Here is a 57,671-nt window from a genome sequence, read left to right on the forward strand (position 1 = left end):
GCTTCGTATCACGTTCCAAGACCGGCTTCAGGTACTTGCCTGTATAAGACTCCGGCACCTTGACCAATTCCTCAGGCGTACCTGTGGCAATGATCGTACCGCCACCGCTGCCGCCCTCTGGACCAAGATCGATCAGATAATCCGCCGTCTTAATGACATCCAGATTGTGCTCGATGACCAGGACGGACTCGCCGGATTCTACCAGGCGGTGGAGCACAACTAACAGACGGTCGATATCGTCCACATGCAGGCCGGTTGTCGGTTCATCCAGGATATACATCGTTTTCCCTGTGCTGCGGCGGTACAGCTCAGATGCCAGCTTCACGCGCTGGGCTTCACCGCCGGACAGCGTTGTGGCAGGCTGGCCCAGCGTAATGTAGCCCAAGCCAACATCCATCAAGGTTTGCATTTTGCGGTGAATCTTCGGAATGTTCTGGAAGAAATCCGTTGCATTCTCAACCGTCATCTCCAGCACTTCGGAGATGTTCTTGCCTTTATATTTGACTTCCAGCGTTTCACGGTTATAGCGCTTGCCCTTACATACTTCGCAAGGAACGTAAATATCCGGCAGGAAGTGCATTTCAATCTTGATGATTCCGTCCCCGCGGCAGGCCTCGCAGCGTCCGCCCTTCACGTTGAAGCTGAAGCGGCCTTTCTTGTATCCGCGAATCTTCGCTTCATTCGTCTGGGAGAAGATGTCCCTGATATCGTCGAAGACGCCTGTATAGGTAGCAGGGTTCGAGCGAGGCGTACGGCCGATCGGAGACTGGTCAATGTCAATGACCTTCTCGATATGCTCGAGACCTTTCATTTCACGGTATTTCCCTGGACGCACCTTCGCCTTGTTCAAATCGCGGGCCAGCGTTTTATACAGAATCTCATTCACCAGCGTTGATTTACCGGATCCGGACACGCCGGTTACCGCAGTAAACACGCCAATCGGAATTTTCACGTTGATATTCTTGAGATTGTTTTCTTTCGCGCCCTTGATCTCAAGCCAGCGTCCATCAGTCTTGCGCCGCTCGCTGTTAACCGGAATGAATTTGCGGCCGCTCAGATATTGCCCCGTCAGAGAATTAGGGTCCTTCATAATCTCCTTCGGTGTTCCCTCCGCAATGACCTGGCCGCCATGGATGCCAGCGCCTGGACCGATATCGATGATATAGTCCGCAGCCATCATCGTATCTTCGTCGTGCTCTACCACAATCAGCGTATTGCCCAAATTCCGCATATGCTCAAGGGTGGAGATCAGTCGGTCGTTATCCCGCTGGTGAAGTCCAATACTAGGCTCGTCCAAAATGTACAACACGCCCATCAGGCTCGATCCGATCTGCGTGGCTAGCCGGATTCGTTGTGCTTCCCCGCCAGACAGCGTTCCCGCTGAACGGCTGAGGGTGAGGTAATCCAATCCCACATTGACCAGGAATCCCAACCGGCTGTGAATCTCTTTCAGGATGAGGTTGGCAATCTGGGTTTCTTTCTCGCTGAGTTCCAGATGATCGAAGAATTTCAGGGAATCCCCGATCGACAGACTGGAAACGTAGGCCATATTGCGCTCATTGATCGTAACGGCCAGGCTCTCCTTCCGAAGACGATGCCCTTTACATACGTCGCATGGCTTGCTGCTCATGTAGCCTTCGATGTACTCGCGAATACCTTCGGAATTCGTATCCCGGTAGCGGCGTTCCAGATTCGGAATAATTCCCTCAAAGGTCACGTGCGCTTCCTTGCGCTGACCGAAATCATTCTCATAACGGAAATGTACCTTCTCTTTGCCCGTGCCATATAACAGCTTATTCATCTGTTCCTGGGTCAGGGTGCTGACCGGCTTGTCCTGCGGAATGCCGAAATGCACGCAGACCGATTTCAGAAATTGCGGATAATAGGTGGAGGTGCCTCCACTCCATGCGGCAAAGGCGCCTTCTTCTATACTTTTGCTCATATCCGGCACCAGCAGCTCCGAATCCACAATCATCTCCACACCCAAGCCGTCGCATTCCGGACAAGCTCCGAACGGGGTGTTAAAAGAGAACATCCTCGGCGTCAGCTCTTCCATGCTGAAACCGCAGATCGGGCAAGCGAAGTTGGAGCTGAAGCGCAGCTCCTCTTGTCCCATAATATCAACCAGAAGCTGGCCGCCCGACAGATTCAATGCCGTCTCGATCGAATCGGCAAGACGTGCCTCAATATCTTCCTTGACCACGATCCGGTCAACCACAACCTCGATCGTATGCTTCTTATTCTTCTCAAGCTCGATGCTGTCCGACAGATCACGCAGCTCCCCGTTGACACGAACCCGGACAAAGCCCTGCTTCGCAATATCGGCAAACAGATTCTTATGCTCGCCTTTGCGTCCAGAAATGACCGGTGCCAGAATCTGCAGTCTCGTCTTCTCCGGATACTGCATGATACGGTCTACCATCTGTTCGACCGTCTGGGAAGTGATCTCCACGCCATGCTCCGGGCAATGAGGATGTCCAATGCGAGCGAACAGGAGTCGCAGATAATCGTAGATTTCCGTTACGGTACCCACCGTGGAACGCGGGTTGCGGCTCGTCGTTTTCTGGTCAATCGATATCGCAGGCGATAAGCCGTCGATGGAATCGACATCCGGTTTTTCCATTTGTCCGAGGAACTGGCGGGCATAAGCGGACAAGGATTCCACGTAACGACGCTGACCCTCGGCATAAATGGTATCAAATGCGAGCGAGGATTTGCCCGAGCCGCTAAGACCTGTAAGAACAACGAACTTGTCACGAGGTATCGTGACGTCGATATTTTTCAGATTGTGTGCGCGGGCGCCTTTGATCACAATATTTTCACTTGCCAAACGATATCATCTCCTACTCCATATGGCATGCATGTATAGCTGTATTTATTTCACAAAGAGAACGACCGCTTGGCCGTCCCCCTTGACATTCTTCAACCCATATTATTCAGCCTGCAGCTCCAGAAGGGCATCACGAAGCTCTGCCGCACGCTCGAATTGCAAATTCTTTGCGGCTTCCTTCATCTCGGACTGCAGACGCTGAATCAGATTCTGACGTTCTTTCTTCGACATCTTCTGTCCTTCGCCCACCAGATAATCGGTCTTGCCCTCTGCAACCTTCGTTGCTTCGATGACATCGCGGATCTTCTTGCGGATCGTCTGCGGCGTAATGCCGTGCTCCTCATTATAAGCGACCTGAATGCTGCGGCGACGTTCGGTTTCCTTGATCGCCCGATCCATGGAATCGGTGATCTTGTTGCCGTACATGATAACTTTACCTTCCGAGTTCCGCGCAGCCCGACCAATCGTCTGGATAAGGGAACGGTCAGAACGGAGGAAGCCTTCCTTGTCCGCATCCAGAATCGCAACCAGGGAAACCTCTGGCAGGTCAAGACCTTCCCGTAGAAGGTTAATACCCACCAGCACGTGGAATGTACCAAGCCGCAGATCGCGAAGGATCTGCATCCGTTCCAGCGTTTTGATGTCGGAGTGCATATAACGAACCTTGATCCCGATCTCCTTCAAATAATCGGTCAGATCCTCCGACATTTTCTTCGTCAGGGTGGTCACGAGCACACGCTCATCGCGCTCCACCCGGTCATGGATCTCGCTGATCAGGTCATCGATCTGGCCTTCTGTAGGACGCACATCGATGATCGGATCAAGCAGTCCTGTCGGACGGATGATCTGCTCAACCATCGTCTCGCAGTGCTCCATCTCATACGGACCCGGCGTAGCCGATACGTAGATGATCTGGTTCACCTTCTCCTCGAATTCCTCGAACTTCAGCGGCCGGTTATCCAGCGCGGACGGCAACCGGAAACCATGGTCGACCAGCACGGTTTTGCGCGCACGGTCACCGTTGTACATCGCGCGGATCTGCGGCAGGGTCACATGCGATTCATCAATGACAAACAGCATATCGTCCGGGAAGTAGTCCAGGAGTGTATAGGGGGTTGCCCCCGCCTCTCTGAAGGTCAGCGGACCGGAATAGTTCTCGATGCCGGAGCAGAAGCCGACTTCCTTCATCATCTCAATATCATAACGGGTGCGCTGCTCCAGTCGCTGCGCTTCCAGCAGCTTGCCTTCCGAACGAAGAAGTTCGAGACGCTCTTCCAGCTCCCGTTCGATATTGACAAGCGCTACCCGCATCGTTTCTTCACGGGTAACGAAGTGAGATGCCGGGAATATGGCGACATGGTCGCGTTCTCCAACCAGCTCGCCCGTCAACACGTCAATCTCTGTGATCCGTTCAATCTCGTCGCCGAACAACTCAACGCGAACGGCATGCTCCCCCTTCGAAGCAGGGAAAATCTCGATGACGTCCCCCCGAACGCGGAATGTGCCGCGAACGAAGTTGATATCGTTCCGCTGATATTGGATGTCAACAAGTCGGGACAAAATCTGATTTCGAGGTTTCTCCATACCCACCCGCAGCGAAAGCAGCAGTTCACCGTACTCATGCGGCGAACCCAAACCGTATATGCAAGATACACTCGCCACAATGATGACATCGCGTCGTTCGAACAGCGAGCTTGTTGCAGAGTGGCGTAGCTTATCAATCTCTTCATTAATACTGGAGTCCTTCTCGATATACGTATCAGAGGAAGGGATATAGGCTTCCGGCTGATAGTAATCGTAATAACTCACGAAATAATCCACCGAGTTGTTCGGGAAGAATTCCTTGAACTCACTGGCCAGTTGAGCAGCCAGCGTCTTGTTATGTGCAATGACGAGTGTCGGACGGTTTACCTTGGCGATTGTCTGCGCGATCGTAAACGTCTTACCCGTTCCTGTTGCACCCAGCAGTGTCTGATGCTTCTTCCCTTGGTGCAATCCTTCGACCAACGCATCAATAGCCGTGGGCTGGTCGCCCTGCGGCTGGAATTCAGACTCGATCTCAAAGGATTTGGTACTGACAACTAAATCGCTCATTGCCCTTCATCACCCTCATACTCTAAAATTAAATTCATGCTAAAAGATATGTCGAAACTTCCCGATGATATATTATGGGAAATTAGTGGTGTCTACTTAGGGAATAAGAATATTTGTTCCCGTCTCATTATACCCCTTCCCTTTTTTTGATGCAAACAGTTTAATGAAAATTTCAATAAGTTCCAGTTCCCGTTGTCGGGATTTCAACTTATAGAGTCTGGCAGACTTCATGGCCCGCATTGAACAAGCTTTATATCAAACTTATGACTTCATGAATTTAACTTCCTTAAAGGAGATGGTACAGCGTTATGGATATTACGATTATTTTTGGCATTCTCGCCGGTCTCGCCGCGTTGATCGGGGGATTCTTATGGGAAGGCGGTCATCTGAGCGGTCTGCTGCAAGGTGCGGCAGCCCTTATCGTATTCGGCGGCACCATAGCCGCCGTCATCGTCAGTTTCCCTGCCACCCGGCTCCGCACCATCCCTGCTGCGCTCAAGCTGGCCTTCGGCCGCAGCGAGCGTTCGTCAGAGAAGCTGATTGACGACATCGTCGATATGTCGGTAACAGCCAGAAGAGACGGCGTGCTGGCGCTGGAGCGCATCTCGGCCGACCACGAGGATCCGTTCCTTCGGGAAGGCATGCAGATGGTTGTGGACGGCAACGACCCTGAAATGGTGCGGCAAATCCTGGAGCTCGATATCAATGCCGCCGAGCAGAAGCATGAAGGCTATGCCAAAATTTTCGAATCCGCCGGGGAATATGCCCCTACCATGGGCATCATCGGTACCGTCATGGGATTGATCCATGTATTGGGCAGTCTGCAAGACCCAACCGATCTCGGCCCTTCCATCGCTGTTGCATTCACCGCAACTTTATACGGTGTTGCGAGTGCCAATATTATCTTTTTGCCCATTGCATCGAAGATTAAAGCACGCTCCGAAGAAGAAATTGCAAACATGGAGCTGCTGCTCGAAGGAATTATGGCTGTTCAGAACGGCGAGCACCCGCTGTTGGTCCGCAAAAAGCTAGCCTCCTTCGCTTCCGCTGGCACCACGGATACTCCGTCCTCAAGGGGGATCGCGCATGAGACAGCCGAATAGACGGCGGCGCAACCGTAAGCAGGATGGAAGCGATCAGCGCGACCGCTGGATGATCACCTATGCGGATCTGATTACGCTGCTCCTGATCTTTTTTGTTGTAATGTATGCCATGAGTCGGCTGGATACGGAAAAATACAAACTGGTCACCCAGTCCCTGCAGGCCACCTTCCAGAGCGGTGACAGCATCCTGGAGATGGGTTCGGGCATTACGGGCACAGCCGATACGGAGAACCATAAGAATCCGCCGCCACAAACAGCCGTCACTGAGGATAAGGAGGAAGATAACGGGGAAGCACCTTTAACCGAGCGTGAGCTGGCCTTCCGAGCCCAGGAAGAGGAACTTGCGAACTTTATGGGACTCATTCAGCAGTACGTGAAAGACAACCAGCTGGAGGAGGACATCTTCATTTCGGATGAGCCCCAGGGGATTGCCATTACGTTAAGCGACCGCTTCCTGTTCGATGTCGGGAAGGCCGAGCTTAAATCCGGGGCTGCCCCGGTGCTCGGCAAGCTGGCAAGCCTGTTCGGCGATTTGAATACAACGGTAAGCATCGAAGGGCATACGGACAACGTGCCGATTGGTCGCCACTCCAGCTACAAGGATAACTGGGAGCTATCCGGCGCCCGTGCCATGTCGGTGCTGAGATTCTTCCTGGAGGACAGCAAGCTGGACCCGGCAGGATTCCAGTACGCTGGTTATGCCGATACCCGTCCGGCAGCGGACAACGCCACACCCGAAGGCAAACAGAAAAACCGCCGGGTTGAAATCACGGTGTTGAGACAGCTGAAGCAGTAGTCTCGTTCTACATAGTGAAGGGTGGATTCAGCTGATTCTTCACATATTCAAACAGGTCCAACACACTCAAGATGACTTGGGTACCGTGTTGTCGCAGCACACTTTATATTCCATGTAACAAGCGCCCGGCAGACTGAATCCATGTACATTCAGATCTGGCCAGGCGCTCTTTTTTATATGAAAATCACGAAACCCAATAATTATGCCGGCAACGACGATATCTCTGCAGTTAACAAGGATTTAAAGCCTTGCGCCTAGGCGCCATGCCCTGCCCCGCTCTCGCTTGGCCGCAAGACAACAGACCCTACAGCCAGCAGAATGACAGCCATCAGCCCAAGAACCGCAAGCGGCAAACCGATATCAGACAGCGTCCCCCCCGTAGCTGCCGTCTCCACCGCCTCGATCGCCCATTTTTGAGGAATGAAATTGGCGATTTTCTGCATGAAGTCCGGCATGATGGCAAGCGGCCAGAAGCATCCGCCCAGCATACAGGTCGGTGTGACGATCATGGAATTGATCATCGCCGCATTTTGCCCGTTCCGGATTAACCCGGCTACCGTGCTGGCAACCCCTAATGAGACCAGCATGAAAGCCATCAGAATGAGGAAGTGCAGCAATAACGGGATACCGTAATCATAACGGAGTACATACCGGCTGAGAACAAGCACAATCACCACCTGCAGCGAGCCGACTACCAAGCTGCCCAAGAAATTGCCCAGAGCAATTTGATAAGCTCGCACAGGTGCCGTATAGATGCGCGATAGTGTTCTCTGCCTGCGGTCATCCATAATCATGGATACCACGCTGGAGATCAGGGTCATCATAAACATCAGGGTAAACCCCGTAACGTTGGAGAGCCCCGGTCTGGCATATAAATTTAAATCGGTAACCTGCGTATCCACCCGGTTCTGTGCAGACTGCCCAATCACCTCTTCCAATGCCATCATGGGATTCACACTTGGACCTGAGGTCTCCCGGATCAAGGCCGCAGTGCCGCTCAGGCGCGTTGCCGCTGAATCCGCCGTCATTCGAATCATAACCGAAGCTTCCGAGGTTGATATTTCGTACACCTTCACCGTTGACCATTGTCCTTCCAACAATGCATCGCTGAAGCCCTCCGGTATATAAACACCTACCGTGCTTTTATTCTCTATCAGCTCTTCCTTGAGCGTACTTTCGGTCACAGATTGCTTCAGTACATATTGTCCACTACGCTCCAGTTCGCTTATCAGGTATTGACCCGCGGGCCCCTCGTCCTCATTCACGTAGGAGACCAGAATGCTTGCGGCTGTCGTCTGCCCCATGAGAAACACCGTCAAAGTAACGACCACGCAAGGGACCAGCAGATAAACGATCCAGCCCCTTTTTCGCCCAAGCGTCCGCCTTACCATATGCCAGGCAATGGTCAAGCTATGCATGGTATCCCACCTTCCTATACATAAACATGGCTGCAGCGGACAAAGCTGCGGTAATAGCCGCCAGCATGCCGACACAGGTAATAATCAAATGCACTTCGCTATCCAGCATCATCCGGAGCATGCTCTGCATAGCCCAATGATTAACGGTGAAGGCTCCGATCTTCTGGAAGAACTCCATAGGCAGCGGCATGAAGCCTCCACTGACAAACGTCATAGCGATAATGATAGCCTGCATCAACCCTCTGGCCCCTGCAGCTGTCGAAGAAATTAGCGTTATGAACGTGGCAATGGTCATGGACGATAATGCAATTAATACACAGACCATCGTGAGCAGAAAGGGGTGAGGGCCCCATTTCACGCCATACAGCCACATGGACCCTAGCACGATGGCCGCTGCCTGTGCAAGTGTAATCAAAGTGCAGCCGATAATTTTCCCTGCAAATATGGTTCCGGGGGTCACCGGTGCGCTTTGCAGACGATAAAGGGTCTTGCTTTCCCGCTCTCCCAGCAGACTGCTGCTTGCCATCAGGCCCGAATATAGCAGAAACATAATCAGCATGGCAGCTGCGTAGTATTGCGCCGCCGAATACGTGGATTCTTTCTCACTCAGCTGCCCGATCGTAATGTTCGGTCCGGGTGTGGCCTCAACAGGCGCTGCGGCTTGTGCCGCAAGAACCTTATCTCGGCCCAGAACAACGGCCTCCGCCTGTTTGTGATTGGCATCTGCAATAAAGGTTTTAAAGATGGTGTCAGCCACCAGATTGAGATTACGGTCCCTTCCCGGCAGCAATTCAAGTTTTACTTCGTCTCCCTGGTCCATTCGTTCATCAAAAGAAGCTGGGGTCACTACCGCATAATCCACCTCGCCCCTGCGCAGCTTTCCTTCCGCCTCTTCACGGCTCGCAACGATCTCTTGTACCAGAATGTCTTGTAGTGCCGGTGTATTCATCAGAGCCTGAATGCTTTTTGGCAGCTGGCCCCCATCCGTAGGACTCAGGACAACTCCTACCCTGACCGGTTGTTGTTTAAATTCCTGATCATTACCGAACCAGCCCGAAAGTGCGTTGCCTAATATAAAAATAAGGATCAGCGGCAGCAAAAATTGGTTAATTAGCACCGAGCGGCTGGTAACCATCCGCCTCAGCTCAAACCAGGCGATAATCATCATATTCATCTCCGGTATTCCTCCTTCATAGATTCCCAGACGTAACGCATGTGTTTAATCGCGGAGCGTCCGCCCGGTCAAACTGAGAAACAACGTTTCGAGGTCCGGCTCCTCACACTGCAAGGTTCGGAGAATGGTATCATGTTTACTGCAGATGAACAGGATATCCTGCAGCTCATTCTGGGCCGAAGGCACATAGACCTGAATCTCGCTGTCATTCTGCGTAACGCGCCTTACACGCGGATGAATCGTCAGTTGCTCGATCAAGTCCTGCGTTATCCCATCTGCGGTAAGGATGATTTTCTCCTCATGGGCGACACGCGCCCGAAGCTCCTGCTGCGTTCCGCAAGCGATGACATGACCTTGATCCATAATCGCCACCCGGTCACTGATCGCGGCAACTTCCTCCATGTAATGACTTGTATAGATAACGGTAGAGCCCATACGGTTCAGTGTCTTCACTGATTCCAAGATATGATTGCGCGACTGCGGATCAATTCCCACCGTTGGCTCATCCATGATAATAAGTTTCGGACGGTGCGTGATCGAGCAGGCAATGTTCAGTCTTCTCTTCATCCCGCCGGAGAAGGTTGACGGCCGTTCTTTAGCCCGGTCCTGCAGCCCGACAAACTCCAGTGCCTCCTCCACCCGTTCCTTCAGCAGATTGCCGCGCAGTCCATACAATTTCGCAAAAAAAGTGACATTGTCCCAAGCGGACATCTCTTCATATAGGGCCAGATCCTGCGGCACCAATCCGATTCTCCGCTTCACTTCCAGCGGCTGCTCTTCAATCGAGATACCGTCAACTTTAATGCTGCCCTGGTCCTTCGAGAGAAGCCCGCAGATCATGTTGATGGATGTGCTCTTGCCGGCCCCGTTCGGTCCGAGAAGCCCGAAGATCTCGCCTTCATTCACTTCCAGGTTCATATGGTCCACCGACAGCTTGCTACCGTATCGTTTCACGACATCTTTCATCTGCAGAAAGACCGCCATCATCACCAACTCCATTTCTTTCGTATCTATCCGTTAAGTTCATTTTATCTAAGACCCTCAGCTCTTGAAGGTAGAGGAAGTCACCTTATACGGGTGACGAAAGTCATCTCCTTATGTAAAACATCCTTGTGATATAATGAAGCCAATCGTGTGTACGGTTTGATTTTATTATGGAAAAGGGTGCTTATCGCATTGTGACCTCCCCACTCACCTATCTGCGCTACGGCCTGATTCTCCTTCCCGCTGCGGCTGATATCTTTCTGCAGCAGCTCGACTATTATGGAGAATACATGGTGTACTTTCTGCTCTTTCTGGCCCTTACAGTGTTAAGCCGCTTTGTACGATCCCCAGCCTATCTAAGAGCAGCGGTGCTGCTGGAGATGGCGCTGTCCCTGTGGTTATGCCATCAATACGGCTTCATGATGGTCTTCCTGTCCGTGTCTGCATTATGTGTCTATCTGCCCTTGTTTCAGGAGCGGTCAAGCAAATTCTGGATGGCAACCGCCCATCTCGTGCTGCTGAACATCGCCATTACCGATTATGATCCACTGCTGATTACAACGGCCAATCTCCTCTTTCTGTTTCTGGCCGTAACGTTCAGTCATATCCATCGGATGAATCAGAAACAAGTTGACCATATTCAGTTATACGACGAGCTCAAGAGACTTCATTTCCAGCAGGATGAGGCAGGTAGACAATTGCTGCAATTCGCGCATCAGGTAGAGAACGCGGCACAGGTGGAGGAACGCCACCGCATCTCGCGCCAGCTCCATGACGACATCGGCCACCGGCTGATTCGCGTCAAAATGATGATGGAAGCCGCCCTCCAAGTCGTACCTCATGATCCGGCCCGAGGTATGGATATGCTGCATCAGATCCGTGACCAGTTAGGACAGAGCATGGAGCAAATGCGCACGGCTGTAAAACAAATGAGCCCCGGCAGACGTATTGCTGACGATTATTCCTTGAGTCGGCTGCTTGAGGAAACGGGGAGGGAGACCGGAATCGAAACCGAACTTATCCTGCACGGCATGCCCTATCCGCTCTATCCTAGTCAGCAGGTGGTTCTGTATAAAAATGCCCGAGAAGCCATAACCAACGCCATCCGCCATGGCGAAGCCGGACGGGTTGAAATCTTGCTTCACTACGGGGAACAGGAAATTCGAATGGAGGTTTCCAATAACGGGGAGGTCAAAGAGACGGTCGCCCATGCGGCTGTCCCTGAACGTCAAGGCATCGGTCTAAGCGGCATGCTTGAACGAACTCAAGTTGTTGGTGGGACGTTAGAGATACGGCGAACGGCACCTTTTACCGTCATCACCCGGCTACCTGTCTATCGAAAGAGTGAGATTGTGTAATTCGATATCTATATTTTAGTAAAGGTCGTGGACATCCATGATATCAGTTCTGATTGTAGATGATGACCCGTTTATTCGAGAAAGTCTGAAGTTGCTGGTAGGGATGGACCCGGATATTGAAATCTCCGGTGTCGCGGCACACGGCGAAGAAGCTCTGGCTTTATTGGAGGGTGGACTTACGGCAGACGTGATCCTCATGGACATCCGCATGCCGGTATGCGACGGCGTTGAAGGCACGCGGCGAATTCGCCAACAACACCCGGGCACTCGGGTACTCGTGCTGACGACATTCGATGATGATGATTACATTGTGGAAGCGCTGCGGAACGGGGCCAGCGGATATCTGCTCAAAAACATTCCGCCGGACCGGATCATCCAGGGTATCAAAACGGTATACGACGGTAACATGCTGATCCATCCGGATATTGCCCGCAAGCTGACCGGCATGCTCCGTCCTGCACCCCAATCGGTCTCCCAGTCTGATGTTCTTGGATCATTAGGTCTTACCCCGGCCGAGAAGAATATTGTCGGCCTTATTGCAGAAGGCCTGTCCAACAAGGAAATTGCCGGCCAGCTCTACTTAAGCGAAGGTACCATCAAGAACTACGTAACCGAAATATTAGGCAAGCTGAATCTTCGGGACCGGACGCAAATCGCTATTTTTTATCTAAAAAAAGTGCAGGCTTAGACCATTTCGCATTCTGCGTTAGCATATAAAGTCAAATAAAACAGGCCCTTGTCCATAGGACAAGGGCCTGTTAATTGTTCATTCACGAATGGAATCCTGCATCTTCGGAGCCACCGGGCGTCTTGCCCTCAGATGATCCTCGCTTGCTGCGAAGATGAAGTTTATTCGCTAGCAGGGTCAGCAAGCTTACCGGCTTCAAACCTACCGCTATGCCATCCCTCGGATCCGGAGCAACGATGGCTCCCAACTGATGATGATCGCCCGCGTAAATCGCACGCTGCAGGAACTTGCTCTCGCCTTGATGGTTCTGAACCTCCAGCTTACAGAAGGCCGAATTCTGCCGCAGCGCTCCATGCAGCTGCTCCTTGCTGTGAATCAGTTTGCCATTCACCTTCAGAATCGTCTCTCCCGCAAGAATGCCAAGCTCGCTTGCCGGGCTATCCGGAAGGACTGCGAGTACTCGCAGTCCACGAATCGGATGCACAAAGATCGGGCTTCGCTGCTGCTCTTCATAACGGCTGTACCACACCAAACCTTCATGGAGCAGCAGCGCTGCTAATGCAGCCACGATCATAAGCGGCGTCCACCACTCGGCCAGCAGGCTCAATGCCAGCACGGTCGCCGCATAAAATACAAGCCGTTTCGCCGTAATTCCCGCCTTCTCCTGCGGCAGCATGCTCTGCGTCATTTCCCCGAAGCCAATCACGACCGGGAGCGCCATCATCGTAAAGCCGCCGCTCCAGGCATCGCCCCCGAAGAATGGGGTCCACGGCAGCACACTGCCTCCGCCAACCGCGGGGACAAGCAAGAACAGGGGCAGCGGCCAGAAGCTCTGCATATGATAGCCGCCCACAAGTCTGCCGCGCTTTCCTTCCAGAAACAGAGGGGTTGCAAAGCCCGAGCCTTGGAGCCTGACCAGCATGGCTTCTGCAAAGTGCAATACGGCGGATAAAGCCAGCAATGCCGGGATATCCAGACTAAGGATTGTCGTCGTTACATGGCTGATCCAGCCGTCTGGCTGCCAGTTCGGAAACCAGCCTAGGACGAACTGGAGGATGCCAAGCAGCCCGATGGAATAAGCAAAGCATAAATACCGAATATGAAACAGCATCAGAATCAGCGAAGTCACCCAAATGCATAGGATGGCTTCCAAACTTAACGATATACCCAGGAAGGCCACAACGATGGAAACGGCGATGCCTGCCAGCACCCCACCGAGAAACGTCCGCCAGGTCTGAATTCCCCAAGAATGCAGCTTCACATGGAACAGCTTACGCTCCACCAGCACCTGCCTTCGGTAAAACAGCATCACAAACAAAATCGAAATATAATAAAAGGGCTGCGTCAGCAGTTGTATGCCTGCGTCTATCCCATACATAAGCAGTTGTTTCAATGTCTCCAACAGCTTGCCACGCTCCTTTCAGCTCTAAAACGTAGTTCAAAATTCAAGAAACACTTCAACTGAACATGCACCTTAAAAGAAAAAAGAAGGCTAAAATTCAGCCTTCTTACTTGTTCGACGCCTTTGTGGCGATTTCCTTCCGAACCTCGGCAATTCCGCGATTCATTTGATTATCCTCTTTCGGATCCTGAATCTTCTCGATCAATGCGGCCTCCAATGCCTCGGCTGTCGCGGTATTAATAATACCATCCGCTTTCAGCTTATTCTTGCTCTGGAAGCTCTTGACCGCCTTCTCCGTATTCCGATCGAAGTAACCATCCGAACGCCCTGTCTTATAACCAACCGCTTCCAGCATGATCTGTGCGTTCTTGACATCGGTGCTGTTTGCATCGTACGCATAGGTTTTCTTCTTATCGATTGGTGCAACCGTGAAGTACTCCGGCTGCGACACCTTAATATCCGGTTCAATCCCCTTCTCATGGATCCAGGTTCCGTTAGGCGTCAACCACTTGGCAATTGTCACTTTCAGTAAACTTCCATCGCCAAGCTGCTTGTCAAAGCTGGTTTGAACGGTCCCTTTACCGAAGGAATGCTCGCCCATCAGGGTAGCTCCTGCAGATTGCTGCAGCGCGCCTGCCAGGATTTCGGACGCGCTCGCGCTTCCCTTGTTCATCAGCACCGTGATCGGATAGGATTTGGCTTCACCGTTCGAAGGATGCTTCTCCCGCTTCTTATCCTTATCCTCTACCTGAACAATCAGTTCGCCTTTAGGCACGAACTGCTCTGCAATATCGATCACCACGGACAATACGCCGCCCGGATTGTTCCGAACATCAATCAGCAGTCCCTTCATGCCCTGACCTTCCAGCTTCTTGAGTTCTTCTTCAAAGCGTTTGCCTGTATTCAGAGAGAATTGGGAAATCTCAATGACGCCGATACCGCCCTTCTCCATACGGGCAGATACGGTTTCCAGATCGACATCATCGCGAACGATCACATACTCGATCGGCTGTTCGGATCCTGCACGCTTAATCTGAAGAACGGCCTTGGAGCCCTTAGGTCCGCGAATCTTGTTTACGGCCGCATTCAGCTCAAGCCCCTGCAAGGACTCGCCATTAACGGAAAGAATGGCGTCTTTCGCCCGAATCCCTGCTTTATCGGCAGGAGATCCCTTGATCGGTGATACGACGATCACATTGCCGTCTACAGAGGAGACCTCGGCACCGATTCCCGTGAAGGAGCCTTCAATGCTCTCTTCAAACTGGGCTGCCGTCTCTTTTCCCATATAGTTGGAATACGGATCCTCCAGGGCTTCCATCATACCGTTGATGGCGCCGTCAATCAGCTTCGACCGGTCGATATCCTTGTAATAATTGCTTTCGATGAGGTCAATCGCTGTCCCCAATTTCTTCGCTTCAGACTGCTCCAGTCCATTCTTGTTCGCTATACTGGCCAGCAACCCCTCGCCGTCTCCGGTCTGACTGGGAGCAGGTAGCTGAGTCAAAGCCATCGTTAACAGTCCGCCGCACAACAGGGCAGCTATGACCAGAAAGACAGCCGTTCGTTTTTTCAGCAAGTACTTCACCGCCTTTGTACGTTTCAACTGCTAAACACACGGGGAATCCCGTCCACCTAGTATATGATTGGCTTGCCGGGAATATTTATACAGCGGTCTGAAGGTTATATAGTATCGGTCATAAGAATCAGTTACAGATACGGCGAAGGATTAACCGGTGATCCGTTGACCCGAACTTCAAAGTGAAGATGCGGTCCTGTGCTCTGGCCAGTGGAACCCACCTCGGCAATCTTCTGCCCTCTGGACACCTTGTCGCCTTCGCTGACCTTAATGCCGCCATTGCGGATATGTCCATATAAAGTCCACACACCGCCCCCATGATCAACAATAACACAGTTTCCGTAACCGCTCCACCACTCGGCCAAGATCACCGTGCCGCTCTCGGCTGCACGGATCTCGGTCCCTTGCGGAACAGCAAAATCCTGACCTGTATGCATCTTGCCGACTTCACCCGTTACCGGGTGCACGCGCGGTCCATAACCCGAAGAAAGTCTGGCACCGGAGACCGGAATCGCGAATGGGCCACCGTTTCCTGTGTATCCACCGCCGCCCTTGCTTCCGCCGAGGGTTGTCGCTTTCGCTCTCTTCGCTGCGGCCGCTTTGGCAGCCGCCGCTTTACGGGCTGCTTCCTCAGCAGCCAGCTTGTTCTTTTCCTTCTGCAGGTCGGAACGCTTGCTCGCCAGGGCAACCAGCATTTTATCCTGCTCCTCAGTCAAGATGTCAGCATCCTCGATATCCTGATCGTACTGGGCCAGAAGAACGCGCTTCTCCTGTTCCTTCTCGTTCAGAATGCTCTTGCGGTCTTCCATCTGACCATACAGATCTTTGGCTGTAGCATATTGGCCTTCAAGTTCCTTCTTCTTATCAATGACCAGCAGCTTGTCCTGCTTATGCTGTACGAGCAGATCCTGGTCCTGATCCACGATGGATTTCAACGAATCCGCGCGCTCAATGAAATCACTGAAGCTGGTCGAGGAGAGCAGCACATCCAGATAGGATACCTGACCATCCATATAAATGAGACGAATCCGGGATTCCAACAGCTTTTCACGGGATGCGATGCGCTCCTCCGCCGCTTCAAGCTCCTTTGTTGTTTTTTTCAAGGAATCTTCCGTTTGGTCGATCTTCACGGAAATTTTGGTTAATTCATTACTGACGATACTGATTTGCTCCATGACGTATTTCAGGTTCTGGTTCGTTTTATTCTTATAATGCTGGGCTTCTTGTTTATCATCCGCAGCCTTGTTCTTCTGTTGCCGTGCTTGCTTGACCTGCTCCTGAAGCATTCTCAACTCTTTATCTACGTCGGCAGTGGTCTTCTTCTCAGCTTGTCCGACATTCGGTTGGATCATAACAGTGGCCAGTAATAAGGCTGCTACTCCTGCGGCGATTTTCTTCAAGTTTCGCTCCCCATCCTTTACCTTGTTTTATACTTTCAAAAATTTACGAATCGACATGGTACTTCCCCAGACGCCAATCACGATACCCAGCCCAACAATGATGGAGCCGATCAGCGGCCACAAATCCCCCAGCGGGATTAGGCTCTGTGCCAGCGTGATATCGGTTTGCGATGCAGCGTACAAACGATCGTAACCTACAAACAGCAGAACAACCGTTACAATCGACCCAAGCAGGCCGATCATGGCACCTTCTACGAAAAATGGCCAGCGGATAAAGTTGTTCGTGGCGCCAACAAGCTTCATAATCCCAATCTCCCGGCGGCGTGCTAGAATCGTAACGCGAATAGTGTTCGAGATCAGGAACATGGACATCAGACCGAGTCCTGCTACGAAAATAAACCCGATATTCCGAACCGTCTTCGTAATCTTAAACAGGGTCTCTACCGTTCCTTCGCCGTACTTGACGCGCAGGATCGGCTCCTCCGTATACTTCTGGTTCAGCGCGGTAATCTTGTCGGCTACAAAGCCGACCGTTGTTGGCTGAATGACGGAAACCTCAAATGCATCCGGCAGCGGATTCTGGTCCTTCTCGCTGAAGCCTTCCACCCATTCCGAGCCCAGGCTTTCCTCAAGCTCCTTCATTCCATCTTCCTTGGACACAAACTTTACGGCACTAACCTCCGGCATAGCCTCGATTTCACCCTTGATGGTTTCACGCAGCTTTTCATCCACGTTGAGATTTAAGTAAGTATTGATCTGCACATTGCTATCTGCTTTATCGGCTAATGCGTTAACATTCATGACCAGCAGCATGAAAACACCCAGTATAAACAAAGACACCACGATGGAAGTAATCGATGCGACCGACATCCATCCGTTCCGGAAAACGCTCTTCGCCCCTTCCCGCAAGTGCCGCAAGAAGGTTCTAAAATTCATACCCGTAATCTCCTCTCTGCTGGTCACGGACGATCTGTCCATGCTCAATCGCAAGGACGCGTTTGCGCATGGTGTTGACGATATCCCGGTTGTGGGTTGCCATCACAATGGTGGTTCCCCTGAAATTAATCTCATCCAGCAGCTGCATGATCCCCCAGGAGGTTTCCGGGTCCAGGTTGCCGGTAGGCTCGTCCGCAATAATGACGGACGGGTTATTCACGATGGCTCTTGCAATCGCGATCCGCTGCTGCTCACCGCCCGAGAGCTGGGAAGGCTCGCGGCCAGCCTTGGCTTTCAAGCCCACAAGCTCCAGCACCTCCATCACCCGTCTCTTGATGAGACGCTGCGGCGCCTCGATAACTTCCATGGCAAAAGCTACATTTTCGTAAGCAGTCAGCTTGGGCAGCAGGCGATAATCCTGAAAAATAACCCCGATATTTCGGCGAACATAGGGGATTTTGCGCTGCTTCAGCTTCCCGATATTAAATCCGTTAACCGAAATTTGCCCCTTGGTGGGCACTTCTTCTCTATAGATAAGTTTCATAAATGTCGATTTGCCTGCACCCGAAGGTCCGACAACATAGACGAATTCATTACGATTGATCTTAACGGAAACTCCTTGAAGCGCATGGGCGCCGCTTGGATAGGTCTTCCATACGTCCTGCATTTCAATCACTTCATCACTTCCCAATCCATAATTAGCCATTATACTTTCGACAGTATCCATCGAATTCCTTTAAAATCCATGAAAAATCCTCACGACATCGTCTATTGTAACAAATTTGTTACCTTTTGAGTACCCGAAAGTTTAAGCCCACCGTGACATATACATGAACAAGTGCACGAACTGCGGCCAATACGAAGTTAAGAAGGTGGTTTCCAATGAAAAAAATTCATCTCGGTCTCATCATTGTCATCAGTTTTGCTCTTCTCCTCTCCGTCGGATTCGGTCTGTTGACGATGTATGTGAATCAGAAGGAACTCCCGAAGGGGGTCGTTCTCTCCGGCTGGCAGGTAGGCGGCAAACCCGCCGATGAGGTGCTCGCCGAGCTGGATCAACGGCTGCAAGCGATGAGTACGATGAAGGTGAAGCTGGCGGCGGAGGCCTTGAAGGGTCACACGGAAAGTTTTAGTCTGCAAGATGCCGGTGTTCAGTTCAGCGCAGCCGATTTTCAGGATGCCATAGCCAAGATGTCTGAAGGATCACTGTGGGATCAGGTACTGTACAGACGCCATTTTCAATTGGAGTGGCATATATCAACCGACTGGAACCGCGATACGTTGAAGAAGCGGCTGAATGAAGACTGGCAAAAGGAGCGCTTTGGCGAACCGGTCAATGCGGTCCGAAGCATTTCCGGTGATGACGTTGTCCGCTATACCCCGGAGAAGACGGCCTACCGCATCGAGTGGGCGGCTTTCTATGAAGGGTTCAGCGCTGCGCTTCCGGATGAACGCCAGTTTACAGAGCCCAGAGGCGATGAAGAAATCACGGTACAGCTGCCCTTGATCCGTCAGAAGCCCCCGGTTACAGTAAAATCGCTGCAGGATGAAGGGGTGGAGCGTAAAATCATCGAATTCTCCACTGATCTTGGCTCCAGCGGACCCGGACGGGTTCATAACGTAACCGCGGCTGCCAAAGCCGTGGACGGGATGATTTTGAAGCCGGGCGATGAATTCAATTATGCTCATGTTATAGATACCGCGAAGAAGGAGTACGGATTTGAAGAAGCTCCCGTTATCGTTAACGGCAAGCTTGTCCCGGGCATAGGCGGCGGGATCTGCCAGGTATCCAGCACGGTCTATCATGCTGCTCTGCTCCTGGGACTGGATATAACCGAACGACGCAATCATTCCCTTCCGGTCAACTACCTGCCCAAGGGGCAGGACGCCACCTTTGCCGAGGGCGCCATTAACTTCAGGTTCCGGAACAACACAGGCAAACATCTGCTGATCCTTTCCAGCGTGTCAGACGGAAAATTAACCCTGAAGATGTTCGGTACCTTCCCGGAGAATACGGAGTATGAACTGGTATCCACCACCATCGAAACCCTGCCTTCCCCAGAGAAGGTCATCCATAATACCACGCTGCCGCCAGGACTCAAGCAGGTAGTCCAGAACGGGAAACCTGGCTATGTGGTCGAAACCTACCGAACCAAGAAAGTGAACGGCAAGGTCGTGGAGAACGTGAAGATATCCAAAGACACTTACCGCGCGCAAAACAGCATCGTTGCGATCAATCCAACAAACGAAGTCCAAATGCCGGAAGCAAAAGAATCGCCAAAAGAGGAAGTGGTTGAGGACGGAATCAGTACACCTTAAACATTGACATAACTGAAAAAAGCCCGTATACGCGAACTCACGCGAATACGGGCTTTTAGCCTTAAAAATCATATGGAATCTATTTTATAAAAATCTTTGACAACGGCCTTGGCATCTGCACTGAAAGTCTCAGTATATTCCACCCGGTCTATGGTGCAGCCTTTACCAATATGCACTCGGCTGCCCCTGACAACAGACGCTCTTGTATTCTCCAAGCGAATCTCCTCGCCTACGATCCGCTCGGCATTCAGATGCCCCCTGCGGGATGAATGAAACAACTTCGCCAGCTTCGTCGGCGCTACCGTGATCATGCGGCTTCGAATTTCAGGGACACTTGAAATTTGCTTGATTAACGTTAAGTTCAATTCCCTGGCCTGTACGTGCCCATTCACGCTTAGCGTTCCCCGAACCGTCATCTGCTCTGCTTCCACATTGCCTTGAACGGTAACCGTGCCATTCACGACCCCCTTGACGAAGAACAGATCCATCCCTGTACTCAGATCTCCATTCATACCAATGTGGCTGATCCTTGCGTTTCTTCCAGCATCAAGACTCCCGTTAATGCGGATACGCTCCATTTCTACATGGTCAGAGACCTTTAGATGACCGTTAACCCGTGCCAGCCTTCCGAGCAGGCTTCCATTGACAATGGCGCTTCCATTACAGCGCAGCAGATGGCAATCAGTATCTCCGTTAATGACACCTTCGCCGTTAATTCGCAGCCTTCCCACGACACCGCCGCCAACGGTTCCGTCACCCATAATAGAAATACCGGGTCTTTCCACAGCCGTATCATTAACCACTCTTCGCCGCCTCCTTGATTCCCACCTAATCGGCCTTAACCTGAATGCTTATGGCATGGTTAAACTAACTTAAAACCGCCGGGATGCTTTGACTTCTGCCTCCGGATGCTGCGTCAATTCGTCTCTGTATTCCACTTGCCTTACCTCGCATCCTTTGCCGAGAATCACCCGGTTACCGCGGACAATATCGGCCTCGATATATTCTAAATCCAAGATATCCCCTTCAATAATCCGTGCCTCTACCCGCGCTCCCTTTAATGGCAGGGACAGCATTTCCCAGAGGCGCTTCCCCTTCTTGCGGATGGTAATCCGGTCTCCCACGATTTCTTGAGCGGAACAGCGACCAAACACTCGAATATCCGCTGTTCCTACATGCAGACGGCCATCAATCTTAAAGCCTCCCTTAAGCGTGGCCGACTCACTCCGAACATCCCCACGGCTTCGCAAATTTCCGTTCACTTCAAGCCTCTCGGATTCCGAATCTCCGTGAATGCTGCAATGTCCGCCAATAACAATAGAACGGCAGCGCAACCCTTCCTTCAGACTCAAGCTGCCGGCAACATTCAGTTCTTCAGCGTCTACAGCTCCCTTGATGCTTCCCGAACCGTTAACGCGAATTGTACGTGCGGCTACAGCTCCATTCACACTCATCGTTCCGTTACCTATTAATTCCTCGCAATCCAGATTTCCGTTCACCTGCCCTGCACCATCAATTCTCACCTTGTTATACTGACCGCCGCTTGAAGTTCCCGTTCCCGATATTTTCAGGTCAGACAAGTTTTCGTTATGTGGTATCATGTTAATCCTCCTCTGGATTTAAAAGTAATGACCGTATATATATCAACTACTGCCTGCAACGTTATTTATTTCTCAAGTATTTTTCATTACTTTGCACCGTTTAAAGTCATAATCTCCCTCTAAGATACCATAGTGTTGCTATTCATAAAACAGCCCGATGACGGAACTTAGTCTCGGTCTTGAGACCGAGGCATTTTCATACGAATTTCTTGGAGAATGGGCAAATAATTATGATATGATTCTGATATGCACGTCGTTGATCTCTCATATGTAAAAATGAAAGGGGATACATATCATGGCTCTTATGACTTGTCGCTTTTTTTCGGAGGTTCTCGGTCTCAGCACGTCCATGACCGTCATTCTGCCTCAGCAAACCACATCACAGATCGGGATGACCAACCATGCCAAAAGCGGGCTTCATCCAACGCTGTTCCTGCTGCATGGTTTATCTGACGATGATTCCATTTGGCTGCGCAGAACCTCCATCGAACGCTATGTCGCCGAGATGGGCATTGCTGTTGTTATGCCGCAAGTACACCGCAGCTTCTATACGGACATGGAATACGGAGGTAAGTACTGGACCTTCATCAGCAAAGAACTTCCGGCCATAGCCCGTTCTTTCTTCCCGCTGTCGCATGCCAGAGAAGATAACTTCGTTGCAGGCTTATCCATGGGCGGGTACGGTGCATTCAAGCTGGCGCTGCGCTGTCCGGAATCTTTTGCCGCGGCGGCCAGTTTATCTGGAGCACTCGACATGGCAGGTCATATCGAAAGAAATGAAGCCTTGTTTGAGCACCAATTAGTCTACGGAGAACGGGACATCACCGGCACCGACAACGACCTGCTGTGGCTGCTTCAGGAAGTGGACCGCATGGAAGGGCCAAAACCCCTCCTGTATCAATGCTGCGGAACGGAAGACTTCCTGTATCAGGACAATCAGGCCTTCCGCAAGGCTTGTGAAGGAACGTCCCTTGATTTCACATATCAGGAGGGACCGGGCGGCCATGATTGGGGCTATTGGGATACCCACATTCAGGACGTGCTGAAGTGGCTTCCACTGAAGGCCTGAGAAACAGAAACTATGACATGAGAATACCGGAGGCGCTGATTGGTTGAGCGAAGTATCCATGGAGCTATGCCTGCTTCGAATCGGGATTCGAAAGCCTGTACCTGCTGCCTGCTTCTCATGCTTATGATACAAAAAAAGATGGATCGGCACATGGTTTGTGCTGATCCATCTTTTTTATTTTAACCTTGCCCTCTGTGTACGTTACTCTACTTACTCTACGTTTCCTTGACGAACGTTCAGCCACTCTTCCGTCGCTTGTTGTGTCTGCACGGAACGCTCGATCGCAGCCTTCACCTGACTGGTTGCCGTACCACCGTACACATTACGCGCATTAACCACCGTCTCGGGCTGAAGCACATCGTAGATGGAGTCATCGAACAGCTCCGAGAACTGCTTGAATTCTTCCAGCGTCAGGTCCAGCAAGTACTTGCTGTTCTGAATGCAGTACAATACCGTCTTGCCGATCACTTCATGCGCCTGACGGAATGGAAGTCCCTTGCCGACCAGGAAGTCCGCAATATCCGTTGCGTTGGAGAAGTCGGTATTCACCGCCTCCCGCATGCGGCCCTTGTTGACCTTCATCGTTGCGATCATCGGAGCAAACAGCTGCAGTGCACCTTCCAGCGTGGCCACCGTGTCAAACATGCCCTCTTTGTCTTCCTGCATATCCTTATTGTAAGCAAGCGGAAGCGACTTGAGGACGGTAAGCAGGCCCATCAGGTTGCCGTATACCCGACCGGTTTTGCCGCGGACAAGCTCAGGTACATCCGGATTCTTCTTCTGCGGCATAATGCTGCTGCCTGTGCAGAACGCATCGTCAAGCTCGATGAAATTGAACTCCGTGCTGCTCCAGAGCACCAGCTCCTCGCTTAAGCGAGACAAGTGCATCATGATGATGGATGCATCCGAGAGGAATTCCAGAATAAAATCACGGTCGCTGACCGCATCCAGACTGTTCTCGTAAACGCCGTCAAATCCAAGCTGCTCCGCCACGAAATGACGGTCAATCGGGAACGTTGTGCCGGCAAGCGCACCCGCTCCAAGCGGAAGCACGTTAATGCGCTTGTAGCTGTCGATCAAACGGTCGATATCCCGCTGGAACATGGACACGTAAGCCATCAAATGATGAGCGAACAAAATCGGCTGCGCACGCTGCAGATGCGTATACCCTGGAATGATCGTATCCAGGTTATCCTTCGCTTGTCCGATCAAGGCGGTCTGCAGCTCATGCAGCATACCAGTCAACGCCACAACACGGTTACGCAAGTACAGATGCATGTCTGTAGCCACCTGATCGTTGCGGCTGCGGCCTGTGTGCAGTTTGCCGCCGACAGGTCCGACTTCGTCGATCAGATTTTTCTCGATATTCATATGAATATCCTCATCCGATACAGAGAACGCAATGCTGCCTTCACGAATGCGCTCTAGCACCTTGTTCAAGCCTGCCTTGATCGTCTCCACATCCTCTGCCGGCACGATGCCGCATTTGCCCAGCATGGACACATGCGCAAGGCTTCCCTGAATGTCCTCCTCAGCCAGCTGTTTGTCAAAACCGATGGATGCCGTATACTCCTCCACCAATGCGTTGGTCTGCTTCGTAAAGCGTCCGCCCCATAACTTGCTCACAACACTTGCCCCTCTCTGTTTAAGGCAGAGGGCCGCTTCCCGCTAGAAGCCCCACCTGTTCCCGGTATCACGAGAAACATCGGAGCTCCCAAGCATGAAAACGGCCTTCAGCCTGTTCATTACTTCTCGATCCATGCATCTGTACATGGTCTATTGCCAAATCCATGAACAAACCATGCTGTATGCTTCAAGTCGCATGTCCCAGCCCGCGTGCTTAGTGCAAGCATTCTGTCTACACGGGCCCTTGCTTGCGAGTCTTATTGATTCTGGTTCACACCGGTTGCCACTTTCAAACGCAGTGCGTTCAAGCGAATAAAGCCGGTTGCATCGCCTTGATCATACGCTTGCGTTGGATCAGCTTCCATCGTTGCGATATCCGGATTGTACAAGCTGACCGGACTCTTCACGCCTGCTCCGATGATGTTGCCTTTGTACAGCTTCACGCGCACCGTACCGGATACGTTCTTCTGGCTTTCGGTTACCAGCGCTTGCAGTGCGAGACGCTCAGGCGCAAACCAGAAACCGTTGTAGACCAAAGTGCTGTAACGGGTAATGAGGCTGTCACGCAGGTTCATCACTTCACGGTCCATCGTGATGGATTCCATTTTGCGATGAGCGGTAAACAGGATGGTTCCCCCCGGAGTCTCGTAGACACCGCGGCTCTTCATACCCACGAAACGGTTCTCCACCATATCCACGCGACCGATGCCGTGCTTGCCGCCCAGCTCATTCAGCTTCTCCATCACCTGCAGCGGACTCAGAGACTCTCCGTTTAGGGCAACGACATTCCCTTGTTCAAAAGTAAGCTCCAGATACTCTGCCTCATCCGGTGCATCTTCGGGAGATACGCTGAGCAGGTACATATCCTTGCTGTCCTCTGCACTTGCATCGAACCAAGGGTCCTCCAGCACGCCGCTCTCATAACTGATGTGGAGCAGGTTGCGGTCCATGGAGTAGGATTTGGCTGCCGATGCCGTTACCGGAATGCCATGCGCTTCCGCGTAAGCAATCATCTCCGCGCGTCCCGGGAAGGAGCTGCGGAACTCCTCGATACGCCAAGGCGCGAACACTTCAATGTCCGGTGCCAAGCCAGCTACGCCCAGCTCGAAACGGACCTGGTCGTTCCCTTTGCCGGTAGCTCCGTGCGCTATCGCTGTTGCCCCTTCGGCGCGTGCGATATCCACCATGCGCTTCGCAATCAGTGGGCGTGCGATGCTGGTACCGAGCAGGTACTGCCCTTCATACATAGCACCGGCTTGGAACATCGGGTAGATGAAATCATTCGCGAATTCATCGCGCAGATCGTCGATGTATACTTTGGATGCGCCGGTTGCCAGCGCTTTTTCCTCAAGTCCGTCCAGCTCTTCCTTCTGGCCGATGTCAGCCGTGAAAGCAATGATCTCCGCATCGTAAGTTTCTTTCAGCCACTTCAGAATTACGGACGTATCCAGGCCACCGGAATACGCCAGTACGATTTTTTGTTTTGCCATGGTTAAACTCCCTCTCTTTGTTACTAACAACCCTGTTCTTCATTATACTAAAGAAAACGTCCGCAGAGACATTTTCATAGAGAATGCACCCTCCGCTATAAACGGCGTTATGCCATCAAAGCAACCATCAAAGCCTTCTGGGCATGGAGACGATTCTCGGCCTGATCGAATATGACGGAGTTGACGCCGTCGATCACCCCTTCGCTGACCTCTTCGCCACGATGGGCCGGAAGGCAATGCAGGAACAAATAATCCGGCTTCGCCGCCTTTACAAGTTCCTCGTTCACCTGATAGTCTGCAAACGCAACTTCCCGCTGTGCCTGCTCCTCTTCAAAGCCCATGCTGGCCCATACATCCGTATAGATCACATCCGCATCCTTCGCGGCTTCGATTGGATCCTGCGTAATCGTAATGCTGCCGCCGGTTTGTGCTGCGATATCCTCGCTCAGCTTCACAATGCCGGCATCCGCCTCGTAGCCCTTCGGACTGGCAAGGGCCACATGCATGCCCATCTTGGCTCCGCCAATCAGAAGGGAATGCGCCATGTTGTTGCCATCGCCGATGAAGGCCATTTTGAGGCCTTTCAGCTTGCCCTTGTACTCCAGCACCGTCTGCAGGTCCGCCAGCACCTGACATGGATGTGCCATATCACTCAGACCATTAATGACCGGAATGGAGGCATATTTCGCCAGGTTCACCACATTGTCGTGTCCGAAGGTACGGATCATCAGGCCGTCCAGATAGCGGGACATTACCTGGGCCATATCGCTGATCGGCTCCCCGCGTCCAAGCTGAATATCATTTTTGCTTAAAAAGAGTGCATGTCCGCCCAGTTGGAACATTCCCGTCTCGAACGAAATCCGTGTCCGCGTGGACGACTTCTCGAATATCAAGCCGATCGTCTTGCCTTTCAGCGGCTGATAGACTTCACCGTTCTTCTGCTTGCGCTTAATCTCGATAGCCGAATCCAGCAAGAACTGAATTTCTTCCGTGGAGTATTCATCCAGCTCTATCATATCCCGCCCTTTCAGGCTTAATTCCTTCACTTGTCCGCTTGCGGTCATAAACTTAAATCCTCCTTGCCGTATACTGTTATTGTCAAAGCTACATATAGGATAACGGCTCTCGTTATGCTTGCTGAACCGCTGAATGCTCATGAATCAGTTCTGTAATAATGGATACCGCCTGATCGATTTCTTGTCTTGTTACGTACAGATTCGGCAGCAGTCGAATCACTTCCGGTCCCGCTGTCACGAACAGCAGTCCGCGGCTCTGTCCTTTCAGTACCAGCTCGCCAACCGGCTCCGCGCATTCGATCCCGATCAGCAGGCCCTTGCCCCGAATGGCCTTCACAAAGGGATGGCCGCCCAGGCTCTCGTTCAGCTTCGCCATCAAATATTCTCCGGCGTCCGCCGCGCGCTGCGGCACATGATCCTCAATCATCGTCTCGATGGTAGCCTGGATGACGGAGCTCGCAATTGGTGTGCCGCCAAACGTCGTGGCATGGCTGCCTGCCGTGAAGGCTTCGCGCAGATAGCCTTTGCCCAGCATCGCGCCGACCGGGAAGCCGGAGCCAAGCCCTTTGGCTACGGTAAAAATATCCGGCTCAATGCCGTAATGCTCATGCGCAAACAGCTTGCCGGTACGGCCCATGCCCGTCTGAACCTCGTCAACAATCAGCAGCAGACCGTGCTTCTTGCAAAGCTCGGTCACGGCTTGCAGGAACTCCGGCTCCACCGGATGCACGCCGCCTTCCGCCTGCACCATCTCGATCATGATGGCTGCGGTATTGTTGTTAATGGCAGCTTCAAGTGCCGGAAGGTCATGCAGCGGGACGCTCTTGAAACCAGCCGGCAGCGGAAGGAAGCCTTCCTTCACCTTATCCTGGCCGGTAGCTGTCAATGTAGCCAGCGTCCGTCCATGGAAGGACTGGGTAAACGTAATCACCTCGTAGCGCCCCGTACCCTTCACCTTCTGATGGTAGCGGCGCGCGAGCTTGATGGCTGCTTCGTTAGCTTCCGCTCCGCTGTTGCAGAAGAAAACGGCATCAGCACAAGTGTTTGCTGTCAGCAGCGCTGCCGCTTTTTCCTGGCCGGGAATGTGAAACAGGTTCGAGACATGCCACAATTCATCCAGTTGGGCCTTCAGCTTCTCTTTCACTTTCACGGGAGCATGACCGAGATTCGTTACTGCCAGCCCTGCCATGAAATCAAGATATTTGTTGCCTTGATCATCCCATAGCCAGCTGCCTTCTCCTTTTACCAGGGCGATTGGATATCTGGCGTACGTCTGGAACAATGAGCTTTCATTCGCTGCTACGATACCGCTAACCGCTGTTTCTTTTCCCATGACCTTCACACACTCCTTTGCATTTGGACAAAACAGGTTCATCATCATGAACTCTGACTGCCCTTTCATCACTACGCATGCGGATTGTTCTTCCGATCGCTGTTGCCCCCAGATTTTCTATTAAAATGGCTACAACTGTTAAAATCCGGGGGCAAAGGCGACCGCGTTGCTTCTCCAGAACAATTCCGCCTCCTCCGTTGAGGTCGTTCTATTCGTAAAAACTCAATCCGTTCATTTATTATGACATCCGCACAATACGCGTTCCCAGCACTTCTCCACCAAGGACACGGCTCAGTACGTTCGGTTCGCTTCCGTTCACGATGACAACCTCGCTCACTTTGCCATGGATGCAGCTGATGGCCGCTCTGACCTTGGGAATCATCCCCCCGTAGATCTCGCCCGTGCCGATCATGTCTTCAATCTCTTGCACCGTCACGGTCGGAAGCACCCGCTTCTCGCCGCCCGTCCCCTTCATGATCCCGGGCACGTCGGTGACAACAATCATCCGCTTGACCCCCAGATGGGAGGCAACGGCGCCAGCAGCCGTATCTGCATTGATATTGTAGCGCTGACCGGATGCATCCACACCAATCGGCGCAACCACAGGCATGTATCCCATCTTCAACACACCGCTCAGTATCGATGACTTCACCTTCGTTACATCGCCAACCCAGCCAACCTCCGCATGGTTCGTAACCGGTTTGGCCTCGATCAGTCCTCCGTCCGAGCCGGACAAGCCGATAGCACAGCCGCCCACGCTTTGTATCCGTCTTACAATCCCTTTATTGATAGTGCCTGCGAGCACCATCTCCACAACGTCCAGCACATCCTCCGTCGTCTTGCGCAGTCCATTCACGAACTCGGTCTCGATACCGAGTTTCTCCAGATTGCCGGAGATGGCAGGACCGCCTCCATGAACAATTACAGGATGGACTCCCTTCTGCTGCAGCTCCTTCAAATCCTCGAAGAAGCTGTCCGGAAGTGCAGCGAGCGTGCTGCCGCCGCATTTCATGACAAAGGTATCTGCCCCCGATGTTTGGACCGGCAACGTATCCTCTTGATCGACCGTGCTCTTCATATCCGTCTCCTCCCGATCTATAGGTGATTTATCTACGTACGGTAAGCCGCATTAATGCGGACATAGTCATAGGTCAAGTCACAGCCCCACGCCGTGGCTGATCCATTCCCGATATGCAGCTTCACATCAATGTCCACGGAATCGCCCTGAAGGTAAACCAGTGCGGCATCCTCGTCAAAAGCAACCGGTCTGGACTGCTCCAGCACCGAAATTGGACCTATGGCAATATCAACCGTCTCCGGGTTGACCGGACGACCCGCACGACCTACAGCCGCAATAATGCGCCCCCAGTTGGCATCTGCCCCGAACACCGCGGATTTCACCAGGCTGGAGCCAATGACCGTCTTGGCAATCGCTTGGGCATCATCGTCACACTCGGCACCGTTCACGCGAACCTCAATCAAGCGGGACGCTCCCTCTCCATCACGCGCGATGGCCTTCGCCAGCTGCTGGCACACATAGTGGAAGCCCGCTGAGAACGCATCCCAATCGGGATGCTCCGGTGTCAATGCCTCGTGCTCCGCCAGGCCGCTGGCCATCGCAATCAGCATATCGTTCGTGCTCGTATCGCCATCCACGGTTATCATATTAAAGGTCAGGTTGGTCGTTTGGCGCAGCAGCAGCTGCAGCGCTTCCTGATCAATGACCGCATCTGTCGTCATAAACCCGAGCATGGTTGCCATGTTCGGGTGAATCATCCCCGATCCCTTCGCTGTTCCCGCGATGGTAACCTTTGTACCGTTGACTTGGACGGTGACGCAGGCTTCTTTTTTCACGAGATCCGTTGTCAAAATCGCCTGGCTGAAGCTTTCCGCTCCTTCACTCTCGCCACTGAGATGTGCCGGCAAGCTGGCAATGCCTGAAGATACACGATCCATCTTCAGCAGTTCGCCGATGACTCCTGTCGAGGCTACGGCCACATCGTCTGCATCCAGATTGAATTGCGAAGCCGTGTTGGAACGCATCGTATATGCATCCTCTTCACCCTGCTTACCCGTGCAGGCATTGGCGTTCCCGCTGTTGACAACAATAGCGCGAAGCTTGCCATCCTGCAGACTCTCACGCGTTACCTTCAGCGGTGCCGCCTGAAAAAGATTCGTTGTATATACCGCAGCCGCCACGGCAGGCACATCACATACGATGACACCCAGATCGTTACGGTCTGTTTTCTTAAGTCCACAGTGGAGGCCGGCCGCCTTGAAGCCTTGCGGCGTTACAATGCTACCCCCTTCAATTATCGCAAACGTATTCTCTCCCATGTCTGTATCCCCAGCCGCTTACGGATAAATCGGCGTAAACGTAAGTCCGAGGCTCTCCTCCCATCCCATCATCAAGTTCAGGTTCTGGATCGCCTGACCGGCCGCACCCTTCACCACATTATCAATGACCGATATTATGGTCACTCTGTTTGTTCGTGCATCCACCGCAAATCCGATGTCGCAATAGTTCGAGCCGCTCACTTCTTTTGTTGCAGGCCATACCCCTTGCTCACGGATTCTCACGAACCGGCGATCTTTGAAATACTGGCGGTACAGCTCAATGAAATCCTCTTCCGTATAAGGACCGTTCAGCGTTGCATACATAGTGCTCATAATGCCACGTGTCATCGGTACGAGATGGGTCGTAAAGGTAACCGTGATCGGTTCACCCGCCACCTGAGTCAACACCTGCTCAACCTCAGGAATATGCTGGTGCTTATTCACCTTGTAAGCTTTGAAGTTCTCGTTGATCTCGGCATAATGGGACGTCAAACTCGTTCCCCTTCCGGAGCCGGACACGCCGGATTTGGCGTCGATAATCAGCGAAGAGGCATCGATCCATCCCGCGCTGATGGCCGGGATCAGTCCGAGCAGGGTCGCTGTCGGATAACAGCCCGGATTGGAGATGAAATCCACATCGCGGACCTCCTCGCCAAACACTTCGCATAGGCCGTATACCGCTTTTTCCAAAAGCTCCGCGCTCGGTGCCGGGTGCTTATACCACTGCTCATATATCCCTCCGTCTTTCAACCGAAAATCGCCTGAAAGGTCAATAACCTTAAGGCCAACTTCCAGCAGCTCCGGCACCAGCTTGGCGCTAACGCCAGAAGGTGTCGCGGCAAACACCAGGTCAGCCACCTCTGCGATTTCCGCTGGATTTACACCATCCAAATTCCGGGTGACGATATTCGTCAAATGCGGAAAACCATCCGATATGGGTGCCCCCGCACTCGATGAAGAAATCACCGACGTAATCTCAACTCGCGGGTGTGATTGCAGCAAGCGGATCAGTTCCACTCCCCCGTAACCGGTAGATCCAACAATGGCAACTCTTAATGTGTTTGTGTCCGTCATATCCTCATCCCTCTCCCCCAGGAACAGCTATAGGACCTTAGGCAAGGTCCCATTCAGCCAGTTCCTTCATCTCTACATCTTACGGATACGGTTCATGCTTCCGGTCGATTCCCGTTGTTCCCCGAAATCTGTATATCTTAGGTGTATAGAAACAAGTCGAGCCGCTGCGAATGCTCCTGAAATGCTTCTTCTTCATGAAGCTGCTGCTGCCAGGCGGCCCTTCACCTTGTTCGGAATGTTTCCGTGTCCCGCATTGAATTGTGGCTCTCTTACTAACAAGTTTCCCATTGACCTATCCGTCTCATAAATATGTATTATTATACGACCGTATTCATATAAATACAATGGATTATTCAAATTTGGTCCAATTTTCATGCATGCTCCATGTTCCTTCAACCTTTAATTAGCCGATTCATAATCTTCTTTTAGTATGGAGAATAATTTAAGGTCCCAATGCTGCCCCTTGATCTTGATCCCTTTTCTTAACGTGCCCTCATAGGACATGCCGATCTTCTCCATCACACGCTGGGAGCCGATGTTCTCTGTTATGCAGCGGGCCTGGATGCGTACAAGCTCCATCTGGCCAAAGCCCAGCTTCAGCAATGCAGTGGCCGCCTCTGTCATAAGTCCTTGTCCCCAACAATCGCGTGCCAGTACATAACCGATCTCGGCACTCTGATGCCCGGGTTTCCACCATACAAAATCCACCGTCCCCACCATACGTCCGCTTTCCTTCAGCTCAATCCCCCACGGGGCGATATCATGCTTCGCATATTGGGCCAGTATAAATTGAATGAATCGCTTACTGTCATTAACGGAGCGGTGGGTTTCCCAAGTTACGTGTTTTGTAACCTCATCATCGGAGGCATAGACATACATCTCGTTTGCATCCTGCATCGATACTCTGCGAAGACGCAGACGTTCTGTCTCCAGCACTGGCAAATTACCATAGATCTGTTCAATCTCCATCATCCCCTACCCCCTACAAGTTTAGTTTCCATTATATGCTCTTTACTAGAAAAATAAAGGAGAATTCAAGCCTGCCGCTACTGGGGGTGGATGTTGGCCCCATAAGAAAACTATCTGTCATTGTATCTTCACAGAGGGCAGACTGCGTTAGGGAAGATTTTTTGCGATGATCGAACTTCCAGCTTCACTGAAATCGGATTCGTCTGAAAATAGAAAAAGAGACGGTGATATACACCGTCTCTTCCTATCGCCGAGAATGTCTCGGCCGCTGTATTCTATTGGCTTACGCCTTAATATTGCGGAATCCTTCACCCAATACCTCATGCGCATTGCTGATAATTACAAAAGCATTCGGATCTACCGACTGGACCACTGTCTTTAGACGGGGAATCTCGCTCTGCCCGACTACCACCATCAGGACGGTTCGATGTTCACCCGTATAGCCTCCCTCAGCGGTTAGCTTGGTTAATCCCCGGTCCAAATCCTCCAGAATAGCCTTCGTTATCGGCTCGTTATGATCGGATATAATGTAGGCCACCTTGGTAAAGCTGAAGCCAAGCTCAATGGCATCAATCACTTTGCCTGTAACATACAGTCCAATCAGTGCGTATAACGCCTGCTCCAGTGACAGCACCAGTGCTGCCGATGAGATCACAATCGCATCCAGCAGTACGACACAGAGGGAGAACGTCAGGCCGCTGTATTTTTGCAAGAGCTGTGCCACGATGGTCAGCCCGCCTGTCGACCCCCGGCCGCGATAGACCAGCCCCATCCCGATACCGACCCCGATTCCTCCATAAATGGAGGCCAGAAGTGGATTGGAGGTTGGGATTGGCCAGTCCTTGGTCAGGAAAACAAACAACGGCAGAATCACGCTGCCCAGCAGGGAACGAATGCCGTAATCGCGTCCAAGCAGCCAAAAGCCGAGTACAAACAATGGGATGTTCAGTGCCCACTGCGTAAAGGCCGGTTCAATGCCGAGCCATGATTGCGCAAGAACGGACAAACCCGACACGCCGCCGGAGGCAATGTGATTCGGGAGAAAAAATAAATTGAATGACAGCGCCATGATAAAGGAGCCGATGATAATAAAAATTGCGTCCACCGTCTGCCGAAGGGGACCGTTGATCGGAATCAGGGGTTCTCTTTTTCTTTTGTTAATCGATGGATTGCCAGCGGATTGCGCCATAGTTCTTCAAATCTCTCCTCAACGTCCTACTCGACTTCCTGCTTGATCTGACTGCGCAAATAGCCATCGATAAAAGCATCCAGATCTCCGTCCATGACGGCTCCAATATTACCGGTCTCCACCTGTGTACGGTGGTCCTTAGCCATACTGTACGGATGGAATACATACGAACGAATTTGGCTGCCCCAAGCGATTTCCGACTGCTCGCCGCGAATTTCCGCCAATTCCTTCTTCTGCTCCTCGATTTTGCGCTCGTAGAGCTTGGAACGAAGCATTGTCATGGCACGCTCACGGTTCTTGATCTGAGAGCGTTCATTCTGACACGTCACCACCACGCCGGTTGGCAAGTGAGTGATCCGTACGGCCGAGTCCGTCGTATTGATATGCTGACCCCCTGCGCCACTGGCACGGTAGGTATCAATCTTCAGATCCTCGGTGCGGATATCCAGCTCGATTTCATCGTTGATTTCCGGTACCACATCGCAGGATACAAAGGAGGTATGACGGCGACCGGAAGAGTCGAATGGTGATATGCGAACCAGACGATGAACTCCTTTTTCCGCTTTTAAATATCCGTAAGCATTGTAGCCCTTGATCAGCAGCGTTACACTCTTGATTCCCGCTTCGTCGCCTGGCAAGTAATCCAGTGTTTCCACCTTGAAGCCGCGCTTCTCCGCCCAGCGGGTATACATTCGGTGCAGCATTTGGCCCCAGTCTTGCGACTCGGTTCCGCCCGCTCCGGGATGCAGCTCAAGGATGGCATTCATTTTATCGTAAGGCTGGTTCAACAGCAGCTGAAGCTCAAATTCCTCCACGCGCTTAACCAAGTCCTTAATTGTCTCGCCAATTTCTCCTGCAAGGGAGTCGTCGCCCTCTTCATCCGCCAGTTCAGTCATAACAACAGCATCATCGTAATCCTGCTGAAGTTTTTGATACTGATCCACGGATGATTTCACAGCATTCATCTCAGCAATGAGCGCTTGGGCTTTTTCATTATCGTCCCAAAAATCCGGGGCAGCCATCTTCTCCTCAAAATTCTCAATCATTTCCTGTTTGAGATCTAAGTCAAAGAGACCCCCTAAGATTGGTTAGTTTCTTGCTGATTTCACGCAGGTCCTGCTTCACACTTGGTTCGATCATGAGTCCCTCGTCCTTTCTTATCTATACGTTATCGTAATAACTTCAGTATACCCTCTCCTGCATGGAAAACGTTCCATATTCAAGAGAAAATTTATGCGACTTTACTAGATATTTCGTTATTTATTCAGATAAACTCCCTTAAGCGCAGCAGAGGTTTCGGATCGCTGTGGATAAGACCACAATGACCGGTTCATCTGCTGCTCTTAAGGGAGTTGAAAAATCAGCGCCTATACACAAGGCCGTTTTATGAAAATGTAGCTTAAGCGTTCTGTCCGTGGCAGTGCTTATACTTCTTGCCGCTGCCGCAAGGACATGCATCGTTCCGGCCGATCTGTTCAGCTACTTGCACTGGACGCTTCTCGGCTGGCTCGCTGCTGCTGTTCGTGGATACCTTGTTCTCCTCCACGACAGCCTGACGCTCCTGGTTCGTTGCGATCTGCGCCTTCATGATGTACGTTGCCACTTCCTCTTGAATCGTAGCGATCATGGCATTAAACATCTCAAAGCCTTCGAACTGGTATTCGCGAAGCGGATCGGTACCGCCGTATGCACGGAGATGGATACCTTGACGCAGTTGATCCATCGCATCGATGTGATCCATCCACTTGCTGTCTACCGCACGCAGCACGATAACTTTCTCGAACTCGCGTACCATCTCTTCACCAATCGCCTCTTCACGCTCTGCATACTTCTTCATCACGCGCTCAAAGATAAATTCCGTGATTTCTTCCGATTCTTTGCCCCACAGATCTTCGCGGGTAATTGCACCCTCGTCCAGCAGCTTGCTGTTAACGAAGTCTGCCACTTCTTGCAGTTCCCAGTTCTCCGGAATATCATCGCTGCAGTGAGCCTGAACAACCCGTTCAATGACCGGCTTCATCATCTCAACAACGATTTGCTTAATGTCTTGGGACTCCAGAATCTCGCGGCGTTGTTTGTAAATGATCTCACGCTGCTGGTTCATCACGTCATCATATTGAAGAACGACTTTACGCATGTCGAAGTTATTGCCCTCAACCCGCTTCTGCGCGGATTCAACCGCACGGGTAATCATCTTGCTCTCGATCGGCTGATCTTCTTCAAAGCCAAGACGCTCCATCATGTTCAGAACGTTGTCTGTACCAAAACGTTTCATCAGTTCATCGCCCAGGGACAAATAGAACTGAGTGGATCCTGGGTCACCTTGACGACCGGCACGACCACGCAGCTGGTTATCGATCCGGCGCGATTCGTGACGCTCCGTACCGATAATGTGAAGTCCGCCAATATTCTGCACGCCTTCACCCAGCAAAATATCCGTACCGCGTCCCGCCATATTCGTCGCGATCGTTACAGATCCCGGCTGACCGGCGCGTGAGATGATTTCCGCTTCCTCTGCATGGTACTTCGCATTCAGAACTTTATGCTGAATGCCTTTGCGTTTCAGCATTTCCGATAAACGCTCGGAGTTCTCAATCGAAACCGTACCCACCAGGATCGGTTGATTCTTTTTATGACGTTCCACGATCTCCGTAACAACTGCCTTGAACTTGCCTTCTTCGCTCTTATAGACAACATCCGGCATGTCGTTACGCTGATTCGGTTTGTTTGTAGGAATCTGGAGCACTTCAAGACCATAAATCTTCTTGAACTCTTCTTCCTCTGTCTTCGCTGTACCGGTCATACCTGCCAGCTTGCGATACATACGGAAGTAGTTCTGGAAAGTAATCGTCGCCAATGTCATGCTCTCGTTCTGAACCTCGATGCCTTCCTTCGCTTCAATCGCCTGGTGAAGACCGTCGCTATAGCGGCGTCCTGCCATCAAGCGGCCCGTGAATTCGTCCACGATAACCACTTCGTCGTCGGTGACAACGTAATCCACGTCGCGGCGCATAATCACGTTCGCTTTCAGCGCTTGTACAATGTGGTGGTTCAGTGTTACATGGTTCTGGTCATACAGGTTTTCGATACCGAAGGAACGCTCCGCCTGGGCAACACCCTTTTCTGTCAGAGCTACGGATTTGACCTTAATATCTACGGTATAATCCTCTTCTGCCGTCAGGCGCTTCACGAAGCGATCCGCTGCAAAATACAGCTCGGTCGATTTCTGAGCTTGTCCCGAGATGATAAGCGGCGTACGCGCTTCGTCAACCAGGATGGAGTCCACTTCATCAATGATACAGAAATAGAGTGGACGCTGAACCATCTGCTCTTTGTAGAGGACCATGTTGTCACGCAGATAGTCAAAGCCGAACTCGTTATTCGTTCCGTACGTAATATCGCATGCATAAGCATGCTGTTTATCCGGGTGTTCCATACCGCTCAGGTTAACCCCGACGGTTAGACCCAGGAAGTTATATATTTGCGCCATTTCCTGGCTGTCACGCTGTGCCAAATAATCATTGACGGTTACAACGTGAACCCCTTTGCCAAGCAGGGCATTTAAGTAAACCGGCAGCGTACCCACAAGGGTCTTACCTTCACCGGTCTTCATCTCTGCAATTCTGCCTTCGTGGAGGGCCATTCCTCCGACCAGCTGTACGTCGTAGTGACGCTTGCCGAGTGTTCGTCTGGAAGCCTCACGGACTGTCGCAAACGCTTCGGGAAGCAGTTCCTCCAGCGTCTCACCTTTCTCGATCCGCGCACGGAACTCCTCGGTTTTCGCTTGCAGCTGCTCATCGGAGAGCTTCTCAAAATCCGGTTCCATTTTGTTGATTACATCGACCGTCTTCATGAGACGTTTGACATCACGCTCGTTGGTGTCGCCGAAAATCTTTTTGACAAGTCCTAGCATGGTTAACCCCTTTCGTGCAAAACAAGTGATAGAATCAACTTCATTAAATGCCAAAGGGTTAAATGATGAAATCGATTCATTGATTCCTTATGATGGTCCCATTTCATGCAGGCTAAAAAGCCTGTCCCGTAAAATGAGGGTTTGCATAAATTGTAACAGTTTGTAAGGGATGCCGCAACAATATGTGCTTTCACAAGAGATGTCTGTTACGTGAAGCCCTACTCTATGAGACGCGAAGACGCCCTGAAAAGTTGCGTGGAGCATTTACCCAGTCGTTGACAATGGGATTATATTCATTTTAGTAGCAAAACTCTACATCTAAAGAGGCGCAGAATAGACGTCCATATATCCAAATAAAGAGCCCCACCCGCTAACACGGATGAAGGCTCATCTTACAATTTCGATTTCATTTTAAAATTCGAACCGAACCTGGTGCCTCTGCATTCCTTGAGGAATGCCGCTTGAGACTTAGTCCCGCTCGATCAATCCGTACTTGCCGTCATCACGCTTGTAGACGACATTTACTTCTTGTGTGTCAATGTTGGAAAATACGAAAAAATTATGGCCTACCATGTTCATCTGCAGGATCGCTTCTTCCACGTCCATGGGCTTCATGGTAAAACGTTTCGTACGGACTACTTCGTAGTTGTCCTCGTCGTACTCCACTTGCTCTGCATCCATTTGACTGGTTGCCGCTGCCCCGTTCTCCGCAATGAGCGTCTTCAGTCCGCCTTCTTGCTTGATCTTGCGGTTCAGCTTGGTTTTGTGCTTGCGAATCTGACGTTCCAACTTGTCCACAACGGCATCAATGGAAGCGTACATATCGTCGCTTCGGTCTTCCGCACGCAGTACCACGCCTGTGAGCGGAATGGTCACTTCCACCGTGTGCAATCCTCGAATGACACTGAGTGTAACGTATCCTTCGGAGGTGGGGGGTGCATCAAAATACTTATCTAGCCTGCTGAGTTTCTTGTCAACATAGTCTTTCAAAGCATCGGTCACATCAATTTGTTGACCTCGGATAGTGAATTGCATTGGGCACTCCTCCTTTGCACCTTCATTATAGCATTTTGTTAAGCCCATGTAAAAAGACAGAATTGTGAATTTTAGCACAATATTTTTCGGAGGTCGGATACAAAAAAAAGACCCCGGAAGTTCCGGAGTCTTGGGCTAGCGAATCTCCAATTGTTAACCATCAATACCGTTTATGTAGGTCGGCTATGCCGGGATGATTAGATTTTGATTACGTTAGCAGCTTGCGGGCCACGAGCGCCTTCAACAATCTCGAATTCTACGGATTGTCCTTCTTCAAGAGTCTTGAAGCCTTCGGATTGAATCGCGGAGAAGTGTACAAATACGTCGCCGCCGTCCTCAGTCTCGATGAAGCCATAACCTTTCTCTGCGTTGAACCATTTAACTTTACCTTGCATGCACTAACATTCCCTTCATTGTCAAATAAAGTGTGACACTAATTGTCCACATTTCCGACTATAGCACCCGTCCAATCCAGTGTCAATTACCAAGAAAAAGGTTTTCTGCTGCAGAAAAAACAGAAAAATGTCGACTTGGCTCCACGACTGAGTTGGCAGGCGTAAAAAAGGCGGACAAAATTAGGTTTAGGTTTATTTACCCGGGGAGGGTGGGGGTGAAACAGGTAATGAATACAGATTTTTATTGAGCAAAATCCTTTATTACCTCCAGAAGCTGATTATACGATTTTTCGTTAACTTCCCTCAGACGATCTATAAATTGGCTCGCATTTGATGATTCGCCTATGAAACATAAAAAATAAGAAATATTGTAAAGTACCTCTTCGTTATTATTGTCTAAATAAAATGCATTTTCAAAAAATGGCAGTGCTTTTTCATATGAACCTACAGAAAAGTGGGATACTCCAATGGTGTTTAATAACTCCGCTTGGTTCTCATTTACCGATAGTAATACGGACTGGATTACCTCATCTGCAGTATAAGCACTAACCCTGTTGACAATGATTTGAGTCTCCTCGGTGTGATCCATAATATACTCAAAAGTCTCGTCTAGATCATGCTTTTTCGCACTTACTAAGTATTGATAGACATTAAACTGCTCCATAACTGCCGGGCTCACTATCCCGGACAATCTATCGGTTATGCCTTTGCTTTGATTAGACAAAGTCTTAGCAGCAATATCGAGTTTATAGTACCCAGACTGTAATATCATCTTCTTCAGTTCATGAAGCGTAAAGAATCTTACGTGTGTTCGATCAAGTATACCTGCTTCTGTATAAGTAAAGGACCCTTCTAGAAGACCATTAATTACAGTGTAATGCATAAGGTTCGGAATGCTAACCAATAACTTGCCATCTGTTTTCAAAAATCTTTTCAGATTCCTCAATACTTTCCATGGATCATAAAGATGTTCAAGTACATCCGCAAGAATGATATAGTCAAAGAAGTTATCATCATATTCCATTAATCCTCGTTCAGCATCATAATTCCGAACATCAGCTATCATAGATGCAACCGATGAAGCAGCCTCATCTATCTCTATACCGTATAGATTGCTATTTGGATATCGATGCTTGATATTCATAAGTGTACCCCCGCAAGCACATCCTACTTCTAAAACATTTAATGGGGCTTCAGGATCGCTATTCATCATGTTTATGATTTCAAATCGTATATTCTGAGAATAAATAGGATTAAACCCCCACTTTTCTTCAAACTTCTTGGCATTAACTTTCATTAATTTGCTATAAGAAGAATCTTCTCGAAAAGATACACTCCCGTAATGATGAATGAAGGTATCCTTACATAACACAAGTTTATAGCCTGCTTTGCGGATTCTAAGTGAATAGTCGTCATCTTCATAGTTGCCAGGTGTGAAGCGTTCATCTAATAAACCAATTTCATCTACGACAGATCTTTTGATAAGGTAACAAAATCCGATTAGTTTAAGGCGTTGTTCCCACTTACTTTGATCTGGGACATTATGGCCCGCAGCAAATGCATGCATCTCATGTAGATTGTTATAAGATACAGGAATTGTTTGTGCATACGAACAGTTGTTAGTAATACAACTAACCGCTCCGAATCGCTCATCACTGTTTATGCAATACAGCATATTGTTTAACCAATTTTCTGTGACCACTGTATCATTGTTTAATAGAAGTATATAATCTCCAGTAGCTACTTCAATGCCTTGGTTACAACCCTTAGGAAATCCTAAATTACTATCATTAAGAATGGTTATGATGTCTGACTGTTGCGATAGCCATTGTCTAGTTTCATCTGTGGAGTTATTATCTACAATAATAATTTCATAAGTACCTGAATTGGTATATTGACGAATACTCTCTATACATTGAATTGTATAGTTAAGTTGGTTATATGTTAGTATTACTATGCTCGTTTTCAATCGATAATCCTCCATCCCATATGCTTCCTCATCTACTCAAAAAATTATAATGTTCTAGTTTGTTTGCCCATTTTGATTTTGGTGTGGAATTTTTCATCGCTTGAATTAAATTAAACAGCTTATAGCTGTCATTATTTTTTATGCATATTTGGTACATGCTCTCAAGTACATTAAATGTAGATTCTTGTTCGTTTGCAAATTCATAAAAACGCATACTCTCGTTGTAATTCCCCACCGCAGCTAACTGATCTGCTATCCATACTAATGCGTCCCTGTCAACATTCGGCAACTGCAAGTCCATTATATTAATAGCAATGTCATTAAAACCATAATTCGCCAAAATCTTAGCAAAACTGAATTGTAGATTATACGAAGTCATCTGACTAACAAAATAATCTATCGTATCGAATTCATGTAACTGTATTAGTTTTTCAAAAAATCTTACTAATAGCTGTTCTAAATCTTTAGCCCAATGATTATTATTTAGTTCTTCTCGTTCAAGGCATCGAATAATAAGTTTATAGTCTTTCTCCCGTAAAGAAAATTTATGTTTATATTTTTGAATTAATACTTTGTCTTTCGTCAGGATCGAACAAAGCATCACGTCTTCTAATTCATCTACATCCACAATTTGCTCAATTTCATACCATATACTTGCTGCTTCATTATACCGTTTGCTATATAAATAACCTGCAGCTAATATAGATTTGTCAACATTGTGATTGTATAACTCACAAAATCCATAAAGTAGTGGATGACGTAATTTATATAGAACACCAATCATCTCTTTTAAATCATCTAGCGAAGATATCTCCCATGTTTTAGAAATAAATTCGAAAGCATCCTTGAATGATGTATTCTTTGTAATATCCAACAATAACTTGATTGACGGCATATAATGCTTATTAATTCCTAATGAATCCGTTACCTTCTGAATGGCTTGGGTCATGTCTCCTTTTCTTAAGGAGATTCCTGCCAAGGAAGTTAAAGCCATATAACTCCCCACTCCATGAAAAGTCATTAACTCATGGTTCCTTACATCTCCAATCTTAAGACAATGGTTAAAACTCTCACTTGCATCATTAATATAATGAAGAGACTCATAAATTTGTCCTTGCAAATAATATAGGTCAGTATAATTGGGATAAGCTTCAATCGATTCATGACATATTACTAGAGCTTTATCGAATTGTTCTAACTCCATGTAACACTGTATTAGACTAGTAATTAACTTGCAGATATAGCTATATTCCATACTTAGAGGAAAGGCCTTTTCAAACGTTTTAATAGCCTGTTCATATTGCCCCATCATTTTGTACTGAATACCTAAGTTAAATAATCCAAATCCCGTTTCTTGCTCTTCCAAATCCTCTAACAATATTTTCAAATTCCGTTGCTCTTTATTTTTCTCAGTTATAACATCTTTCATATAACCATCGTGATTGATCATTACTTCTAAGTGATCTTGTGTAAAAAGAGAGTCTGCCGGAATTATGATTTGCTCATGTATTCTTCCGAAAAATTTTAATTCTGGTACGTTTCTAAACAAACGTATTACGGGATGTATTGTACTAATACCGCCTCTCAAGAAACTTTTTATACTTAAAAAATAAATATCTTTTTCAAGAGACTCTAGAAGTAATAGTATCTGGTCCGCACTTTCTAAATATTCATCTGCATCTAGAACTAAAACATAATCACTCTGTGCATACTTTATTGCCTCATTGCGTGCCTTTGAAAAGTCATTTACCCATTCGAATGTGTATATTTTAGCGCCGAAACACTCAGCGATCTCTTTTGTATTGTCTGTTGATCCAGTATCTACAATAATAATTTCTTCTACTAAACCCTGTACACTCTTTAAACAGCGTGCAAGAAATCTCTCCTCATTCTTCACTATCATACACAGGCTTATGGATGGTTTACTCATATCTTCTCTCCTATCTTGACAACAATTTCAGCCTGGCACCCGCAATTTGATACCCTTGTTGGACGGCAAATAAATAATGAGAATAAGCTTTATCAATCTCACCAATGATTTCCCAATAGACTCCAAGGTTATAATGAGCTTTATAGCTGCCAACTCCCATTGTAGTTTCATATTTAGTCGAATCAGCTTCTCCCAGTTGCAAACAATAATTAAATACTGACGGCACCATTTTAATAGCGTCAGGATGGTTCATGGAAGTTAACGATAAACCATATATAAAGTATAAATCGGTATAATCACTGAAAATTTCAATGCCTTCTTCAATATATTTATTCAGAAGACTAAAACTTTTCATATAATACAAGGAATAACATAAAGTGAGCCACGCACTTGAAGCATAAGTAGAGCTTGTCAAAGAATTTAATGGTATTGATTTTAATACTTTCTCCAAATATCTAACTGCTTCGGGATAGTTTTTTGCAACAAATTGAGTTTTTCCAATCTGATAAATTACATAGAGATCATGTGGTGATGATTTTTCCATTTCAGTCAATATAGTTAAATTTCGCTGAATTTTCTGTCTTTCAATCATTATTTCGTCTTTATAACCTAAATGATCGATGATGATATTGGTTTGAGAACTTTTGGGTGTATTCCCTTGATATTGAAGTTGTTCGTGTATTCGTCCATTATAACGGTAATCTGGTAGGTTGGGGAATATTCGTGTAGCTTGTCCAAATGTTATATCATTATCATGTACTATATTTTTTATAACAACTCTACCAGGATTAATAGTTTCGTATTCAAAGAATTTCATGAGTTGATCAGAACTAGATTGATTTAAACGCTCATCAGCATCCATAACAAAGATGTAGGGCATAGACGCCCTCTCCAATACAGAATTCCTCGCATCTCCAAAATCATTCTTCCAATCCATTCTGAATACTGTGGCGCCATGTTCCCTAGCTATACTTTCCGTCATGTCAGAGGATCCAGTATCTCCAATCACTATTTCTGAAACAAATTCCTTTACGGAGTCTAGACAATCTTTAATAAATTTCTGTTCATTATTTACAATCATGCATAATGATACAGGAAGCTTCATTAGGATACCTCCTTTATTTTAAAGATAATCAGGGCGCCTAAAAGGCACCCTGATATTTTAGAGTTGCTTTAATATGAAATTTGAGTACTTAGTGACATTACTACCAAACAAATGTCAAACCAAAAACAGAAGATATTCATTTAACAAATATAGCTTAATGGATTATTCATAAGTGTAATTAATAGATACTGACTGTTGATCTGTGTTGGTTAGCTTGAGTTCGACAGGTCCAGGAACGGTCCCTGCCGGCACTCTAAATCGAATGGATCCAGTACTAAGATACGAAACGGCCAAATTCGTTCCCCCCCAGGTTGCAGTGATACCTGCACGGAAATTACTTCCATACACATATACAAGAGCTCCTCCTGACAACGGCCCACGGTCAGGACTAATTGACGTTATTGTAGGAGCTGGGAGTTGTGGTGGGGCCTCATAAGTGTAAGTAGTAGAAACTGTTACACCGCCAGCACTTGTCAATACAATTGGAACATCGCCAGCACTTGTACCTGCTGGTGATCTGAAACGAATCGAACCAGCACCTAACAGTTCAAATGTTTGAGACTTACCATCCACTTGCATCGTCATCCCTGTTTTAAAATTCGAGCCATAAATATAAACTAGTTGACCTCCAGCTAATGGTCCCTTATTTGGCGAAATGCTGCTTATCGTAATCGGTGTTTCCTGATAAGTGTAACCACTCGAAACAATCGCAAACTGTCCATCTGGATTTGTTACTTTAACATCAACAGAACCGATATTACTTACAGCTGGAGCCAATACACGGATTTGAGCAGCATCAAGCAATGTAACATTTTTAGCTTCTACACTTCCAAAGGTCACTTTTACACCTGCCTGATAATGTTCACCCTTGATATATACATAGTTGTTTCCATCTAATGGACCGGTATTTGGACTAATACTAGCTATAGTAGGTGCTGCCGGCTTCGGAGGTTCCGTGAATGAAAATGCTTGTGTTGCCACAGCTTCCTGAAGATCTGGATTTACAACCTTCAAATCAACTGTTTCGGCAACAGACCACACAGGGGCACGGAAACGCAACATTTTATCAGACAGTAAGGAAACTGGCACCTCTGTACTATTCAAATACAGTTTCACACCTGCCTTATAATCACTTCCGTTGATGTACACCAATGTACCACCAGTCAGCAGGCTTGTATTCGGATCCACACTCGTTATTTTTGGAGGATTAATTACAGGCTTTTCGAAAGTAAATCCATCTACTAAAATAGCTTCTCCTCCATCGGGATTCACTACCTTAACATCTACAATCTCAGCAAGGTTCCATGCCGGAGTTCTGAATCTCAATGTTGTATTCGAAACAAACGAAGCCGATAATAGAGTATCATTTAGATAGATTTTAGCACCATTGACAAAATTACTACCGGTTACTGAAATTAAATCTCCACCAGTAGTGAGGGCTTTACTTGGGCTAACGCTTGTCAATGTAGGTGCTGGAGCTTTAGCTGGCTCTGTATAAGTGAAACCCTTAACAACTATTGCCTCCTGTTTATTAGGACTCACAACCTTAACATCTACTGTTTCAGCAATCGGCCAGGCTGGTGTACGAAATCTTAGTTCTGTACTAGAGGTATAAGATGTCGAGATTTCGATATCATTCAGAAAAACTTTTGAGCCAGCGACAAAATTTGTACCTGTTACAGTAATTAAGTCACTTCCTTTGATTTCCCCTTGATTAGGTGTGATTGCTGTTATAGCCGGTCCCTCTGGTAAAACTGGTTTAATATAAGTAAATCCATCACTCAGTAAAACCTCTTGCCCATCTGGATTCACGATACTCACACTCACTATCTCATCAGTGCTCCATGCTGGAGTCTTAATCTTGAGCTCAGTATCTGAAACAAATGTAGTCGAGATCTCTTTAGTATTGAAGTATACTCTTGCTCCATTAACAAAATTGGACCCTTTAATCGATACATTCAAGCCACCCTCGATTAAACCTTCATTAGGTGTTAGGCTGGTCAATTCTGGTCCTGGAGGTGACAGATAGTTATATCCTTTGACCAATGATGCCTCTTGAAGATCAGGGTTAATAACTTTAATATCTACTGCTTCAACAACAGCCCATGCTGGAGTACGGAAACGCATTTCAGTTTCTGAAACAACTGTAGCTCCTACCTCAACATCATTAAAAAACAATTTAGCACCTGTCTTAATATTAGTACCTGTCAAGGTTACCAGTTCGTTGCCTTTCAGTTGACCACTATTTGGAGTCACTTTTTCAATTGTTGGTGCTGGAGGTGCAGGTGGCTTCAAGTAGGTATACCCTTCCGGAAGCAATGCCTCTTCTCCACTTAGGTTAACTAATCGCACATTGATTTTCTCTGCTACAGACCAGGCTGGTGCACGAAATCTAGCCTCAGTGTTATCTACAATTGACAAATTAACCAATACATCATTAAAATAAAGTTTTGCACCAGCCTCAATATTCGTTCCTTTTAGAACAACATTTTCACCACCTACAAGCTGGCCTTGATTTGGTGATAGACTTTCTATTGTTGGCTTTAAAGGAGCAATATAAGTATAACCATTTTGAACTGTGACACTTCTACCATCAGGATTTTCAATTTTGACATCCACTGATCCTGCTAACGAAGATTTTGGCACAGTAACTGTCAAACTCGTGCTACTTTTATATATCACGGATTTGGCTTCATTTTCCCCGATTTTTACTTTTAGACCATTCAGGAAATACTGACCAGAAATTGTTACTTTCTCTCCTCCACCCATCGCTCCACTAGAAGGGGTTATGGCTGTTACAATAGGATCAGCATAGTACAGATACTTTGCTTGTACCTGTTGTCTATCTTCGTTCATTACGGTAAGATCAACTGTGCCTTGATTACCCGCCGGTGCCTCAACACGAATTTCTGTCGGACTAATATATTGGATATTTAAAGCATTAGCCACTCCAAACTTCACAATTGGATTCGGTCTAAAATTTGTTCCAGTAATCACGACAGATTCACCGCCGTTAACATGTCCGGACTCTGGTTCAATCTTATTTAAAGTTGGTTTCGGGTATGTAACGGTAACATTCTCAGTTGGTACATTAATCTTTCTTTCTGTTCCAGTATAGTCTTTATATATTATAGAAGAATCTGGAGTCGAAACTCTAAATGTACCTACTGGTTGGTCTGATTTATGACGAATTTTATAAGTAAATGTCAACGTGTCCGTTTTAAGTTCTAAAAAGTCCCATCTCAATGTATTCCCATTCACTATTGGCTTCGGAATATTGGTATCATATGACCCTGGAACAATCTCAAATTGAGGAGAAACGATATCATTAACCACAACATCATAAGCACTAGCTAAACCAATTTCTTGGACAATAGCTGCATAAATATCTCCTAACCCTACAGATCCAAGTACAAAATGGTGATGATGTGAGGTGGTGGCCATTTGTTTCAGAAGTAAGTTAGGGCCACTAGTATCTGGGTTGGCATTGGTATTAAGAAGAGCAATCGTATAAAAAACTATGCCTTCTTGTTTGGCCTCATTAGAATTCGTAAGCGCATAGTTATATGCATTTCCATTAGGCTCTGTTGCATCGCCATCCGTTAGCAAAACAATAACCGGCTGAGCATCCGGACGGTGATTAACCAACAACTCCCTTGCCTTTTTAATAGCATCTCCTGTTGCTGTCCCTCCGTTTGCTCTTAAACCATTCACATAGTTCTTAACGGCCTCTTTGTCAGTACTAAGGGGAAATGAGCTAATATTGTTAGCAGAGCTATAGTCCACTATACCTACTTTATGTTTGCTTAAGTCCATAAGATCTATGAACCCTTTGGCAGAATTAATTGCACTCTGCATTTTATTCTCGTCATTCATACTACCCGATCTATCAATAATTAAAATCACATCATTCGGCCTGATAACATTTACTGGGGGTGTACCTTTAATATTTAGGGTCACTAATGTTTCTTCTTCAGTAGTTATCGTTGTAGGACTAACCGATTTGGTTACGGATACATAATTTTCAGCAGCTTGAGCTCCTAACGGATATATACCCATCAGTATAAAAAGCACTAAGAACAAAGAAGTTAATTTGCTTGCCTGTTTCTTCACTTGCGTTCCTCCTATATTTAATTTTCTTCAACTTCTCTTATCGATAAAATAAGACTCATGCTGCTTTACGGCGAAGCTGGAATATTGTTCGACACCAGCTTTTTGTCTTTCAAATGATCTTCGCTCCTGAGCTAAAATCTCTCTTTCAGAGGTGATTTGCTGAACCAACAATCTATTAATCAGCTCCAATTCCTGTAAAAGAGGTTTCGCATTATCATCCATTTGATGGTCTTGAATAAGAGTAAATAACGCATCCATTTCATTCTGGCGGGTTGAATAAATTTCGAGAGAATCCCCCTTCATTACATCCATATAGAGCTCTTTCAATCTCTGAAGTAATTCCAGCACATTCTCACTCATTCTGCACTCCCGCCTTTTACAATCTGGAGCGCTTGTTTCCATGTTTCATACATACCCTTTGCAAAATCAATCACTTCATCTAGCATATCGATTTCATGATTAATAATAACTTCAGCTATACACTTGGCGTAGAACTCATACAACGCATACAAGTCTTTTGAAATATCGTATTTCATATCCAGAGTAGACATGAGTTCAAATAAAATGCTTCTACCCTTATGGAGAAGCTCATTACTTATTTGATAATCCTTTTGGATAACCATTTGTCGAGCTCTCATTAAAGTACGAACCAGCTCTTGATACAATAGATGAGTGAGTTCTCCTGGTGAAGCTGTCTCAACCTGAACCTTTAAATACTTATCTTGTATGTTAGTTTGCATAAGTTCTATCATTCCATTCTTTACTATTATTCTTTGTTACAATGATGAAAGCTGCGAAGATAGCCATGAACCTTGATTATTTAATTTTTGCAAGGCTTGTTCCATCATAGTAAATTTCTTATAATGGCGGTTCTCAACGTCTGTTAATCGACGTTGCAAATCTGACACACGCTCGTTAATTCTTTTCAAATCCTTACCTAGAATACTATCATCAATTGACTCTACGGATCCCATCCCAATTCTTTTGTTAATCTTGTTTATTTGATTATTAATTGATTCGTATAATCTTTCTGCAAAACCAAGCTCTGATAATCGTTGTTTTTTATTTTCAGCCGTATCACCAACAGTACTGGAAGGCTTAGTAAATAAATCTTTAACTGCATCTGGATTCGTTGTTAATGCCTTCTTTAACTTTTCTTCATCAATTTCTAATTTACCATTATGCCTGGGGTCGGACATTACCTTTATTCCTATCTCACTAAGGAACTTATAAGTAGACCCTTCTAACGGTTCCCGGAATGCAACACGGAATTCATCCAGCGCTCCCTTTAATGTCGAATCATTATAAAGTGATCCTTGACGAGCTTTTGCCTCCCATTGTTCGATTTGCTTATCTGTCATTTGTGATTTTTCTTCATCCAGAAGTGGCTGATAGGAACGGTCTTTCTTTGTGCTGGTCACTGATTGAAACTGATCTACGATGGTATTGTATTGATTAACGAACTCTTTGATCTTATCGAACACAACTGTGTTAGATTTCGATACCGTAACAGAAACAGGTTCTGTTGTCGGAGCTTTTAAATTTATGGTGAGTCCGTTTAATGTGAAATTGTTCGTTTCACTCTCAAGCGCATTAACACCTACAGCATCGTTAAATTCAAATTTCGCATTAATACCATTACTTGTTAATGAATCCATATTAAATATCGATTTAAAGGCATTGCTATTATCAGTGACAGTAATCTCCGACTTAACGCCTGTAACATCGGTGGTCAGAAAAAGTCTCTTAGTATTGGTATCATAGTTAGCTTTTACACCAGTTACCGTTGTTTGAGCATTAATGTCTTTAATGATAGAATCTATGGATGAGCTTCCAGATGTTATCGATATTGTTGTGGAAGTACCCTTTGGTCCCTTAATGGTGATATCTCCACCTGTATTCACTACCGCGTCAGTCTTAGTGTCTGCAGCTAATGCTTTGCCAGTAAGTGATGCAGAAGTTGCTAGATTCAACACCTTAATTGTATTAAACCCCTCGGAGGCGCCGCTAGATCCAGTAACGTCCACAGCATTTGGATTACTTGATACGACTTGCTTCGTCTCGAAAGAACTACCAAAACGCAAACCTTCAGCCGCTTTTCGAAATGAGGTTAAAGCCGTATTCATAGTACGATAATCCTCGCGTTGCCAGATTAAACTGATTTTTTGACGTGTTAACTTTTGAAGAGGCAGACGCTCAACCTGCATTAGATTTTTGACAATGTTATCGATATCCATACCAGAGCTTAAACCTGTATACCTTATCGGGTTGTAAAGACTGGAAATGTTGCTCATCTTTTAAATTCAACCCCTTTCATGCTTTTTTATCAATAAAAATCCCCAAATTCTCACACAGGTTATAAACCAAATCAATAATTTTCTCAGGAGGGATTTCCCTTAGTACTTCTTCTGTCTTGATATCAACGACCTTAACAACAATTGAGCGAGTTTTGTCATGTATACTAAACTTCAACGCAGTCCCATTCTCTTGCAGCGTTTGGTTGTACTTTTCCACAAGCTGATTTAATTCCTTGTCCTGAAATAGGCCAGCATCTACACTAACAGTATCCAATTGTTGATGCTCTGCCACCTGATTTGGAATTTTATTCTCCGAGCGTCTATAAGAAGAAAAGGAAGGCTGGGTTGAATCCCCTGATATTCTCATATCTATTCCCTCCAGTAAAATATTAAAAAGCCAGCCGGAAAACCGGCCGGCCCATCCTAATTAAGAGATTAGCGAAGCAATTGCAGTACACCTTGAGGTTGTTGATTAGCTTGCGCCAACATAGCTGTAGCTGCTTGTTGCAAGATATTATTCTTCGTAAATGTGCTCATTTCTTTAGCCATATCTACGTCACGAATGCGGGATTCTGCAGCCTGCAAGTTCTCTGCAGTTGTACCCAGGTTGTTGACTGTATGCTCGAGACGATTTTGAACAGCACCCAGATCAGAACGGATTTTGGATACATCGTTAATGGCATCCTGAACTTTAGTCAATGCTGCGTTAGCCGTGGCATTGGTAGGAGTAGTAGCCAAAGAACCTAATGAAGTAAAGTCAACACCAAGTGTTGCAGCATCAGCTTTTTGCAAAGCAACAGTAATTGTTTCCCCCGCGTTCGCTCCTACTTGGAAAGTAAGGTTACCAGTTACGTCAGCAGCAATTAGTTTTTTACCGTTGAATTGAGTTTGGGTAGCAATGCTGTCGATTTGAGCAGACAATTGGGCAATTTCAGAGTCAATCTTATCTGCATCAGAAGTAGTCAGGGTCTCGTTACCACCTTGAACATACAATTCAGCCATACGTTGCAGCATAGCATGAGTTTCATTCAATGCACCTTCTGCTACTTGGATCAGAGAGATACCATCCAGAGCATTCTTGTTAGCTTGTTCCAAACCACGGATTTGGTTACGCATTTTCTCAGAGATTGCAAGACCTGCAGCATCATCAGCGGCACGGTTGATTCTGTAACCTGAAGACAACTTCTCTAAAGATTTGCCTTGTTGTGTGTTGTTAAAAGTCAGTTGACGCTGTGTGTTGTAAGAACTGATATTGTGGTTAATACGCATGTGAAAATTCCTCCTTGGAATGTGTTGGTGATTGCATCCTTGCTTCACCCTATTGTGATCGGAACATAGCATGCGGCCGTCACTACTATGTCTACCGAACCATATTATATATATCGGCGTTCAACTGATTATGTTTATAGCAAATTATTAATTTCAATAAAAATTATTTATTCTTTTGTGTCGTGACCTTCTGGAGGATATTATGTATATCCTCAGTAAATTCAACCGCATCTTTATTTTGACGCTGTATCGCGTCATAGATTTCTTCACGGTATATAGTTACGTTTGGGGGCGCTTCAATCCCAATTCTTACTTGATCGCCGTTTATTTCGATAACTGAAAGTATAATGTTATCGTTTAGCATTATTTTCTGGCCTTTATTCCTCGATAGGATCAGCATTGCTACCTTCCCCTTTCGCTTTTTCAAACAATGGATGTCGAGTAGAATATTCACTATGATCCAAGATAATCTGTGCTGCAAGTTGATTTTTATTGTTCAACAAAATTGGAGCCTTCAAATTACAGGTTATATCCTCAGCATTGCGAACTGTAACAATAACCAATATATCAACATCCTTATCATTCTGGATGTCCAAAGACTCTAACCATTGAGAATCAATATTAACTTCATAATCCTCAAAAAAATGAAATGGATTTATTACAATAAAAGTCAAATTCTCATTTTCAGTCGATTGTAAAAAATCAAAGGGATTCTCATCATCCTTCTGATGCAAAACTACATACTTTGATTCTGTAAACCCCAATATAGGTCCTGTAAATGATATGACCTGCTTCTCTTCTATTTCAATTCGACCAAATCTTTTGGTGAGTATAAACATTAATATTCCTCCTCGTCTAACAATAATAGCTATAATGAATTCTCATTATAGCTATTGTAGCTGCTACACTAGACCACTGCATCCAGTTGTCTGCCTGTAGCCGACATAAATATAAAGTTTTGTCTGATAAGATATGGATTCACCTTACCAGGATAATAATCAATTACAGGTTTATGAACCTCAGGATTAATATTAACATTACCTGGGATATACTCTACTTGTACCTGACCCGGATTATACGTCACATCCACGTTGTCATAGTTAGGTTCTCCCGCGATTTCTATAGGGCGTTCTTTAAATGCATTTTGCCGAGCTATATCTGCAAATACATTGCCCCCCTTATGAAAAGCCATCATCCGATCTCCGTTTTGAGCCATCTCTGCAATATTCTCCATAGAGATCTGAAGCGACACTTGAGCAATCCTATCAGTCACCTCTTCAAATCTAGCCTTTCCAAGCGCAGACCAAGCTTTACGCGAATCAATCTCCAACTTACCATTGGATTGTTTCATTTCTAAAGACGCCTGTTTTTGTGACATATTAAGCACGGGGCGAGACTGCTCAATGCTTTGCTGTCCTTTTGAGGTTTGCAGACCAACCTGGGAATAACCCTGTTGAATCTGAATTCGAGGGATATTCATCTAACCACCCCTATCTCAAAAAATCAAGTAAACTAGGTCGAATGATGCGAGCCATCGTATCCAATGATGCCTGATATACACTCTCCGAAGTTTTTAAATCAATAATAACCTTAGATATATCCGCATCCTCTATTTTCGATTGCAGGTCCATATAATTAATATTTAAATCACCCAACCGACTTAGCGTGAACTCAAGTCGATTTTGTTTTCCACCCATTTCAGCTTGAGCAGTAATGGTTGTCTCCAGATTCTTCTGGAGATTTGTAATGGAATTCTGTATAGCAGTCGTGTCATTAGCCAACAATGCCTTCTTAAAATTATCAACAACTACAAATATCCCAGACGCATCTCCAAATGCACCAAACACTTGCTCTCCAGGTGTATTCACAGACACCGTGATTCCAGCACCAACTTGATACCTCACTTCACCATTATCCAGGGCATAAGCAGTTTGTGTTGGATCATCAGGAAATGGCTTCTCATCGGTTCTCTCACCGTTGAAAATATATTTCCCCTTGAATTGCGAATTGCCAAGGGAAACAAGCTGTTGATATAACTGTTCTACTTCTGCAGCAATATTCTCCCGAGCATCTGCGGGAACCGTGTCTGTTCCACCCTGCACCGCAAGTTCTGAAAGCTTTTGGATGATCTGTGTGACTTCCGTCATGACGGTATCCCCATATTTAAGCCACGAGTCTGCATCCTCCGCATTTTGCTCAAACTGCGTTGTTGCCGTGATCTGGCCACGGTATTGGAGAGCAGCGGCTACACCGACCGGATCGTCGGAAGGACGGTTAATACGGCGCTGGGTCATCATTTGTTCCTGGTATTTATCCAGTCTGCGATAGTTGCCTTGGAGACCACTCATCATGGAGCTGGTCATCATAGATTGGGTTATGCGCACAATTTACTCCTCCTATCTGCCGACGATGCCGGTACCGTTAATTAATTTGTCCAGCATCTCGTCGATGGTAGTAACTACACGTGAAGATGCGCTGTATGCATGCTGGAAGCGGATAAGATCGGACATTTCCTCATCCAGTGACACACTGCTAATGGATAGACGGAGTGTATCTGCATGTTCCACCAGCAGTGTACCGTTCTCCACCATCTTAATGGCGTTGCTGCTATCCGTACCTAATTTGGAGATAACAGACTGGAGATATCCTTCAAAATTCGTAATATCCGTTACTGCACCGTTGCTGTTGTTTGGATTAAAACTAAATGTACGTTCAGACAAGCCGGCAATCAGAAGCGCCATGCCGCCGTTACCTTTCAGGACCACCTCGGATGTTGTTCCATCCGGATTTGTTTTCATTTCGGTCCGTAAGGACGCACCGATGTTTTTCAAATCGGATTGGATATTCTGACTGAGCCTCATATTCCCTGCTGTAATTGGACCTCCATTGGCAGATACAAAGAAGTCACTTCCTGTAGTAGCAGGTTCGTTCAAGGTGTAACCGAGTTTATGTAATCCGTTAAGTCCGTCTACAGTATGCTTGGTATCCACCGCAAGTTTACGAGGATTATTCGCATCCATTACCGCATTCGGAATGTTCACGCCTGGAGGAAGAATCGTTCCAGCCGGCAGGGTAACTTCTACTTTTCCGGTAGCCAATGTGTTGGCCATAATATTCAACTGGGTGATATACCCTTGAACGTGCACATCTCGGGAGGTTACATATCCAGCAATTTCTCCACCGGTTAATGTCCCCGCTATGGCATTCGTAATCGGCGTGGAGGTCATATCGTCCACCACTACCTGATTACCAAACGTCACTTGATAGACATCCCCGGTCTCGGTTACATTCACGTTCCCAAGCAAGGAGAGCTGATCAATCAGCAGGTCCCGCTTGTCGCGCATATCGTTCGCGTTATCGCCAAGACCCTCAATCCGTTTAATACTCTGGGTTAATTCTGCAACTTGGTCGATATAATTGTTGGCTTCAGCAACCTTAGTGTCAATACGAGAAGTCAGATTATTGCTGAGCGTGTCCAGCTGGGAATATATATGGTTAAACGTCTCGGTCAATGCGATAGCTTTCTGCTGAACTGCCATACGGGCCGACAAATCGGTATCACTCGGGTTTTTGCTCAATGTCTGCCAGGCGGTCCAGAACTCCGCAATGCTTGCGCTCAAACTGCTGTCGGAAGGCTCATTAAAAATCCCCTCAATATTCGAAAGCGTCTCTTGCTGTACGCTCCACGTCGACAGATTGGTATTCTGGTTGCGGTACTCGATATCCAGCAGGAAATCCCGCACCCGTCTGATACTATCTGCCTCGACACCCATCCCGAGCTGACCGGCCGCTTGGGAACGCTGCATTCCTGGAAAAGCGATAGGATTGGCCGCAACCAAGCGTGTGGTCTGACGAGAGTAACCCGGCGTATTAGCATTCGTAACGTTATGACCAGCTGTGTTAATCGCAGCTTGCTGGGCAATCAAGCCCCTCTTTCCGATTTCGAGCAAATGAAATGTAGATCTCATCGTACATTTTCCTTTCTGCTTATGCCCTGGTATCAAACATGCTTCGGCCTTTGCCGGCCGGATTTTGATGCTTCGGATGTTGATATAGCAAATCATCCTCCGGACGGCTGACTAACAGATTCAAACTGTAGTCAATGAACGCCAGGGACTGTTCGATCAACTCGCGGTTGATGGCATTCAGTTCCTTGAGTTCCATGAGCCTGTCCATTAATTGCTCCTGCACATCCTGCAGCTCTGTTTTTTCATCCGGATTAAATACAAGACGAGTCATTTCGGTAACCGTCAGCTGAAGCTGGGAGCGGATGCCCTTCTCACGCAAAAAATCATCTGCGGCGCCTTGACGCAGTGCTTCCGTTTCCGCCACCTGCTTCAGCAGGCGGTTCTCCTTGGTCATGACCGCTGTAAGACGTTCCACATCATTATCCAAAATGGCTTGCCTTTTATCTTTCCCTGCCTCTATGAGCTGCTCATGCAGCTCATCCTGACGCTTCATATATTCGATAATGGTTCTAGCACTCACTTGGACTCACCTGATTTATTGTAGGATTGAAAATACGGGAGCAATTTGTCCGCCAAACGGTCGACGGGCACCCCATAAGTACCATTAGCTACGGATTCCTTCAAACGCTGAATTTTCTCCGCGCGCTCCGGATCCTGTACTTTACTCTGTGCACTCAGTTCCATCGCCTCCGGTGAGATAGATACTTCATCCTTGCGGCGCTTCTTCTTATCGATGTGCTGCATCTCCCGAGATTCAATATTCCGTTGATACGAATTGATGCCGTTCACACGTCCCGATTCGTTAATCTTCACGTCAAATCACCTCACTTAAAATAAAAGACCGATAAGCTTTACTAAGTTTATCGGTCGGATATGAAACATTGTTAATAGTTCAAAAGTTAGTATTTGCGCAGTTTATCTACTGCGCGGTAAGTCTCTCTATCTTTTCCGGACCCAGGCTGATGTTCCTGGTCTCCTGCAGCCGCCTGCCTAAGTTCTCTCGTTAATCGCGTCCGGCAGGACTCGCACATGTTGCTCTCACGAATCAACGTCCCGCATACTTCGCAAGGGTAAGCCATGTTGGGCGCGTTCGCAATCGAGATCCGGCCTTCCTTGATAAACTTCGTAATCTGCCTCATGGATACTTCCGTAGCCTCAGAGACCTCGTGAATGGTAGCACCTCTTTGCTCACGAAGGAAGGTTGCGCATTTCTCGTATTCTTTTTCAATAACCTTCATGCAATCCTGACACATTTCCCGAATATTAACGGTATATAACTTGCCGCACCGAGGGCAATTCCCCAGATTCATGCTCAACAACCTCCATGCCACATAGAACCTTTGATACCCCTAGATTACCTTATCTTAGGCCTTACGTCTATCGTTCAAAAAGAGAATCCACACATTTTTCTGATTTCCGGTATTTACGAGCGGGCCCAGGTTAAACTGTAGATCTCTATCGGCATCCCCAGGTTTGCTTCATAACTCCGTAAAACCTCTGCGCAAGCGTTAATCGTACTTCCTGTTGTGTAGATATCGTCTACCAAAAGTATACGAAAGGGACCTTTCATACGGGAATGCGAGGTTCCAGCTGGAGAAGGGATGCGATTGGCGGCCTGCCTGTTTATGGCCCCTAGCACATCCGGTACGTGCTGCACTGCACCGAACACCCCTTCCATATCCTTGAGCCGATCCATCCGGCTCTTGAAACTCTGCTTATCCGTGTGGCGCTTCCGCTCCAGCAGCCGGACATAAGGAAGCTTTATTCGAAACGCAAGCCCATGGGCAAGTACTTCAGCCTGGTTGAATCCCCTCTCTCGAAGCCTTTCCTCACTTACCGGAACCGAGGTGATGGCATGTATGTTCCATGATTCGGCTCGAGGGTTCTTTAATCCC

General features: G+C 47.8%; 49 protein-coding genes (2 of these 49 cut by a window edge). 6 read left to right on the forward strand and 43 right to left on the reverse strand.

Going from position 1 to position 57,671, the window contains the following annotated elements; all coding sequences use genetic code 11:
- Both uvrA and uvrB read right to left on the reverse strand, forming a co-directional pair.
- Positions 1 to 2,830 carry the 5' portion of an excinuclease ABC subunit UvrA gene (uvrA, locus tag PGL02S_RS23250; protein WP_006213011.1) on the reverse strand. The gene continues 41 nt to the left of window position 1, outside the view, so only the first 2,830 of its 2,871 coding nucleotides appear in the window; it begins with the start codon at positions 2,828 to 2,830; its stop codon lies beyond the left edge, outside the window.
- Between the two features lie 102 nt (positions 2,831 to 2,932).
- A complete protein-coding gene (gene uvrB / locus PGL02S_RS23255; RefSeq protein ID WP_006213012.1) occupies positions 2,933 to 4,924 on the reverse strand; it encodes an excinuclease ABC subunit UvrB in 1,992 nt (663 codons plus the stop codon).
- A gap of 308 nt (positions 4,925 to 5,232) precedes the next feature.
- Between uvrB and PGL02S_RS23260 the strand changes: the two genes are divergently transcribed.
- Entirely contained in the window at positions 5,233 to 6,027 is a 795-nt protein-coding gene (locus tag PGL02S_RS23260) for a flagellar motor protein (protein WP_036639878.1), read from the forward strand.
- Complete coding sequence (locus PGL02S_RS23265; protein ID WP_006213014.1) at positions 6,011 to 6,823, forward strand: OmpA/MotB family protein; 813 nt, start codon at positions 6,011 to 6,013, stop codon at positions 6,821 to 6,823. Before PGL02S_RS23260 ends, PGL02S_RS23265 begins: the two co-directional genes overlap by 17 nt.
- A 254-nt stretch (positions 6,824 to 7,077) precedes the next feature.
- Here PGL02S_RS23265 and PGL02S_RS23270 read toward each other — a convergent pair whose 3' ends face one another.
- From PGL02S_RS23270 to PGL02S_RS23280, 3 genes are read right to left on the reverse strand one after another with little or no spacing between them, the layout of a single operon-like run.
- A complete protein-coding gene (locus PGL02S_RS23270) occupies positions 7,078 to 8,241 on the reverse strand; it encodes an ABC transporter permease (RefSeq protein WP_036639880.1) in 1,164 nt (387 codons plus the stop codon).
- Complete coding sequence (locus tag PGL02S_RS23275; RefSeq protein WP_036639883.1) at positions 8,234 to 9,415, reverse strand: ABC transporter permease; 1,182 nt, start codon at positions 9,413 to 9,415, stop codon at positions 8,234 to 8,236. The genes PGL02S_RS23270 and PGL02S_RS23275 overlap by 8 nt, the downstream gene beginning before the upstream one ends.
- Positions 9,416 to 9,460: 45 nt before the next feature.
- The gene (locus tag PGL02S_RS23280) at positions 9,461 to 10,399 is read right to left on the reverse strand and encodes an ABC transporter ATP-binding protein (protein WP_036639884.1); all 939 of its coding nucleotides are present in this window, start codon (positions 10,397 to 10,399) and stop codon (positions 9,461 to 9,463) included.
- Positions 10,400 to 10,569: 170 nt separating this feature from the next.
- On the opposite strand from PGL02S_RS23280, the gene PGL02S_RS23285 reads away from it, so the two are divergent.
- Positions 10,570 to 11,757 carry a sensor histidine kinase gene (locus tag PGL02S_RS23285; protein WP_107338605.1) on the forward strand — a complete coding sequence of 396 codons (1,188 nt, stop codon included), beginning with the start codon at positions 10,570 to 10,572 and terminating at the stop codon, positions 11,755 to 11,757.
- A gap of 37 nt (positions 11,758 to 11,794) precedes the next feature.
- Positions 11,795 to 12,445 carry a response regulator gene (locus PGL02S_RS23290; protein ID WP_036639885.1) on the forward strand — a complete coding sequence of 217 codons (651 nt, stop codon included), beginning with the start codon at positions 11,795 to 11,797 and terminating at the stop codon, positions 12,443 to 12,445.
- An 82-nt stretch (positions 12,446 to 12,527) separates the two neighbouring features.
- On the opposite strand, the gene PGL02S_RS23295 is transcribed toward PGL02S_RS23290, so the two are convergent.
- From PGL02S_RS23295 to ftsE, 5 genes are all read right to left on the reverse strand, one after another.
- A complete protein-coding gene (locus PGL02S_RS23295) occupies positions 12,528 to 13,847 on the reverse strand; it encodes a PDZ domain-containing protein (protein WP_036639887.1) in 1,320 nt (439 codons plus the stop codon).
- Positions 13,848 to 13,953: 106 nt separating this feature from the next.
- On the reverse strand, positions 13,954 to 15,423 hold the full coding sequence (locus PGL02S_RS23300) for a S41 family peptidase (protein WP_006213021.1): 1,470 nt from the start codon (positions 15,421 to 15,423) through the stop codon (positions 13,954 to 13,956).
- 131 nt (positions 15,424 to 15,554) lie between these two features.
- Positions 15,555 to 16,823 carry a murein hydrolase activator EnvC family protein gene (locus tag PGL02S_RS23305; protein WP_006213022.1) on the reverse strand — a complete coding sequence of 423 codons (1,269 nt, stop codon included), beginning with the start codon at positions 16,821 to 16,823 and terminating at the stop codon, positions 15,555 to 15,557.
- Between the two features lie 27 nt (positions 16,824 to 16,850).
- The gene (gene ftsX, locus PGL02S_RS23310) at positions 16,851 to 17,759 is read right to left on the reverse strand and encodes a permease-like cell division protein FtsX (RefSeq protein ID WP_006213024.1); all 909 of its coding nucleotides are present in this window, start codon (positions 17,757 to 17,759) and stop codon (positions 16,851 to 16,853) included.
- On the reverse strand, positions 17,749 to 18,435 hold the full coding sequence (gene ftsE / locus PGL02S_RS23315; protein ID WP_006213025.1) for a cell division ATP-binding protein FtsE: 687 nt from the start codon (positions 18,433 to 18,435) through the stop codon (positions 17,749 to 17,751). The genes ftsX and ftsE overlap by 11 nt, the downstream gene beginning before the upstream one ends.
- Positions 18,436 to 18,641: 206 nt before the next feature.
- On the opposite strand from ftsE, the gene PGL02S_RS23320 reads away from it, so the two are divergent.
- The gene (locus tag PGL02S_RS23320; RefSeq protein ID WP_036639889.1) at positions 18,642 to 20,078 is read left to right on the forward strand and encodes a VanW family protein; all 1,437 of its coding nucleotides are present in this window, start codon (positions 18,642 to 18,644) and stop codon (positions 20,076 to 20,078) included.
- A 68-nt stretch (positions 20,079 to 20,146) separates the two neighbouring features.
- Here the strand turns inward: PGL02S_RS23320 and PGL02S_RS23325 are convergent, their stop codons facing one another.
- Together PGL02S_RS23325 and PGL02S_RS23330 are read right to left on the reverse strand one after the other, a co-directional pair.
- The gene (locus PGL02S_RS23325; RefSeq protein ID WP_006213027.1) at positions 20,147 to 20,881 is read right to left on the reverse strand and encodes a hypothetical protein; all 735 of its coding nucleotides are present in this window, start codon (positions 20,879 to 20,881) and stop codon (positions 20,147 to 20,149) included.
- Between the two features lie 69 nt (positions 20,882 to 20,950).
- Complete coding sequence (locus PGL02S_RS23330; RefSeq protein WP_006213028.1) at positions 20,951 to 21,679, reverse strand: bactofilin family protein; 729 nt, start codon at positions 21,677 to 21,679, stop codon at positions 20,951 to 20,953.
- Between the two features lie 295 nt (positions 21,680 to 21,974).
- Between PGL02S_RS23330 and PGL02S_RS23335 the strand changes: the two genes are divergently transcribed.
- On the forward strand, positions 21,975 to 22,748 hold the full coding sequence (locus PGL02S_RS23335) for an alpha/beta hydrolase (protein WP_006213029.1): 774 nt from the start codon (positions 21,975 to 21,977) through the stop codon (positions 22,746 to 22,748).
- A gap of 210 nt (positions 22,749 to 22,958) precedes the next feature.
- Here the strand turns inward: PGL02S_RS23335 and argH are convergent, their stop codons facing one another.
- The 31 genes from argH to PGL02S_RS23490 form a co-directional block, all read right to left on the reverse strand.
- On the reverse strand, positions 22,959 to 24,374 hold the full coding sequence (gene argH, locus PGL02S_RS23340) for an argininosuccinate lyase (protein ID WP_006213030.1): 1,416 nt from the start codon (positions 24,372 to 24,374) through the stop codon (positions 22,959 to 22,961).
- 257 nt (positions 24,375 to 24,631) lie between these two features.
- Positions 24,632 to 25,864, reverse strand: a complete 1,233-nt coding sequence (locus PGL02S_RS23345; protein WP_036639891.1) for an argininosuccinate synthase — start codon at positions 25,862 to 25,864, stop codon at positions 24,632 to 24,634.
- Positions 25,865 to 25,971: 107 nt separating this feature from the next.
- Positions 25,972 to 26,928: an ornithine carbamoyltransferase gene (gene argF / locus PGL02S_RS23350; RefSeq protein ID WP_036639894.1), complete on the reverse strand. Its 957-nt coding sequence runs from the start codon at positions 26,926 to 26,928 to the stop codon at positions 25,972 to 25,974.
- Positions 26,929 to 26,992: 64 nt separating this feature from the next.
- Positions 26,993 to 28,213: an acetylornithine transaminase gene (locus tag PGL02S_RS23355; RefSeq protein ID WP_036639896.1), complete on the reverse strand. Its 1,221-nt coding sequence runs from the start codon at positions 28,211 to 28,213 to the stop codon at positions 26,993 to 26,995.
- 238 nt (positions 28,214 to 28,451) lie between these two features.
- Positions 28,452 to 29,291, reverse strand: coding sequence for an acetylglutamate kinase (argB, locus tag PGL02S_RS23360; RefSeq protein WP_036639898.1), 840 nt, complete (start codon positions 29,289 to 29,291; stop codon positions 28,452 to 28,454).
- 32 nt (positions 29,292 to 29,323) lie between these two features.
- Positions 29,324 to 30,550, reverse strand: a complete 1,227-nt coding sequence (argJ, locus tag PGL02S_RS23365) for a bifunctional glutamate N-acetyltransferase/amino-acid acetyltransferase ArgJ (RefSeq protein WP_036639901.1) — start codon at positions 30,548 to 30,550, stop codon at positions 29,324 to 29,326.
- Positions 30,551 to 30,568: 18 nt separating this feature from the next.
- The gene (gene argC / locus PGL02S_RS23370) at positions 30,569 to 31,624 is read right to left on the reverse strand and encodes an N-acetyl-gamma-glutamyl-phosphate reductase (RefSeq protein WP_006213036.1); all 1,056 of its coding nucleotides are present in this window, start codon (positions 31,622 to 31,624) and stop codon (positions 30,569 to 30,571) included.
- Positions 31,625 to 32,023: 399 nt separating this feature from the next.
- Positions 32,024 to 32,593: a GNAT family N-acetyltransferase gene (locus PGL02S_RS23375; RefSeq protein ID WP_006213037.1), complete on the reverse strand. Its 570-nt coding sequence runs from the start codon at positions 32,591 to 32,593 to the stop codon at positions 32,024 to 32,026.
- A gap of 283 nt (positions 32,594 to 32,876) precedes the next feature.
- Positions 32,877 to 33,782, reverse strand: a complete 906-nt coding sequence (locus tag PGL02S_RS23380; protein ID WP_006213038.1) for a YitT family protein — start codon at positions 33,780 to 33,782, stop codon at positions 32,877 to 32,879.
- A 26-nt stretch (positions 33,783 to 33,808) separates the two neighbouring features.
- A protein-coding gene (gene prfB, locus PGL02S_RS23385; protein WP_100086551.1) for a peptide chain release factor 2 occupies positions 33,809 to 34,922 on the reverse strand; the annotation gives its coding sequence in 2 pieces (ribosomal slippage) (positions 33,809 to 34,849 and positions 34,851 to 34,922; 1,113 coding nt in all).
- Between the two features lie 259 nt (positions 34,923 to 35,181).
- The gene (gene secA, locus PGL02S_RS23390; protein ID WP_006213040.1) at positions 35,182 to 37,695 is read right to left on the reverse strand and encodes a preprotein translocase subunit SecA; all 2,514 of its coding nucleotides are present in this window, start codon (positions 37,693 to 37,695) and stop codon (positions 35,182 to 35,184) included.
- Between the two features lie 468 nt (positions 37,696 to 38,163).
- Positions 38,164 to 38,730 carry a ribosome hibernation-promoting factor, HPF/YfiA family gene (gene hpf, locus PGL02S_RS23395; RefSeq protein ID WP_006213041.1) on the reverse strand — a complete coding sequence of 189 codons (567 nt, stop codon included), beginning with the start codon at positions 38,728 to 38,730 and terminating at the stop codon, positions 38,164 to 38,166.
- A 197-nt stretch (positions 38,731 to 38,927) separates the two neighbouring features.
- Positions 38,928 to 39,125, reverse strand: coding sequence for a cold shock domain-containing protein (locus PGL02S_RS23400; protein WP_006213042.1), 198 nt, complete (start codon positions 39,123 to 39,125; stop codon positions 38,928 to 38,930).
- A gap of 241 nt (positions 39,126 to 39,366) precedes the next feature.
- Entirely contained in the window at positions 39,367 to 41,094 is a 1,728-nt protein-coding gene (locus tag PGL02S_RS23405) for a glycosyltransferase (protein WP_200870095.1), read from the reverse strand.
- 28 nt (positions 41,095 to 41,122) lie between these two features.
- Positions 41,123 to 43,024, reverse strand: a complete 1,902-nt coding sequence (locus tag PGL02S_RS23410; protein WP_036639903.1) for a tetratricopeptide repeat-containing glycosyltransferase family 2 protein — start codon at positions 43,022 to 43,024, stop codon at positions 41,123 to 41,125.
- Positions 43,025 to 43,034: 10 nt separating this feature from the next.
- The gene (locus tag PGL02S_RS23415; RefSeq protein WP_036639906.1) at positions 43,035 to 44,129 is read right to left on the reverse strand and encodes a glycosyltransferase family 2 protein; all 1,095 of its coding nucleotides are present in this window, start codon (positions 44,127 to 44,129) and stop codon (positions 43,035 to 43,037) included.
- A gap of 162 nt (positions 44,130 to 44,291) precedes the next feature.
- Positions 44,292 to 48,242: an IPT/TIG domain-containing protein gene (locus PGL02S_RS23420; protein ID WP_006213046.1), complete on the reverse strand. Its 3,951-nt coding sequence runs from the start codon at positions 48,240 to 48,242 to the stop codon at positions 44,292 to 44,294.
- 27 nt (positions 48,243 to 48,269) lie between these two features.
- A complete protein-coding gene (locus tag PGL02S_RS23425) occupies positions 48,270 to 48,602 on the reverse strand; it encodes a hypothetical protein (RefSeq protein ID WP_006213047.1) in 333 nt (110 codons plus the stop codon).
- On the reverse strand, positions 48,599 to 48,982 hold the full coding sequence (gene fliS / locus PGL02S_RS23430) for a flagellar export chaperone FliS (RefSeq protein WP_006213048.1): 384 nt from the start codon (positions 48,980 to 48,982) through the stop codon (positions 48,599 to 48,601). The genes PGL02S_RS23425 and fliS overlap by 4 nt, the downstream gene beginning before the upstream one ends.
- Before the next feature lie 36 nt (positions 48,983 to 49,018).
- On the reverse strand, positions 49,019 to 50,536 hold the full coding sequence (gene fliD, locus PGL02S_RS23435) for a flagellar filament capping protein FliD (protein WP_006213049.1): 1,518 nt from the start codon (positions 50,534 to 50,536) through the stop codon (positions 49,019 to 49,021).
- A gap of 19 nt (positions 50,537 to 50,555) precedes the next feature.
- Positions 50,556 to 50,906 (reverse strand): flagellar protein FlaG, encoded by a 351-nt coding sequence (locus tag PGL02S_RS23440; protein WP_006213050.1) that lies wholly within the window; start codon positions 50,904 to 50,906, stop codon positions 50,556 to 50,558.
- 68 nt (positions 50,907 to 50,974) lie between these two features.
- On the reverse strand, positions 50,975 to 51,808 hold the full coding sequence (locus PGL02S_RS23445) for a flagellin N-terminal helical domain-containing protein (protein WP_006213051.1): 834 nt from the start codon (positions 51,806 to 51,808) through the stop codon (positions 50,975 to 50,977).
- Between the two features lie 163 nt (positions 51,809 to 51,971).
- Positions 51,972 to 52,208, reverse strand: coding sequence for a carbon storage regulator CsrA (gene csrA / locus PGL02S_RS23450; RefSeq protein WP_006213052.1), 237 nt, complete (start codon positions 52,206 to 52,208; stop codon positions 51,972 to 51,974).
- Positions 52,186 to 52,647: a flagellar assembly protein FliW gene (gene fliW / locus PGL02S_RS23455; protein WP_006213053.1), complete on the reverse strand. Its 462-nt coding sequence runs from the start codon at positions 52,645 to 52,647 to the stop codon at positions 52,186 to 52,188. Before fliW ends, csrA begins: the two co-directional genes overlap by 23 nt.
- Positions 52,648 to 52,715: 68 nt before the next feature.
- The gene (locus tag PGL02S_RS23460) at positions 52,716 to 53,288 is read right to left on the reverse strand and encodes a DUF6470 family protein (RefSeq protein WP_006213054.1); all 573 of its coding nucleotides are present in this window, start codon (positions 53,286 to 53,288) and stop codon (positions 52,716 to 52,718) included.
- 10 nt (positions 53,289 to 53,298) lie between these two features.
- On the reverse strand, positions 53,299 to 54,192 hold the full coding sequence (gene flgL / locus PGL02S_RS23465; RefSeq protein ID WP_036639909.1) for a flagellar hook-associated protein FlgL: 894 nt from the start codon (positions 54,190 to 54,192) through the stop codon (positions 53,299 to 53,301).
- A 12-nt stretch (positions 54,193 to 54,204) separates the two neighbouring features.
- Entirely contained in the window at positions 54,205 to 55,776 is a 1,572-nt protein-coding gene (gene flgK / locus PGL02S_RS23470; RefSeq protein WP_036639911.1) for a flagellar hook-associated protein FlgK, read from the reverse strand.
- A gap of 19 nt (positions 55,777 to 55,795) precedes the next feature.
- Entirely contained in the window at positions 55,796 to 56,296 is a 501-nt protein-coding gene (locus PGL02S_RS23475) for a flagellar protein FlgN (protein WP_006213057.1), read from the reverse strand.
- Complete coding sequence (flgM, locus tag PGL02S_RS23480) at positions 56,293 to 56,589, reverse strand: flagellar biosynthesis anti-sigma factor FlgM (protein ID WP_036639913.1); 297 nt, start codon at positions 56,587 to 56,589, stop codon at positions 56,293 to 56,295. The genes PGL02S_RS23475 and flgM overlap by 4 nt, the downstream gene beginning before the upstream one ends.
- Positions 56,590 to 56,675: 86 nt before the next feature.
- A complete protein-coding gene (locus tag PGL02S_RS23485) occupies positions 56,676 to 57,086 on the reverse strand; it encodes a TIGR03826 family flagellar region protein (protein WP_006213059.1) in 411 nt (136 codons plus the stop codon).
- 113 nt (positions 57,087 to 57,199) lie between these two features.
- On the reverse strand, positions 57,200 to 57,671 hold the 3' portion of the coding sequence (locus tag PGL02S_RS23490) for a ComF family protein (protein WP_235187355.1). Its footprint extends 179 nt past the window's final position; 472 of the gene's 651 nt are visible here — the last part of the coding sequence; its start codon lies off the right edge, out of view; it ends in the stop codon at positions 57,200 to 57,202.

Source organism: Paenibacillus glucanolyticus NBRC 15330, from assembly GCF_004000885.1.
Lineage (GTDB): Bacteria > Bacillota > Bacilli > Paenibacillales > Paenibacillaceae > Paenibacillus_AQ > Paenibacillus_AQ glucanolyticus.

Coding starts and splice junctions, on each gene's coding strand:
- uvrB (WP_006213012.1), bottom strand. CDS start 4,924: ATGAGCGATTTAGTTGTCAGTACCAAATCCTTTGAGATCGAGTCTGAA.
- PGL02S_RS23260 (WP_036639878.1), top strand. CDS start 5,233: ATGGATATTACGATTATTTTTGGCATTCTCGCCGGTCTCGCCGCGTTG.
- PGL02S_RS23265 (WP_006213014.1), top strand. CDS start 6,011: ATGAGACAGCCGAATAGACGGCGGCGCAACCGTAAGCAGGATGGAAGC.
- PGL02S_RS23270 (WP_036639880.1), bottom strand. CDS start 8,241: ATGCATAGCTTGACCATTGCCTGGCATATGGTAAGGCGGACGCTTGGG.
- PGL02S_RS23275 (WP_036639883.1), bottom strand. CDS start 9,415: ATGAATATGATGATTATCGCCTGGTTTGAGCTGAGGCGGATGGTTACC.
- PGL02S_RS23280 (WP_036639884.1), bottom strand. CDS start 10,399: ATGGCGGTCTTTCTGCAGATGAAAGATGTCGTGAAACGATACGGTAGC.
- PGL02S_RS23285 (WP_107338605.1), top strand. CDS start 10,570: ATGGAAAAGGGTGCTTATCGCATTGTGACCTCCCCACTCACCTATCTG.
- PGL02S_RS23290 (WP_036639885.1), top strand. CDS start 11,795: ATGATATCAGTTCTGATTGTAGATGATGACCCGTTTATTCGAGAAAGT.
- ftsX (WP_006213024.1), bottom strand. CDS start 17,759: ATGAATTTTAGAACCTTCTTGCGGCACTTGCGGGAAGGGGCGAAGAGC.
- PGL02S_RS23320 (WP_036639889.1), top strand. CDS start 18,642: ATGAAAAAAATTCATCTCGGTCTCATCATTGTCATCAGTTTTGCTCTT.
- PGL02S_RS23330 (WP_006213028.1), bottom strand. CDS start 21,679: ATGATACCACATAACGAAAACTTGTCTGACCTGAAAATATCGGGAACG.
- PGL02S_RS23335 (WP_006213029.1), top strand. CDS start 21,975: ATGGCTCTTATGACTTGTCGCTTTTTTTCGGAGGTTCTCGGTCTCAGC.
- PGL02S_RS23345 (WP_036639891.1), bottom strand. CDS start 25,864: ATGGCAAAACAAAAAATCGTACTGGCGTATTCCGGTGGCCTGGATACG.
- argF (WP_036639894.1), bottom strand. CDS start 26,928: ATGACCGCAAGCGGACAAGTGAAGGAATTAAGCCTGAAAGGGCGGGAT.
- PGL02S_RS23355 (WP_036639896.1), bottom strand. CDS start 28,213: ATGGGAAAAGAAACAGCGGTTAGCGGTATCGTAGCAGCGAATGAAAGC.
- argB (WP_036639898.1), bottom strand. CDS start 29,291: ATGAAGAGCACGGTCGATCAAGAGGATACGTTGCCGGTCCAAACATCG.
- argJ (WP_036639901.1), bottom strand. CDS start 30,550: ATGGGAGAGAATACGTTTGCGATAATTGAAGGGGGTAGCATTGTAACG.
- argC (WP_006213036.1), bottom strand. CDS start 31,624: ATGACGGACACAAACACATTAAGAGTTGCCATTGTTGGATCTACCGGT.
- PGL02S_RS23375 (WP_006213037.1), bottom strand. CDS start 32,593: ATGGAGATTGAACAGATCTATGGTAATTTGCCAGTGCTGGAGACAGAA.
- PGL02S_RS23380 (WP_006213038.1), bottom strand. CDS start 33,782: ATGGCGCAATCCGCTGGCAATCCATCGATTAACAAAAGAAAAAGAGAA.
- secA (WP_006213040.1), bottom strand. CDS start 37,695: ATGCTAGGACTTGTCAAAAAGATTTTCGGCGACACCAACGAGCGTGAT.
- hpf (WP_006213041.1), bottom strand. CDS start 38,730: ATGCAATTCACTATCCGAGGTCAACAAATTGATGTGACCGATGCTTTG.
- PGL02S_RS23400 (WP_006213042.1), bottom strand. CDS start 39,125: ATGCAAGGTAAAGTTAAATGGTTCAACGCAGAGAAAGGTTATGGCTTC.
- PGL02S_RS23410 (WP_036639903.1), bottom strand. CDS start 43,024: ATGAGTAAACCATCCATAAGCCTGTGTATGATAGTGAAGAATGAGGAG.
- PGL02S_RS23415 (WP_036639906.1), bottom strand. CDS start 44,129: ATGAAGCTTCCTGTATCATTATGCATGATTGTAAATAATGAACAGAAA.
- PGL02S_RS23425 (WP_006213047.1), bottom strand. CDS start 48,602: ATGAGTGAGAATGTGCTGGAATTACTTCAGAGATTGAAAGAGCTCTAT.
- fliS (WP_006213048.1), bottom strand. CDS start 48,982: ATGCAAACTAACATACAAGATAAGTATTTAAAGGTTCAGGTTGAGACA.
- fliD (WP_006213049.1), bottom strand. CDS start 50,536: ATGAGCAACATTTCCAGTCTTTACAACCCGATAAGGTATACAGGTTTA.
- PGL02S_RS23440 (WP_006213050.1), bottom strand. CDS start 50,906: ATGAGAATATCAGGGGATTCAACCCAGCCTTCCTTTTCTTCTTATAGA.
- PGL02S_RS23445 (WP_006213051.1), bottom strand. CDS start 51,808: ATGCGTATTAACCACAATATCAGTTCTTACAACACACAGCGTCAACTG.
- csrA (WP_006213052.1), bottom strand. CDS start 52,208: ATGCTGATCCTATCGAGGAATAAAGGCCAGAAAATAATGCTAAACGAT.
- fliW (WP_006213053.1), bottom strand. CDS start 52,647: ATGTTTATACTCACCAAAAGATTTGGTCGAATTGAAATAGAAGAGAAG.
- PGL02S_RS23460 (WP_006213054.1), bottom strand. CDS start 53,288: ATGAATATCCCTCGAATTCAGATTCAACAGGGTTATTCCCAGGTTGGT.
- flgK (WP_036639911.1), bottom strand. CDS start 55,776: ATGAGATCTACATTTCATTTGCTCGAAATCGGAAAGAGGGGCTTGATT.
- PGL02S_RS23485 (WP_006213059.1), bottom strand. CDS start 57,086: ATGAATCTGGGGAATTGCCCTCGGTGCGGCAAGTTATATACCGTTAAT.